Below are 54,888 nucleotides of genomic sequence, written 5' to 3'. Positions count from 1 at the left end.
ACCCCCGCTCCCACAGGGTTAGCGTACAACCCGGGTTAATTCATCTCCCCTTCTACCCGATCCCTTCCCGCCTGCTTCGCCGCGTAAACTCCCGAATCCGCGCGCAACAGCAAGGCATCGGCACCCTCCCCGACCCGCCAACTGGCAATCCCGAAACTGGCGGTGACCGTACCGACACCTTCAATGGGTGAGCTGCGCAAGCCTTGCCACAATTGATGGGCCAATATATAGGCATTTTCGCCGCTGATATCCGGGCACAGCACCATGAACTCCTCACCGCCCAGGCGGCAGAACACATCGGTGCGACGCAGCCGGCGGCCGATCCGCTGGCACACGGCCTGCAACACCCGATCACCGATGGCATGGCCATGCAGGTCATTGATGCGTTTGAAATGGTCGATATCGAGCATGATCACCGACAGATCCCCACCACCGCGCTCCACCCGGGCCATTTCGGTGGTCAGGCGTTCCTGGAAATAGCGCCGGTTGTGGATACCGGTCAGCGAATCGGTGACCGACAACGCGCGCAGCTTTTCTTCCACCCGCTTCATATCGGAAATGTCCGAGATGTAGCCGTGCCACAGCACGCCGCCACCGGGCAGCGCCTCCGGCGTGGCCTCGCCACGCACCCAACGCAGACCGCGTTGCGGCAATTGCACACGGTATTCTTCGCGCCAGGGGCTGAGGGTGTCGGCCGAGGCGCGGATCGAGGCGCGGACACGGGTGGTGTCCTGGGGGTGAATCCGGGTGAAAATCGCTTCGGCATTGAGCAGCAGCACGTCGGGTTCCAGCTCGTAGATCTCGCGAATACCGTCGCTGGCGTAGATCACGCTAAAACGCCCGTCGAACTCCATCTTGAACTGGTAGATGCCACCGGGCACGTGGGCGCTGAGTTTCTTCAACAGCAGGTCCCGCGCCGCAAGCGCTTCGTGGACCCGTTTGCGTTCGGTGATGTCGATGCACACCGCCAGGTGCCCGACCCACAGGCCTTGCTCGTCGAGCACTGGCGTGGCGAGCATGTTGACCATCAAATGGCTGCCATCGCCGCGCACCAGCGTCCACTCCCGCGCCTCGTGGCCGCCCTCCACGTCGCCTTCGACCAGCATCGCCTGGCAGGTCGGCACCGGTTTGCCATAGCGTGCGCCCAACTCTGCCGAGCGAGCGAGCAGTTCCCGGGGCAGGTGCAGGTTCTCCAGGGTCATATGGCCGACCACTTCGGCACTGGTATAGCCAAGCATCTGCTCGGCACCGGCGTTGAAGGTGCTGATGACGCCACGCAGATCGGTGGCGATGATCGCGACCTGGGTGGCGGCATTCAGCACGCCACGCAACTGGCCATGGGTGCCGTGCAGCTCCTGTTCTCGATCGCGCAGCTCCCGGGTGCGTTGCTCGACCAGTTTCAACGCCCGCTGCCGCTGACTGACCAACACATACAACAAGGCACTGAGCATCACGCTGAGCAATCCACCCAACACCACCAGACTGGTGACGGAGGAATGGTTGGCCTGCACGAACGCGTCGCTGGGCTGGATATCGACTTGATAGTCATGGTCGGCCATGCGCAACAGGCGCGTGGCGGACAGTTCGCTGATGGCCGGCGGGTTGGGCGACTCGAACAGCACTTCGTGCTGGTCGTCGATCGACAAATCGAGGATGCGCACCGAGAGATAGTCACGGCTCGCTTCCGGCAGGCCGTCCGCCAGCAATTGGCGCATGCTGATCACGGCCATGACATAACCGTAGGGCTTCGTGGTTTTGTGGTCCTGACTGTTGCGTTGCATGATCGGCGCGACCAGCAGCACGCCGCGCGCATAAGCCGGCTCGATACTCACCAGATGCATCGGTTGCGACACCGCCATGCCGCCATGTTGATCGGCCCGGTCGAGCGTGGCACGCCGCAGCGGCTGGGCCAGCAAGTCGTAACCGAGGGGAGCGCCGAGTTTGCTTTGCGTCTGGCTATACAGCACCGCCACGTACTCATCTCGCTCGCCCGCCAGTTGCAATTGGCCGTCGGCGTTGAGCTCTCTCAGGGTGAAGCTGCTCAAGCCTTCGTCATGCACCCGACGCTCGAACGCCGCCCGCTCGTCACGGGTGACCCGCTGGGCGTAGGAATAAGCCTGGGTTCGCAGCAGCAAAGGTTGGGTGTAGCCGTCGAATTCCGCTCGGGAAACCGAATCGGAATTGGCGAAAAACCGGCGCAGGCCATCGAGGCGCTGCTCCTGATCTTCGAAACGCTCTTCGATACGGCTGTAACGTTCACTGGCCAGCAGTTGGAAACGTTGCCGCAATTGATGGTGAAACAGATTAAGTGTCGACCACGCCAGCAACCCGGTGAGCACCCCGCCAACCAGCAATACCAGCAGTGCGACCAGCCAGGCCGAGACATCTTCGCTGATAAAACCCAGGATCTTGGGGCGCACGGCGTGCAACGACATAGAACGCAACTCAAAACGCCAGGTGCGGGGAAGCCCTTTGGCCGTGAGTTGAGTTATAGCTATTAGCCACTAATTTGACCAGCATTGATCGGGTCCTGCAGGAGCGAGCTTGCTCGCTCCTGCAGGGAATCAGCACAGCTATTTAGCGAGCCGTGATTTTCCAGGCGCGATGGATCTTGGCGTTGCGGGAAAAATCCGGATCGATGGTCTGGGCGCTGATCTCCTCGACCGCATAACGCTCGCCAAGATTGGCTTCCAGTTCGAACTTGCGGAAGTTGTTGGAGAAGTACAACACGCCGCCTGGCGCCAGTCGCGCCATGGCCAGGTCGATCAGTTGCACCTGGTCGCGCTGCACGTCGAAGACACCTTCCATGCGCTTGGAGTTGGAGAACGTCGGCGGATCGATGAAGATCAGGTCGTACTCGTCACGACTGGCTTCGAGCCACGCCATCACATCGCCCTGCTCCAGGCGGTTCTTGTCGGAAAAACCGTTCAGCGACAGGTTGCGACGCGCCCAGTCCAGATAGGTTTTCGACAGGTCGACACTGGTGGTGCTGCGCGCGCCGCCCTTGGCCGCATGCACACTGGCCGTCGCGGTGTAGCAGAACAGATTGAGGAAGCGTTTACCCGCCGCCTCTTTCTGGATACGCATGCGCATCGGCCGATGGTCGAGGAACAGACCGGTGTCGAGGTAGTCGGTGAGGTTCACCAGCAGCTTCACGCCGCCTTCATTGACCTCAACGAACTTGCCCTGCGCCGCCTGGCGCTCGTACTGCTTGGTGCCGCTCTGACGCTCGCGGCGTTTTACCACCACGCGGCTCTTGTCGATGTTCAACGCCTGCGGGATGGCTGCCAGGGCATCGAACATGCGCCCCGAGGCCTTTTCCGGATCGATGGATTTCGGTGCGGCGTACTCCTGGACGTGGACCCAATCCTGATACAGGTCGATGGCCATGGAGTATTCCGGCATGTCGGCATCGTACACGCGGTAGCAGTCGATGCCTTCACGCTTGACCCACTTGCCCAGGGTCTTGAGGTTCTTTTGCAGGCGGTTGGCGAACATCTGCCCGCCTTCGCTCAGGCGCGGCTGCTCGACCACCGGTGCCGGCGTCGGTTTGATCGGGTTGCCGTTTTTGTTGAACTTGCGTTCTTGCGGTTCGTTCGGCGCCTGATCGTAAGCGGCTTGCTCACGCTCGACCTGGCGCTGTTCCGGAGTACGGCGCTCGCCAGTGACGAACTGATCCGGCAGCACCTTGATCAGCAGCAGCTTGCACGGCAAGGCGCCGTTCCAGAACGAATACTGCTTGTGGCTGCGGATGCCCATGCGCTTGCCCAGGTCCGGCGCGCCGGTGAACACCGCCGCTTCCCAATTCAGGCAGGCCTGACGCAGGCGCTCGCCGAGGTTCTGGTAGAGGTAGAGCAGGCTCGCCTCATCGCCCAGACGCTCGCCGTACGGAGGGTTGCAGATGACCAGGCCTTTCTGGTTCTGGTCCGGGCGCGGCTCGAAAGTCGCGACTTCGCCCTGGTAGATCTTGATCCACTCGCTCAGGCCGGCTCGCTCGACGTTGTTACGGCCCGGTTGAATCAGCCGTGGATCGGCTTCGTAGCCGCGGATCCACAATGGTGTTTTGGCCAGGCCGGCAGCGGCGCGCTCGGAAGCTTCTTCATGCAGTTTTTTCCACAACGCCGGCACGTGACCGAGCCAGGCGGTGAAGCCCCACTGCTCGCGACGCAGGTTCGGCGCGATGTCGGCGGCGATCATCGCCGCTTCGACCAGGAAGGTGCCGACACCGCACATCGGGTCGGCCAGCGCGCCGCCTTCGGCCGCGATACGTGGCCAGCCGGAACGGATCAGGATGGCGGCCGCGAGGTTTTCCTTGAGCGGCGCCGCACCTTGCTGCAGGCGATAGCCGCGCTGGTGCAGGCTGTGGCCCGACAGGTCCAGGGAAAGAATGGCTTCGCCACGGTCCAGGCGCAGGTGAATGCGCAGGTCCGGGTTGAGCTTGTCGATGGACGGACGGTCGCCTTGCGGGGTGCGCAGTTTGTCGACGATGGCGTCCTTGACCTTCAGCGCGCCGAAGTGGGTGTTGTCGATACCCGAGCCATGGCCGCTGAATTCGACGGCCAGGGTGCCGTCATTGAGCATGTGGTCTTGCCACTCGATGTCCAGCACGCCGTGGTACAGGTCTTCGGCGTCCTTCATCGGGAAACGCTTGAGCACCAGCAGCACGCGGTTGGCCAGGCGCGACCACAGGCACAGGCGATAAGCGGTTTCCATGGTGGCCATGCCGCGTACGGCAGAGGTGTGCTCGCGCGCTTCCTCAAGGCCAAGCCCGACGGCTTCCTCGATGAGCAGGCCTTCAAGGCCTTTTGGGCAAGTGAGGAAGAGTTCGAAATGATCGGACATGGGAATTCCAGAACCTTTAGCTGAGTGACCGGGCAACGCATTGCCGGTCCGGTTTTCAATCAGGCGCTTTTCTCGAAGAGCGCCCGCGTGGCACGAAGGTGTGCCGTTCCACCCCTGCTGCCCGGGTTAAATGAGCTTAGATGCAAGGACAGATAAAAAAGTTGATGCAACAAAATGTCATAAATCGACCCTTCGTCGAATAGTGCATCCCGGCAACGGGAGCCATTCTCACTAAAGGATTAAGCCCATCATCCAGCGCAGAGCCGATCATACCGGGGTTTGGCCAATAAATACGCTAAAAACACGCTGTTACTTATGGCCTTAGCACATCAATAGTTACGTCCTTATGACAAAACGATCATTCCCTCGATGTGACGCATTGGTTAGAACTCAATACAGGTTGGCGCCGCAATGACGCCAACACCTTGGCTCGTGACGCCGGCAACGAGCCGCCAACGGCAGAGTTTTTCTGCCAGACCTCAATAGAGGTCGACGCGATAAATACAGTCAACAAGTGAGGGCAACACCCTATGAGAAGACTTAAGCGTGATCCGTTGGAAAGAGCTTTTTTGCGCGGATATCAATATGGCGTTGGTGGCAAATCCCGTGAGCTTTGCCCATTTACTCTACCGTCGGTACGTCAAGCCTGGATCAACGGCTGGCGAGAAGGACGCGGCGACAACTGGGACGGTATGACCGGCACTGCGGGAATCCACAGACTCAACGAACTTCACGCCGTCGGCTAATTACAGGGCATAACACTCCGACACGACAATCTGATTTTGTACTGAATTAACCACGCACGTCCCATCCGGACGGCGGGCTCCGGCCCAGGGGCTCCTTTATGGAGCCCTTTTTTATGCCTGCAACAAATTTAACGAGGAACCCTGTGTTGCGATCCGACAAGCCCCCTCGCCACAAAAGCCCCCAAGCAACCTTCAGCGTAGCGCTGCGATTGCGTCTACCGACTCACGAATCAGCGCCGGGCCTTTGTAGATGAAACCCGAGTAGATCTGCACCAGGCTCGCGCCTGCAGCGATTTTCTCGGCCGCGTGCTTGCCTTCGGTAATGCCGCCCGCCGCAATGATCGGCAAACGCCCGCCCAGCTCCGACGCCAGCACTTGCACGGTGTGAGTGCTCTTGTCACGAACCGGTGCGCCGGACAGACCACCGGCTTCTTCGCCATGTTCCATGCCTTCGACGCCTACGCGGCTCAGGGTGGTGTTAGTCGCAATGACCGCATCCATTCCGGTTTCGATCAGCGCTTGCGCAACTTGTGCGGTTTCTTCGTCGCTCATGTCCGGCGCGATCTTGATCGCCAGCGGTACATGTTTGCCATGACGCAATGCCAGTTCCGCGCGGCGCTCGGCCAGATCGGCCAGCAACTGCTTGAGCGAGTCGCCAAATTGCAGGCTGCGCAGGCCCGGCGTGTTCGGCGAACTGACGTTGACCGTCACATAGCTGGCGTGGGCGTAGACCTTGTCCAGGCAGATCAGGTAGTCGTCCACGGCACGCTCGACCGGCGTATCGAAGTTCTTGCCGATGTTGATGCCCAATACGCCCTTGTACTTGGCCGCCGCCACGCGGGCCAGCAGGTGATCGACGCCGAGGTTGTTGAAGCCCATGCGGTTGATGATCGCCTCGGCTTCCGGCAAACGGAACAGGCGCGGCTTCGGGTTGCCCGGCTGCGGACGCGGGGTGATGGTGCCGATTTCGACAAAACCGAAACCCAGCTGGGCGAAACCATCGATGGCCGCGCCGTTCTTGTCCAGGCCGGCGGCCAGCCCCACCGGATTCGGGAAGTCCAGGCCCATGACATTCACCGGCAGCTTCGCCGGGGCCTTACACAGCAAGCCGTTGAGCCCAAGACGCCCGCCCGCTCCGATCAGGTCCAGGGACAGATCGTGGGAGGTTTCCGGGGAGAGTTTGAACAACAGCTGACGGGCCAGGGTGTACATGGGCGGGTTTGACTCAAGGCTACGAAAAGTGGGGCGATTATAGCCGTGTGGAGGGTAGCGGGCGAGAAACTCTGCGATTCAACATCGCAAACCTCATCCACCACCCGGATCGCCGCTGCGAGCCGGGTGGTGGCGCATCAGGTTACTCCTGCAACTGCGCTGCAGGTTTGGCCCCAGGCGTGCTCTGGGAGCAACTCCAGATGAATGGGAAGTAAATGAGCATCATCATTACCCCCAGGCCGATATTCAGGATTTGAGCTTGAGCGTTTTCTCCAAGTTCAGTCAAAGACAGTTCAACGGATATGGCCCCCAAGGCAAGAACAAGGCCCATAAACGCAGAAGTTCGCGATGCCCCATTATTGAACAGCGCATTCCCCAACTGTTGTGCCGTGGGCACGCGTGCTTCGGTGCGCACTTCAAGGACACGTTGGTGGAGTGATTCGGGGTCAACCGATACCGAACCCAGCCCCACTGATGACGATAACCACGAGCAGTTACAGCACAGGATAAAGATGGCATCGTCCATCACTGCGCCAACAGCATTAAGTGCTCCGGCAATGACATCGGCCCCCAGGCTCCAACCTACACCCGCCGCTGCGCGCGCCGGGCCACTGAGAGGCATCAGTGCGCCCAATTGCTCCAACAGATACTGCACCGTACCGAAGGCTGCCATGGAGACTGCCGTCGCTTGGGCAGTCACCGGTCCGCCGTTGTCATTCAAAGGGAAGAAGGCATTGCACAGGTCCCGGGCATATGTATAAACAGTCGTATTGATCACCGTCGATAGCATTGAGCCGGATTTATCGGTCAGATGCGCCGCGATCAGCGACCCCATCGTGATGCTTGCCATAAACATTCGACCCAGTCGAGTCTGAAGATTGGCGGTGCCTGCGCACTCATCGCGGATGGCGCCCATCAGGCTCATCGCGGGTCCAATCATCGTTATGGCGGCCACCTCCCATGCGCGAGAGGCCTCGGGTGAATCGCCCTCCCGAATAGCTTTCTCCACGTAAAAACCGACGATCTGGCGTAATACCGTGGTCAGCGTGACGACCAGGCCTGTGCGTGCCGCAACATTCAGCAGGTTTAGCCCGGGCCCTCGGGCGCTCTCAAGAAACTCCATGCCCGCAGCAACAACGGACTGCATTCGACTTTCACGGGTTTGCTGGGTATCAGTTGCATTGAACCCGTCGATTACAACGGCTAGCGCCCCATGTTGCGCCCCTTTCAGAGGGGTCCCATCGCCAATGAAGCTCCACACCGCTGCCGCCAAATCGCGCCCCGTCTCGCCCTGCGCCTCAAGGAGCAACTCCAACTCGCTATCAATCTTGTTACGCAGGAGCGTCATCCCCGCAGCAATTTGCCTGGGTGACCCCAGCTTTCCCGCATGAAAATTCGGGCTCACGAGATCAAGAGCTTCCATCAAACCGCTGGCAGCTGAACTGACGCGTGAGGTGTCATTGCCTGAAATGGCATAGATGTTTCCTGGTGAACCAACATTCGAGATATTCATCCTCGACTCCCTGATCAGCTAATTGAATTCCTACTGCTCTGTCTCACCACTCACTCTTCTCCCAAGCCTCATCCCCCATCGGTTGAAACACATCACGCAGCACGCCCTTGACGAAGACGTCCATGCTGAACGCGAGGCCATTGGCACCTTTGATTTCCTTATAAAGCTGCGACTTTTCCAGCCCGTCGTCCTTCAATCGGAACAGCACCTGCAGCGTGATCGCCATCAACGCCTTCGCAGAGGGGTACGCGGGGGATTCGCCATCTGCACTTCGAAGCGAACGGAGAAACGCATGGATGGCCTTTTCTCCCTGCCCCTCCATGGCTGACAGCAACTCATACAAGCGCTCGAATTCGGGGTCCGGGCGCTTGTTGTCAGGCACCTGCTGGCTGGCCGCAAGCACACGTGACTCAAGCGACTCGACCGTTGCGCGTGCCCCGCTCTCAGTCGTGCTCAGTGTCGAACCGCTTTCAATCTTCAAGGCGAACCTCGGTCGGGGCAGTTTCAGTGCAACCGGCCGAGCGTTCGGCAAAGGTCGAATACAGATCCGTGAGCGCCTGCATGGCAGCCCGGTCCAGAGCGCGAACCGACTCCGGCAGATTCGCGACACACGCCAGCAAGCGCGGCTCCAGTCGTTGCCTCGTCGTTTCCAGATCGAATTCCAGCAGTTGATCCGCAAGCCGCGCCACATAGCGCTCTTGCGGGTGATAGTCGAGGACCAGTTCGCCGGACCAGAGCCTGCTCAAGCGCTCGCGCAGTTCATTGCCCTGCGCCCGGCAATGCATCGGCACCAGCACTTGCAACACCGCGCCCGAGCCGGTCGATTGTGCTGTCAGCCAACGTTCGAACATTTCGTCCAGCCACTCGGGACGCTGCAACGCGTCCGCGAGCAAATCGCGTGCGGCCTGAGCAAGGTCGCTGCGCAATTGCTGCCCCAACGCCTGGGATTCAAGCAAGCCCTTGGCCAGATGCTCGGTCGCAAGCAAGATGCCCGCGGCATAGCCTTCCTGAAAGGCATGGGCATGCACCGCTTCGGCGTCACGCCGAGCCTGCTCTACACAATCACGGGCCCAGCGCTGAGCCTGTTGCTGCAACGCTCGACGCCGACGCGCGGCGGCGATGTCTTCGCGGGACACGAGTGCATCGCTCGCCTCGGGAAGGTCAGTCAGGGTTCGGATAGAGTCGAGCATGTTGCACCGCCAAAAAGAAAAGAGCTGTATCGGGTTGCGTGACCGGCCATTGCCTGTGCAGGCGAACAACCGGTTCGGAAAATTGCAGGGTCAGGCGTTCGAGCAAGACTGGCGGTACCTGCTCGTACCAACTCCATAACGCATTGAGGCCTGCGGCTTCGACCTGTTCTATCGAAACAGGCGAGCGCCCGACCGGCAGCGCGCATCGAACACCCAGGCTGCAACCGGCGAACCGACGCAGAGGCAATGGCAGGCGAAGCAACGTCGCGCCTCGCGCCAGATCGGGCATCAAGCGATAAGCGCCCATCAGCCTGGCGATATAAGGTAACTGTCGCCAATGGCGAACCCATTGCTGCGCCACGGCCGTCAGCGGCGTCGCAGGCGATGCCCCCCGTTTTTCAAGACCCTCGAGCAGTATTCGGTTGAGCAGACCTCGTGCCTCAGGCCCGGCAAATTCCTCCGGCAAAGGCAGACGCTGCGGATGCAGATAGCTCAGGGGCTCGGCGAGAATCTCCGATAAACACTCAGCGTGCGACATTACGCTGCCCTGCGCTTGATTGGCGGTAAGCCCAGGCTGCGCCACTGGCCAACAGCAATGCGGTCACCGCGGTCAACCACCAGACCCAGTGCGATTGCCCTTGCGTGGCGGCCACGGACGGCGAGATATGCTGGGTCGGCGAGCGCCTGGACAGTACCACCGAGATGTTCTCGTACTCGACCGCCGCAAAACTGTTCTTGAGAAAACGCTTGATGTCGGTGATCAGCAATTGCGGGTCGACGTCGAGCTCATGGATCGCCACTGCCGAGAGGTGGACAGGCGGCGTCTTGCGCCCGCCTTCGCCGGCCTCCAGGTCGTAACTGACATGCACTCGCGCCGACACCACGCCTTCGAGCACACCCAGCGACTGTTCGATTCGCTGCTCCAGCGCCGAATAAAGCCGGGCTTTTTCAGCGCGGGGCGAGGCTACCAGCGAGTCGGCAGGAAACATCTCTGCCACTTGCAGGCGCGGCCGCGAAGGCAAGGAATAGAGGTTGAGCAAATCGACCGCCGCGGAAAAATCGACCTGATTGATTTTCACCGCATAGCCGGTTTTGCCGGCATCGACTTTCACCGCAGCAATGTTGTTGCGCTGCAGCACCGAAAGCACTTCATTGGCCTGCTGCTGATCCAGCCCTTCGAGCAGATTGGGTTGGCGACACCCCGACAGCGCCAGGCACAACAGCATCAGCAAAACGCCTGGCTTCATGAGGCACGCAGCAGGGTTTCGGCAGTGCCTACCGCTTTGCGGACCAGTACGTTAAGCAAGTTGATATCCACGTTGTATTGCCCGGTCAGCTCCTGCAAATGGGTCAGTACTTCGGGATGGGTGATATCCGGGCGCTGCAGCATCTGATTGATTGCTGAAACATCCTGCTCGCTATTGACCGCGGAGCCGGCAAACGCTTCGATCAATCGGGACTCAAGGGATACGATCGGTCCTTCGTGGGGGCCGCGCAATTCCGTAAAGACTGCCCGGCCGATGCCAGACAGAGAAATGTTTTGAATAGCCATGCAATGCACTCGTGAAAATGGCCATTGGCACGTACCAATGGCCGGTCAAAAAGGAAGAGTCAGCGAGCTGCCTGGATGATCGCCATGTCGATATCCTTGAAGCCCTTGATCGTGTTGGTCTGAGCGTTTCGAAACACCGTGTAGGACGAAAACGCGGCCTGATAAGCCGCCAGCAGACCAGGGTCCGATGCATCCAGCTTCAAGTCATCCAGCGCTTTGTCGAGCGCGGTCTTGAGGGAGGCGGCACCGTTTTCGAACGCCTCGGCCTGACGCCCGAGAAAGTCATCGGCAAAGTCGATGGGGATAGCAATGTCGGCCATGAGTCACCTTTTAGTGTTGTGTAGGAAAATGCCAGGATGACGTGGTCATCTTGATGTAGCCCTGCGGGCCGGTCTGGAACGACTTGTCCTTGAGCGAGTCGTCCTTGAGCTCGACGGTGAAGTGCACGTAGCGATCACCCCACTGCCGGTAAAAGCTGTCGATGTACCGGCGGGCGTTCGCCAGTTCGGAATCCTGCAAATTGCCTGCAACGGCAAACGTGACACTGTCCTCGTGCTCAATGCGGCTGAAGGCCAGTGACAGGCGCTGCAAACCCTCTTGCGCCAGATCGACGAGCAGGCTGTCATCCTGCATTTGCACCGTTATGTCCTGGGCATAAGGCGCGGCCGAGAGCAGTGCATCGAGCAGTTTTGCCTGTTGTTGAGGTGTGAGCAGATTGCGTTGTGCACTCAGCAACAGTCGCGGTACCGATGGATCCTTCAGATCAATGGAGTGCCAGGCCAGTTGTGGATCATGGTCAACCAGCAAATGCTCCAGCCGACGACGCTCCTGGTCCATCACCAGCACTTTGCCGCTCAGCGTGTTGTGGCGCACCAGCACTTGCCGACTCCAACCCGCATCGCGTTCGGAAGCCACGAACACATAGATCGCATTGTCACGACCGCTCAACACCTTGGCTTCGTCACTGGCTCCGGTGATCAACGCGCGAACATCGGTTTCAGGTGTGGGTCCAGGCACCGACCAGATGCCGACCGCGGTGACCAGGGCAGCCAGCGCCAGACCGCTGGCGACCCATCCAGACCAAGGGGCACGCCACCACACGACAACGGCGGCATCAGAGGTAGCGTCAGGTTGCAGCCCGAGAAGTTCAGGTGCCCAGGATTGGTCTTCAGGCCGCAAGGCGATTTGCAGGCCGCCGATCTGCACCCTGGTGTGGAAAGCACAGTGGCGTATTTCCGTTGACTCATCGAGCACCCGCAGCGGCAGGCCATCCGGCGTGACTTGATCGGCCAACACCTCAAAATTGCATCCCCCCGACTCCAGCGGAACGAAGATGGCATCCGCCGGGACGCTGGCAGTCAGTACCCCCTCTCCCAGCAGATCCACAGTCCCTACCACGAACAGGGTTGTGCTTTCGCCGAGGGGGAATTCGCAACCTTGCAGCGCGCCATTGAGTATCCGTAGAACGCAAGGTTGGGGGTCGGGGGCCGGCAGAACTGTCACCGTTCAAGCTCCAGGGCTATGAAATGAACGGGCATGGTAGAAAGGCTGGCTGCAGGCTTCATGATCGAATTCTGCCGATCGCGCCCTGCAGAGGATCAGAATCTTGCGCCAGCCCTCATGGCACCCTCATTGTCGAGCCAGGGAAAACACCTGATAACGCTGCCAGACCTTGCGCGCATAGCGCAGACGCGCGGCTTGCCGTTGCGGAGAATTGCCGGTGTTATAGGCACCCACTGCGGTCCAGTTGTAGCCGTAACGCGCGATAAATTCGGCAAGCACCGACGCACCGACTTCAACTGACAGGCAAGGATCACCCAGCAGGCGCTGCTCAGTGATGCCCTGAGCGATCAAACGGGGTAGATGATGGCTGTTGATCTGCATTAACCCGATGTCTCGCGAACCGTCCTTGTTGTAGTTCATTGCGTTCGGATTCTGTCCCGATTCGACATCGGCAATCGCTCGAAGCAGTTCGGGCTCGATCGCATGTCGCGCCCCCGCCTGACTCCAGCACCAGGCTTGCGCCTGGCCCGCGCCAAGGCACACCAGCACCGTTAGCCACTTGATTCTGCGCGGTATCATGCCAGACGCCGCTCGCTGACCAGCGTCGGTCGCTCGCGGGCAGGATGATCCTGCGTCGATGCCTGATAGCCCACATCAGGTTCTCGTTGCAAAGAACTCCAGAGCGGCGCAACCACTGGACCACTTGTCAAACCGGACCAACGGGTTGACGACATGCCATCCACGGATCGCAGCCTGGCCAGAGCCAACCAGTTCGCATACAGGTCGCGGGCATTGAATGGATTGACGCCGAACAGCACATTCCAGGCAGCCAGTCCCTGTTCACCGATTGCGCTTTCGCAGAGCCCGGCCTGTTCGAGTTCGTCCCAGGCTGCCGCGTGCTGGTCAAAATAAGCCAACACCACGGCATACAGAATCACCAGCAACGAATTGCCCGAGGCGCCTTGTTGCAGGGCTCGACGAGCCATCAGTAAGGCCGACTCGGGACTTGCGGCAAGCGCAATGCGCATACGCAAGACCTGCGCCCTTACGCAATCAGGATCATGCTGCAGAGCATTGTCGATGCTTTGCGCAGCCTGCTCGTTGCGCCGCCAGAACCAGTGATGCCAGGCATGAAAGTAATGAACGTCAGCCTGATCGGCATTCAGCAGACAGCGTCGGAAAAGCACTTGGGCCGCCTGTTCGCTGCCGCGCAGACTGGTGAGCAAAGCCAGGCGAGCCAAGGCAGGGATGTTGCCAGGGTCCAATGCCAGGGCATTGGAAATCGCCGATTGTGCCTCATCGATTGCCCGGCCCTGATAACACGATCCGATCATTGCCTGACCCAGCCACGCATCCGCCAAACCATACCAGGACAATGTGTGCCCGGCATCGAGCTTCAGACACTGGCGAAACTGTACCAGCGCATCGCGCAGACTCTGCGGAGTGTGCTGCTGCACGCTGCACAAACCACGCAGGTACGCCACCGCGGCCGGGTATGACGCGCAGGCATCACCGACAAGGCTCAAACCGGGAATGCGCTGCGCAACCAGGCACGTCAATGCCCCAAGCGACGCCCCGAGATCACGGACATCCAGTGTCTGCCCATGCAGCAGAGCGTGATCGCGGCCACGGATCAACTCGACCGACCATTGCTGCTGATCGCTCGGGCCGCTACACCGCCCGCTCAAGCAGTAGTCCGCAGACAACTGCCCGACCAGCGACCGCACATCGACCGGTTGTGCATATGCCGCCATCAATCCCGAGGGGATGACGTGCAACACCTCGCCGAACGCCAACGTCAACTGACGGATCATCACATCCTGCAGATCCAGCGCTGCCGTCTCCCCCAGATTGCGAAACGGCAGAACAGCCAGCGAAGGCGCCACAGCCCTCGCCTGACCAGATGTGTCGAGTTCGACAACCGCACAGGTAAATCGATAACCCTGGCCGTACACCGTCGCAATAAAGTCCTTGTTTTCCCTGAGCAGCTTGCGCAATGCATAAATGCAGCGGGTCAACGATTCTTCGGCGGCATCCATCTCGGGCCATACATGGTCCAGCAAATAATCCTTGCTGACGACCGACCCCGCCGACTTCAGCAACATGCGCAGTACGTTCAACTCTTTGGGTGGGACGTGAACTCCCTCTCCATCTCGCATCAGCGTTCCATCGCTTTGCAATAGCCAGTGGTCAAACACGAATGACTTGACCGGCGATTGATCAGTTGCACTGTCCATACTTTGAAATTTCTCTATAGAAAGTTACTGAAGCGCAATCAAGCCTGAGGGTGATCAGGCTCGAGATGACAAGCCGCGTGACTATAGGAAGTTGAGTGGGAGGATTCCGTAGGACTAGTAACCCTATGGCGTAGGAAAGTGCGACACAAGCAGTAAGTTCACTTTAAAAATTAAGCATCGACCCGCGACCCATAGCAAAAAACAGAATCTTACAAAATTAAAAAGTACTCCTTACAATCGAAATGACAGACTGTTTTTTTAAATGCTCAATCCTATTTGCACTCTCTCACCAAACAACAAATATCACCGACCGTTCGCCACTCCGTCACATCTGCATCCGGTAGATCGATACCAAACGCCTCATTGATGGACATAACAATCTCTACAACACCCACGGAATCAACGCACAAGTCTTCCACCAGCCGTGAATCCGACTCGATCGTCCGTCGATCAACCTGTAAATAACCTGACAGCACCTGTATAACCTGACGTTCAAGATCATCACTCATGAAACCCGACATTACTCCCTCCAACAAAAAATTCGGGCACAACCCTAGCCCGAAAAAGCCAGTACCACGCCCGTTTCAAGAACATTCTTTTACTTTTACTGACATGCGTCAGCTTCACTTCAAAAATTCAACATGGCCTTCAACATATCTGCGAACTGATTCAGATGTGAAGACAAGGTCTTATTGAAGTTATCGTGATAAGAGTTGGCATTCGAGTACTTCTGCGTAAATGACTGCAATGTGTTCTTCATGCGTTCTTCCTGGGCATTGAAGCCGGTTTGCCAGGCCTGGAATTTGGCGGTGTCCCAAGTCACTGTACCGCCGGACGGCAGGCTACTTTTCATGGTCCATAGCGGCCCGGTGTCTATGACTACGCAGTAACTGCCGTCGGAATTTTGCTTGAGGCAACTTGCAGGCAGCCCCAGCGCTTCTCGCCACTTTTCCGCTTCCGCCCTGCTCGCGCCTCCTTTTCCGGGTTCGGGAAACAGCACGGATGCAGGATTTGGATGACTGTATTTAGCGATCAGGTCATCAAGTGCGGCTCTCAGCGCACCGGCATTCAATTTGACTTCTTTGCCCTCATTGGCGCCTTGAATCCAGTCTTTCAACTTCGCGGTAATTTCCGCATTGAAGTCGGAGAAGAAGTTCGAATAGGCCGAAATGATGTGTTCATAACCGGCCAAGTAACCGTTCTTGATCAGGTCAATGAGTTCGAGCAGCTTGTCAAAAAACTCGTTTGAAGAATTAATTCTTAGGTCGCACTCGTCAGCGATCTCTTCCGGCACCGGCATTCGCTTCAGGTCATCGAGAATACGGTCTTGCTGATCGTAGAGTTGCTGGCGTTGCTCCATTGGCAGCGTATCGAGGCAATGGGTGAACACCGTTCCACTCTGGCGCATCTGGTGTGTCCACATCAGCGATCGAATACGTTTAGCGTGAATCTGCTCGACAAACTCGGCAGACGCAAAATACTGCGCCAGAATCTCTGCAGGTGAGCTTTGAAGTTCTCTGGGAACTCCAGCCGGGCACTTGAGCATATTTTCCAGATTACGACTCAGCGCTTTTACCGAACGTTCGAGTAACTGCGTCAGGGAAAACGCAGCGAAGATCCCGGAGGGCATTTCAGGGGGCGGCGGCGGTTCAGCAACGGCGTTGAAATCTGCCGACGGCATGCGTCCAGGAGGTGTGGAATCCGGAATTCTCATTTTGACCTCCTATTCAAGCTGATATTGCACGAATGATTTCAGCGCGCGATTGAAAAAGCTGCATCACCATTTCCATCAATTTTTGCAGTAACGCCGCCTCCGCCGAGTCTTTCTGGCCGACTTCATCGCTCAAACTCTTCTGGGTGTTTTGCGCACTTTGTTGCAGTACTTCCTTCTCCCGTGCTGCGTGCTCGGATATGCGCACCATGTTCGACACGACCTGACTGATGCTCATCGACATGGCGTTGAGCGCGCGACCGATTTCGAGCTTCTTTTCTATCCCCTTGCTGCCCATTTGACTGAGCCAGTCGGAGGTCTGCCCGACCTTCTGCGCCTTGAGGATTTCACCGTCGAACCAGGCTTGTTCCCGGGCGGTCAGCGTGGCGCCCTGGGGTTTGAAATCCACTGACGTCGAGCGGCCGAAATCATCGAAGGTCTTGATCTTGTAGGTGGTTTGCGGGTTCCAGTCATCGCGGGCGCGATCGCGCTTCAGATCACTTGCGATGTTGTTGGCTTCCAGCGAGTTACGTTTGTGCAAATTGATGTCCGCATGCTTCAGACCTTGACCCTGAAAGGTCTTGGCCATGGCGAAACCGGCGATAGCACCGGACACCACTGCCGCGGTGATGGCGCTGTTGAGCGCAGCCTTGCCAGACTCGACAATGGCGGCGCCCTGGGACTTGGCGGCGTCAGACGCCATGACGCTGAAATGGCCACGCAGTTGTGCGTTGGCGACTCGTGCGATGTTCAACGCAATGATCGCGGCCACCAATACATTGGCATGTTTTTCCCAGGCACCGGGGTCGAACATCAGCTCGTTGAGGACTTCATCCCTGAGCGTTGTCGAAGCAGCCACGAAGTCTTGCCAATCGGACTCACTCGGCTGGTAATCGTTGATCGCACTGTCGAATTGCGCTGCCGACGGGGTTCGAATATCAGGGTTCTTGAGGAGTTGTTTGTCGACGATCGCCGTACTCAGAACGAGGTTCTCGGGCGCATCTTGTTTCATTTTGGCGGGAACTGCCGCCTCTTGCGAATTGATCAGTGCGCGCGAGATCACGCTTGCGCCGCTAATAGTGGTCATATCGAATTCCTTCCATCCATGATTTCAAACCTGCCGAACCATATGCAGGCTGACAGAATGACTGCGTTGCATATCGGCAAAGACCTGCTCGATCTGTCGGGTGCGGTCCTGCATTGCCTGGCCGTAGTCATCGACCAGCCGGGTGAGGTAGGAGGTGATTTCCTCGCTAATCGCCATGCGTACTCGTACATCGGCCAGGTGTTCGGCAGCCTGGGCCTGGTGCACGCCGCTCCTGATCTGCAATCCGCCCTGCACGGCCACATTGCCGAACTCGGTGACGGCCTGGGCGATCTCCAGGTTGGCGGCGTAGCGGGCCAGGGTTACGGGATCAGCGCCATTGGTGATGAAGCCGCGCAACTGGGTCAGCATCTGGGTCAGTGAGTTACCGACCGATGAAGCCGCCTGTTTGAACGCCTGCATGGCGGCGGGCACGGCATTGGCAATCATCGAAGACAGTTTTGAGGCGATGGCGCCGACCATCGGCCCGATCACCTGTGCCCCGACCACGGCGACCAATGCAACGGCAGCCAGCGTTGCCGCGATCCCCTGGATCATGCCGGCGATTTGTGCGATGTCTTTGGCGGTCTCAGGGTCGACACCCAGCCCGATCAACAGTTGGGTGTAGAGTTCGGTAAATAACTTGATGGCTTCCTGCATTACAGTGGTCAGCGGCTTCATGGCTTCGGCCATGAACGACACACCGGTTGCTGACTGAACCGCGGCATCGGAAATCATGATCGCCGCACCAATCACACCCACCGCGATCAACACCGGGTTGGCGGTCAACACGCCGGCGGCGATGGTCGCGACGGTCAAAATCGCACCGACGATTTTGCCAATGCAACCCATGGTTTTCTGCAACGCCTCGGCCTTGCGGACTTCTTCCAGATACTTTTCCGACTCGAGCTTCATGTGCTCCTGAAGCTTGGCTTGCAGCTCCAGGAACAGCTCTTGATTGATCTCTTCCTTGTTCTGCGCGGCATCACCCAGCAATTCAATGATCTTCAAGCGGTTCAGCAATGCCAGTGCGCTGCTGCTCAGCGCCTTTTCGTTGGACTCCTTCACCGAGGGTCCGCCGAGCCCGGCTTCCTGCACTTTCACGGCCACCGCGGCCAGCGTTTTGGCGCAGGCGTTGGCGAGCTCGATCAGTTTCAGGTGGGCGTCGGTCGCCTTTTGCAGTGTCTGGGTATGGCCCGCCAGCTCACCTTTGAGTTTGTCACGTAGCACCAGCTCACTCGCATACTCTGGTGACTCCGGATCCAGCCCCGCCAGCCGTGCTTCACTCTCATCCAGCAATCCCTGGACATGCCGAACCCGTTCCTGCAACTGATCGAGGTGCTCCTGGCTGCTCCCGATCTCGCCCTCGGCAACCTCCAGCGCCTCGACGGCTGCAGCGTAATCAGCCGCCAGTTTTTCATGCCCCTGCTGCCTGGCACCGGCCATGCTTTGCAGCATCGCCAGGCGATTTTTCAGTTTGTTGACGTCGACCTCGCCGAGCATCTCGCTGATCATCGCCATCAACAGGGTGAACAGGTCACCATTGGTTTCCTGTTTGTTGCCGTCCGCGCGTGGTGGTGGCGTATGTAGCACGGGCCTGCCAGCATTGGCGACGGATGGGCCGGATTGGCTTTCGTAGCTCACCGACGTCAGGCGCGCCAATGCCTCTTGGCCGGCCTTCTGAAAGTCAGCCGTCCTGGCGACCTGGCTGGCCGCCTTGCCATATTTCTCAAAGGCCTCGTCTCGACCTGTCGAGCCTGAAAATATCGGGTTGAAGGTGCTTCTGATCTCACTCATGTTCTGTCTCCGAACAATCCTTTTCAATGTGACTCAAGGTGTCGAGATACACCTGAGCCTGCTTGTGCAGATCGTCTTCCGTGGCTTGTTCAAGCACATATTCGAAACACAACCTGGCCTTGCCGATCTTGCCCAGCGCCAGGTGGCACTGGCCGGTGTACAACATGGGCCGGTAGTCGTTCTTGCCTTGGGCGAAGGCGATCGCATACAGATCGATCGCTTTCTGGTGGTTGTGCTTGAGTTGGTGTACGGCGGCCAACCCCATCCAGTAATGGCTGTTGTTGAAGTCGTAGATGCACAGGAAGTGAAAGAACTTCTCGGCATCATCCAGCCGTCCCTGTTCATAGAACTGAAAAGCGAAGGCGTAGAGGCTGTTCATGTGCTCGTCACTGATGCCTTGTACGTCTTTCAACGCCGCGCCACCGAGCACTGCATCCACGACTTCGAGGGCCACTTGTTCATCTTGTTGTTTGTCGCGACTCATCAGCCACACTCCTGAAAAACGTCAGCGCTGCTGACGACTGCATTGAGCCAAAGCGCTGGTGAGCACGCTGCCAAATTGCGCTCATGCCAACGTTCGGGGGAAAACGGAAAAGGGAGAAATCAGGCTTGCTCGACCTGTTCGAGCCAGATCAACAGACGCAATACTTCTTCGATTTCCTGCACCTGAAGGAAGCTGTAGCGCTGGTGGATTTTGAATATCCGCCGGGCCAATGCGATGTCATTGATCACCGGTACCCCGACTTCCCTGGCATAGGCTCGTACCGCCAGGGCGCGTTGGTTGGTTTCCATCAGTGAGATGAACGGCAGCACAGTGATTTCCGGGCGGAAGTACACACCGATGGCAATGTGGGTCGGGTTGGCGATGATCATCCGCGAGCTGCGCACATCGGATTTGACCTGCTCGGACAGCAGCTCCATATGCAGGTCACGCCGACGGCCCTTGATTTGTGGATTGCCATCCTGCTCCTTGTGTTCGCGCTTGACTGCGTCCTTGTCCATCATCTGATCTTTCATGAACAACCAGTATTCACTCAACGCATCCAGCACGACGATCAGCAGCACGCATCCCAGGAACGCCAACACCAGCACCAGCAATAAGTGCCCCCAGATCGCGAACAGCTCCGGTGCCTGGGTGAACAGTTGGGCAAACAGCAGTTGCCGCTGCGTGATCCAGACGATCCACAGCGCCATGGCAAAGCTGCCCAGGTACAACAACGCTTTGACCGTGTCCTTGACGGTGCGCAGGCTGAACAGTTTTTTGAATCCATTGATCGGATTCAGCGCACCGAGATTGAGCTTCAACGCCTCGCTGGCCAGTGCAAAGCCGCTTTGCAACAACGCAGGTAGTGCACTGGCCAAGACGCACACCAGCAGCAACGGCAGCAATGCCTTGAGCCCGACCAGCACCAGCATCGCCGAGTACACTTGCATCTCCACGTCAAAGTCACTGGCGATGATGCGCCGATAGACTTCCATGACCTCGAACAATGAGCTGTTGAACACCATGTAAGTGATGCCGCAGAGGGTCAGGCAGGTGACCACCAGATCCTTGGCCTTGAACGTCTGCCCTTTGCGTGACGCATCGCGCAGTCGCTTGGCGGTGGGTTTCTCAGTCTTCGAGGCGCTGGACGACATCGGCGGCCTCCCCGTCGACACCCAGATAGCGCTCCAGCCCATGGGATTTCATGCCCATGCGCATGACTTCATCCGGCAGGTGCACGCCGAAATACAGCATCAACACCACCAGCGCCACCAGGCTCTTGACCGTCAGCGACACCGAGAATGCGTTCATTTGTGGCGCGTACCGCGAGAGCAAGCCAAGCAGCGCTTCGCTGACCAGCAGTGTGGCCACCACCGGCGCGCTGATCACCAGCGTCTTGCTCACCAGAGCATCGAGCAGGCTCAGGACTGATGGCAGGTGCATCTCGCAACCATTGGCCGGCGTGCAAATACGGTAGCTGTGGCCAACGGTTTCGAGCATCAGCAACATGCCGCCGCCTTCGAGATAAACCACCGCGGCGAACAACTGGAGAAAATTCGCCAGCTCCGAGGTATCGACGCCGTTGGCCGGGTCCACTGTGCTGCTGAGCATTGCGCCGCGCTGGTTGTCGATCAGGTTGCCCATGGCGTGCAGCACCCAGAACGGCCAGCACAGCAGGCATCCAAGCAGCACGCCAATGCCGGCCTCACGCAACACCAGACCGAAGAATGCCAACCCGTCGAGAGCAGGCAGCGGCACGCCCACATAGACCCAGAATCCCGTCGCCACCAACACAATGACGGCCTGGCGTGGCGCCCCCGTGAGCACGCCGCTGTTGAGAAACGGCAACATGAAAAAAATCGGCGCCAGGCGTGCAACCCCAAGAATGGCAGCGGCGAACCAGGCGTACAGATCGAAAAACAACGTCACCGACATTGCGCTAACCCAACGCCAGACGTATGACTTCACGGCTGAAATCGAGCAGGGTTTCACCGTACCAGCCCGAGAGCAGGAACAGGCACGCGGCGACGGCCAACAACTTGAAACCGAACGGCAGTGTCTGCTCCTGTAATTGGGTCACGGTCTGAATCAACCCGACCACCAGGCCGACCACCGTGGCGACAATGATCGGCCAGGCCACCATCAACAGGATCAGGTACAGGGTTTTATTACCGGCATAGACCAGGTCGTTCATGAGCCGCCCCTACGCCAGCAAGGTCAGGTATTGCTTGACCAGCCCGGTGGACAGCAACGCCCAGCCGTCCAGTGCAACAAACAACACCAGTTTGATCGGTACCGAAATGATCACCGGGCTCATCATCATCATGCCCAGCGCCAGCAGGATGCTTGAGATCACCAGATCGACGATGACGAACGGCAAATACAAGTAGAAGCCGATCTTGAAGGCGCTTTTGATTTCACTCAATGCGTAGGCCGGCAGCAGGGAAAACAGCGACGGCGTGAGTTCTTCATCGGCGGGCAGACCGATGTCGGACTCACTCTGCACCGCTTGCGCCCGCTCGAAGAACAGTGCCAGTTCCGGGTCGGTGTATTTACGCAGGTATTCCTTGTATCCCCCCAACCCGTTCTCGGCAAAATTCACCACCGACTCGATGTCGGTAAAAGCCACCTGTTCTTCCTTGTAATAGTCATAGCCTTGCTTGAGCACCGGCGTCATCACGAAAATCGCCAGCATCAAGGCAATCGCATTGAGGGCCATGTTCGAGGGCACCTGCTGCAAGCCCAAGGCGTTACGCACTATGACAAAGACAATGGAAAATTTTATGTAGCAGGTGCCTGCCGCCACCAGAAACGGCAGCAGTGAAGCGAACGCCAGCAGCGCGATAAGCGAGACGTCATTCATCGCGGCATTCCGTCCGGTGAGCCGTTGCGATAGACCTCGAGCAACTCCACACCCAACTGCTCTTCCAGTTGCACCAGTTCGCCACGGGCCACCGGCTTGCCATTGGCGCGCACTTCGATGTGCCGCGCCGCATCGTCCGTCAGCGGGATCAGTTGTCCCTCGATGATCCGCGACAGCGTGGCCAGATTGATTTCCTGGGTCGCGAGCACGAATTGCAGACGCACCGGCAAAGCGCCGAGGTCAAAATCGGGATCGGAATCTGCCGAGCCTTGGACGTCGGTCGCGGTCGATTGCATGTGTATCCCCTGTTCAGTAAAGGTGAAAACGCCGAGGCATTGATGCCCCAGGCAGCATCGTTGCGAACGCTGGATGATTCGCAGGACATCGCCCGCCTTCAGCCGTATCCGATGTCTGAGATGACTCGACCCCAGCATCAGCTCCAGGCGCAGCGGCAAATCGCTCAGCCATGAGTCGGCGTCCAGGGGCAGGCTGGCGGCCCGTGCCGGTGGCAATCGGGTCAACCACAGGCGCCCACGAGGCGTGTCGAGCCATGGCAGTTCTTGCGGCGGCAATTGCCCGGGAAGGACCCCATCGACGTCGGATACTTGCTGGTAGTGCAAGTCGTCTACCTCCAGCAGCAAGGGTTGCGGCACCGCGCGGAACAGTTCGGCGATGTTCATCAGCGAGCACTCGACCGTCAGTAACGACCGCAAACCCGGGAGTGATTGATACAACCAGTCGCGGGCGTCGATCAAACCCCGCCATTCCCCGCCCTCGCCTGATGCGCGAAAACACAGGTAGCCCGATTGCCCTGGCGGATGGCCTGAACCGGCGTCGACATCCGCGCTCCGCCAGCGTCGTATCGCTTGCGCGGCGGTATGCGCCTGGGCGTTGATCCGGCGCAACTTCAGTGCGCTCATGCGCCCTGCCCGGCGTCTTCGGTCTGCTCGTCGTCCGGCGGCTGCCGCGAGCCCTGGCGCTGCTGTTCGCCGTCGCTATCGGTCAGGTGCCAGGCGGGTTCGCGGACGTGCTCCAGCGACACTTTGAGTTGTTCGAAAACCTGGGCATTGCTCGGGCTGAGTTGCAGGTTGCGGGTGGGCTCATCGGCCACGCGGCTGATCGTCACCTGCCCGCTGACGGTTCCTTTGTTGAACGGAACCTGCAGCAAGCTCCGGTCGGCAACCGACAAGGTTTCGATGATCGGGTCGAGGGCATGCGGTGCTGGCGGCATCACGGGCGCCGAGGCCGCAGGTGATGCAACTGTCGGCACATGGCGTGCGGTCGGGAGGCTCGATAAGGCTTCGGGCCTTTGCCCTTCGAACTCAGGTATCGGGGGTGCACCTGGAATGGCGGCACGTTCGACCGGGAGCGGTTCGACGATGTTTGATGGGGGCTGGATCGGCCCTGACTCAACAATGATCGGAGTCGCCAGGTTTATCGGTGCCGACGCGACAACTCTGTCGACAACAGGCGCAACGTCAGCCACAGGTGACAACAACCGAGGCTGCACAGGTTTACTCAACAGCGGCTGCGCTTGTGGATGAGACTGCGGTGTGAGCGGCCGTACTTCGTCGAGTTCAGCAACCAGCTTTTCCGGGAGCGTGACCATCGTCTGCAAAGTGATTGCGCGACCAGTGTCCATCAGGGGTCGATGACACAGGATCAACGGCGCCATCAGCTCCAGAACACCTTGTGGCAGCTCATCCTCCTGCACCGGCACCAGCCTGTCGTGCAACTCATCCATCGGCTGTTCGGTGACGGGGTCCAAGGGTTGAACCGGCAAGGGTGAAATTACAGATACATTGCTCATCGCGGAACTCCGTTCATCTCTTCCACTTCTCTTTCATCCCGGCGCATCTGCTCCAGCCGTTGCCTGCGTAACAGCTGCTGAACAGCCCCTTCGTACTTGTCGTGCTTGCGCTGCGCGAACCGCAGTTGCTCGCTCTGCTCCTGCAACGCTTGCTCAATCTCCCGGCACTGCTGATCGACCCGGTCACGCTCCAGGCGCAACAGATCTATCTGCCGCCGAATGACCGCCTGCCTTCGCAACAGTGCCAACAGTTGCCCGTGATCGAGCACACAGTCATTGGCGCGATGGCTGGCCAACAAACTGTGTAGCGCCGCTTCTTGTCCGTCGAAAGCGGCCCGCTCCTGCACCAGCGGCTGCAGTTGCTGCCGGGTACGCGCTATCAGCAGTTCAGCGCGTTGCCGACGGAACTGGCTGAGCGCCAACAGGCGAAGGCGATCGGCTAATGGATTCATGCCATGAGCCCCTGTAATTGGCCCAGGGCCTCGTCCGGTTCACAGCATTCGCCCGTGGGCTGGCGCAACCACTGGTGGAGGGCTGCGCGGCGTTGCAGCGCCTGGTCATTGGCGGCGTCCGCGCCTGGGCTGTACTCCCCCATGTCGAGAAAAACCTGCAACTGCTCAAGCCGCGTCAGCGTATCCCGGGTCGCCGCCGCCAGTTGCTGCACCTGCGGCGGGGTGACTTGCGTCGCCACGCGACTGACGCTGCGCAATACATCGATTGCCGGGTAGTGACCCTTGGCCGCCAAGGCTCGACTGAGGTAGATGTGTCCGTCGAGAATCGAACGAATCTCCTCGGCGATCGGGTCCGGCTCGTCGTCACTTTCCAGCAGCACCGTGTACCAGGCGGTAATGCTGCCGGAAGCGGTCACACCCGGTCGTTCCAGCAGGCGCGGCAAGGCATCGAACACCGAGGCCGGATAGCCCCGTCGCGCCGGTGCTTCACCCGCAGCCAGGGCCAGGTCGCGACGGGCCCTGGCATAGCGCGTCAACGAGTCCAGCAACAACACCACACGCTGGCCCTGGTCACGGAAATACTCGGCGATGGCGGTGGCCTGGAGCGCCGAGTTGCAGCGGTCCACCGAGGAAAAATCCGACGTGGCGTACACCACCACGCAGCGGGCGCGTTTTTCCGACTGGCGCAGGTGCGCGATGAATTCGGTCACTTCGCGGCCTCGCTCGCCGATCAGGCCGATGACAAACACATCGGCGTCGGTGTGGTTGATCAGCATATTGATCAGGGTGGTTTTGCCGGAGCCGGCGGCGGCGAAAATGCCGATGCGTTGACCGATACCGCAGGTCAACAATCCATCGATCACCCGAACGCCCGTGCACAACGGCTCCACCACCGGGCGCCGCTGCTGGTACGACGGCGGGTCGGCATCCACCGGATAGTCCTGTTGCGCCAGCGCCGTAGACGGTGCCAGACGCTCGACGATAGTGCCCTGAGGGTCGACTACGCTGCCGAGCAAGGCGTCACTGCACGTCAGTTGCAGGGTCGAACCCGTGGGCACAATCATCGATTCCCTGGACAAGCCTTTCGCATCACCGAGCAGGCTGAGCAGAACAGCGTCGGGTTTGAAGCCGATGACCTGCGCCCGGGCCACGACCTGAGGCAGGCGCCAATGCCGCCGTACTTCGCAGACCTCGCCCACTACCACATCGCCCAAAACGGCTTCGATCAGGGGACCGCTCAAACGCAAGGGATGGGCCGCATGCCTTTCCAGCCGGGTGTTCATCGACGTAAAAGTTCGCACAGCGTTTCGGTTGCCTGCACGAAAGCATCCAGGGCTTGCGCGAAGTGTTCAGCGTCGCCGAGGGCATGGGAATTGGCCATCAAACGCAGTTCGAGCCGTTCCTGAACGACGCAAAGGTGCAATTGCCCGGTGCGGGAAAAAGCATTGCCCTCAAACAAAAACCGCATCAAATCGAAGGCACAATGGTTCATTGCACCCGGGCTCGCTTCTGCGACCGTCGTCCAGACCCAGACATCGCCATCGACCATCGCCACGTTGATATCGGGCAGATTCTTCATCTGCATTTCAATGGTGCTGTGACTATCGAAATGCCCTATCTGGCTGTCCTTGCAGCCACTATGACGTAGCGCTTCGCGCAACAGATCGGCAATATCCATTGACATCATTTACGGGGTTTCCTTACAGGGTTTTGATCACATTGACGGAGACGGTCTCGCAGACTTCGCCGAACGACATCACGTCCAGCTCGCGACAACGCCCCTCGATAAGCTTCTTGACGTAGCGCCGTACATCGACCGAACACAGCAGCACCATGTCCTTTTGAGCAATGTGCACACTGTCCAGGGCGACGCTCAGGCGATCCATCAGCTCTTCGGATTCGGCCGGCTCGAGGTTGATGAAACTGCCGGCCGAGGTTTGCCGAATCCCGCGCCGCACCACCTCTTCGAACTCAGCCGACAACAGCAACACCCGCAAGTCATTACCCTGGGCAAACTTGTTGCTGATGTAGCGGGCCAGCGAGCCACGAACGTGCTCGACCAGCGCCAGCGCGTCTTTTTCCCGGGACGCCCAATGGGCCAGGGACTCAAGAATGAGCTTCATGTTGCGCACGGAAATACGCTCGCCGATCAGGCGCTGCAGCACTTCGGTGACCTTCTGCACGGTGACGTGGCGATAGACTTCCTTGAGCAGATCGGGGCAGCGGGTTTCCATTTCGTCGAGCAGTTGCTTGGTTTCCTGCACGCCGAAAAACTCCTGGATGTTGCGCGCCAGCAAGGTGACCAGGCAGCGGTAGCATTCCTCGTCCGCCGGGCGCAGGTGATAGCCCAATTGCTGCACCCGTTCCTGGTCGGTGGCGTTGACCCACACCCCGCCCAGGCGATTGCTGTCACTGCCGTGCACCAGGGCAAAGCCCATGGATTCCAGCTCCGGCGAGTAGTCGAGCAACCGCCAGTGATCGAAATGGATATCGAACTGCTCGGCGCGCACTTCGTTGATCAGCACCGCCACTTGATGCGCCGGCAATGCTTCGCTGGCGCGCAATTGCGGCTCGGGTATGCGTAGACCGTAATCGACGAAAAACTGGCTGCGAAAACGCGCCGCCCAACGGGCCCTGGTCAACTCATCGAGGCGCGCGGTGGGCACCAACAACATCAGCGGGATGGTTTCGGTGGCGACATTATCGATGTCCTCGAGCAGGCCCGAGCCGGTCTGCAAGGCTTCACCCTGCGTCGACGATGGCCGGCTGTCACCCTGGCCCTCGACCCTGGAGGCCTTGCGCCGGCGAACGAACACCAGCACTGCCAGGGCCGCGGCGATGGGCAGGAAGGTCAGCAGCGGAAAACCGGGCAACAGGCCGACACCCACCGCCAGCAGCGCCGTCACCCCCAGCACGAACGGATGACCCAGCATCTGGGCGAGCATGTTGCGCCCCAGGTTGGCATCATCGCCGTTGACGCGGGTAACGATGAAGCCGGCGCCGATGGCGATCAGCAACGCCGGAATCTGAGCCACCAGACCATCGCCTATGGTCAGCAGGGTGTAGGTCGACAAAGCTGTGGACAGGTCCATGCCCATCTGCCCGACGCCAATGGCCATGCCGCCGATGAAGTTGACGAAGATAATGATGATGCCGGCGATGGCGTCGCCCTTGATGAACTTCATCGCGCCGTCGAACGAGCCGTACAACTGGCTTTCGCGCTCCAGCACGCTGCGCTTTTCCTTGGCTTCCTCGGCTGTCATGGCGCCAGCCTTGAGGTCGCCGTCGATGCTCATCTGCTTGCCGGGCATGCCGTCCAGCGAGAAGCGCGCCGCGACTTCGGCCACCCGCTCCGAGCCCTTGGTGATCACGATGAACTGGACAATAGTGACAATGGAAAAGATCACGAAGCCCACCACCAGGCTTTCACCGATCACGAACTCACCGAAAGAGGCGATGATCTCCCCCGCATCAGCCTGGCTGAGGATCAGCCGGCTGGTGCTGATCGACAGCGCCAGGCGAAACAGGGTGGTCAACAGCAGCAACGCCGGAAAGGTCGAGAAACTGAGGATGCGTTCGATATAGAACGACCCCAGGAACACCAGCAGCGAAATCACGATGTTCAGGCCGATGAGAAAATCCACCAGCACCGTCGGCAGCGGAATGATCAGCATGGCGATGATCATCACCATCAGCGACAGGATCAGCAGCTCCGGGCGAGCGCTGACGTTGCGCAAAAACACATTGAGCATGGCGGGTCAGTTCCGGGAAAAAGTCATGAGCTGCCGCCGGGACGACGCCGCTCAATACATTCGAGGGCATAGGCAATGTCCGCCAGGCGCGTGAACTGCTCTGCCAGACGCAGCGGCGCCTGTTCATCGGCAAACAGCGGCGCCGGTAATTGCAGGCTGAGCCGGCGCACCTTCTGCAGCACCGTCGAACGCTCATGGTGCGCACTCAACAGCACTCGCTCACCCAGGACGCCGAGCAACAGCTGGTCGAGTTCATCGGGGTAGGTCAGCACACCGAACAGGAACACCAGCCAGTCGGGCTCATCGGGGTTGTGCCGGCAGATGAGTGCATCACCGAGCAGGCCGCGGATAAACAGGTCATCGGCTGAACGCAGGCGTTTGAGGTCGTTCACCCGGGCCAGCAGTTGACCGAACTCCACTTGCGAACAACTGGGATCCTGGGCGCTGATGTCGGTAAGCAATGCCGCTTCAATGAAGGCCAGCACAGCGCTGCGTTGCGACGGACCGTACAGGGCGATCCAGTCCTGATAACAACTGACCGGCCCGCAATCGGACTCGATAAAATCCCGGTAGGTCTCGCGCAACAGGCCTGCACGCACCGTCATGCTCGCACCGAACATTCTGGCTTTGAGGGCGGTATTGATCCCGGCACTCATGCGCTTGGGGGAGCCTTGGGCAACCACCGTCTGCAATAGCATTTCAAGCCGCTGACGAGTCCGTGTCTCGAGTTTTTTCCGGCGCAGCAGTTCGCGCAGCACCAATGCCAGGTCGCTATCGTCGGGAAACAGGTTGCGTACCATCTGCAGCAACCAGCTGTCGGACTTGTCCGCCAGCCGCGCCAGGCTCAGCACCTGCCGCGCCTTGGGCACGGTATCGTCCTCCAGGACTTTTTCGAAGGAGTCGGTCAACGCATCGGACTTGAGCTCGAACTGCCGCCGGCCACGGAACTGGGTCAAGGCTGCAGACATTTCATCGCTGATCTGCACAAAGCGCCGGGCCACGTCGGCCGTTGTGCCATCGTCAAGATCAAGCTCTGCATCGACCTGCGGTTGCGGATGCTGGGCGGCCTTCTCGGCATTCAAGCGTGCCTGGGCCGCTCGCCCACCGGTGGAAATCGGTGGCAGGATCATTTTTCTGCCGCCCGGAAAAAGGATCGACGCACCCGCTCATGCTGCTGTGGGCTCAGCAATCGCGCATCCGGCTCAACCGTGGCGGGCTCAAGGGCGTCGAGAATTTCCTTGGGCTGAATCAGGAACACCCGCACCGTATTGGCCGAGCGGTTCTGCCGATAGCTGAACAATCGGCCGACCCACGGAATCGAACCCAGCACCGGTATCCGTCCGATTTGCTCGCTGTTGTCATCGCGGGTGAAACCGCCGACCAACAGGCTCTTGCCCTGGGGCACCCGCGCCACCGTGCTGATCCGTGTACGCCCGACCGTCGGCAAACTGCCGGGTTGCTTGTCCCGGTCAGGTTTTTCTACTTCGTTGCCGTCTTCAATACTGAGTGACATTTCAATTTCGTCCGCCTTGGCGAAACGGGGCAGAACGCTGACGAGCGTGCCATAGGTCACGTGCTGCAAATCGACACTGCGCTCCCCCACCAGCGGCGCATAAAACGTGCGGTTGTTGTCAAAGATCGCCGGCACGTTCTCTTGTGTCAGGATCACCGGACGCGAGACCACATTCGCCCGGTTGGTGCGCTCCAGGGCCATGACCTGGGCGACGAACGAAGCGCCATCAAGGGTGGTCGCCGAGCCGGCGTTGAGCGATACGGTGAATGTCCCACTGGACTTCAATGCGCCCTGCCAGTTGATGCCCAACTGATTGAGTTCGTCCTTGTGCAAATCGATGATCCATAACGACAACTCCACATGTCGTTTCGGCGTATCCAGTGCACTCACGAGATTCTCGATAAAGCGCACCTGCTCCGGCAAACCCTTGACCAGCAGGCTGTTGGTGTCCGGATAGGCCACCACGCGAATGTTTCCGGCGGCCATCTCCCGGGCAATGATCCGCGGCGCGGCCGGGTCCTGATCGGGGGATGTGGTCGCCAGGCCTTCCAGGGGAAACGCCGGCATCGCTCGCTGCGCCGGGGCTTGCGCAACGGCCGGCTCGACCTCGCGCTTCTCGCCGCGCAACAGATCCTCGATCACGGTTGCCAACCCGGGGATGGTCACCTTGTCATCGCGCAGCTCGTATTTACGGTCGCTGACAAAGGTGTTGTGCACCTGGATAACGCCGATCTGCTGCCTGCCCAGCAACAGTTCCGAGCGCTGGTTTTCCATCAGACCGGCCGCTTGCACCACTAGATCTACATACATCGGCGGCCCCGACACATGGAACGTATGCAGGCCGTCATGGCGCAACGGATAACGGCCATCGAGCAGCCCGGACCGCTCGAGAAACGCCTGAAGCCTGGCCACGGTCAGGGTCTGCAGCGACATCATCGAGTTTTTCACTTCCGCGGCGTCGTACAGATAGATCGCCTGGCCATCGCTGTACCAGATCAACCCCATCTGTGCGCTGACCCGCTCGAAGGTCCGTTGCGGCGAGCGCAGATCAAAGCTGCCGGAGATCCGCTTGGCCGAGGCGGCCTTGCTGATGATCACCGGTTTGCCCAACGGCCCGGACAACTCCGAAAAAAACGTGCGCACACTCTGTTCGCGAGCCACGTATTCGTCGGCATTCGCCCGCACCGTACACGGCACCAGCATCAATATGGCAGCCAGCCAGAAGGGCAAAACATACAAGGATTGAACGCCGCGGTTCATCGGTTCACTTGCCTGGAAGGTAGGTAATGTCGGCCAGGCTGCTGGGTGTGAAGCCCACCAGTTCGCGAACTTCCTTGGAGAAATGCGAAGAAGAGGCAAAACCGAACTCCAGCGCCAGATCCGTCAGGGAACGGTCCTGCAGACTCATGTTCAACAGCGCCTGGGCCGTCCGCCAACCGCGCAATGCAGGCTTGGGCGCCGTACCGAGCGCCTGCCGGCACAATCGACGAAAATGCGACACCGACACCCCATAGCGTTGCGCCAGAGTGGTCAGTTTTTCGCTGTGGGTGCCCTGTTCCAGCAGAAAGCGCACAAGCCCGTAACTCTCAGTCTGCCGCAACACACCGGCAAAGGCCTGATAGGCCGCACCGCCAGCCATCGCCTGATCGAGGTACCAGCGCTCTAGCGCCTGTTCCGACTGAACCTGTGTATAAGGCACTGGCAATGCCGCCCAAGGTGCCTGACGGTCTCGCTGAGTGATAGGCGCATGGCCCATATCGATGAACACCTGCAGTTTCACCAGCGGTGCCTGGGCAATTGGCAGGGTCGGCATACTGCCGTTGACCTCAAATCCGCTGGTCACTGCAATCAGCCCTTCCCAGCCCATCGGTAGGCAGCAGGCCGAGACGCACTGCGCCGGGGCCAGACAAACGGCGGATTGGTCTACACGCAGATGCAGCAGCCGCTCGCAGGAGCGGGTATTAGTGGCACGTGTGGCGTGTAGTGATTCGATGGGCACACCAACCTCCTTTGCGGCCTGACGATGTAGGTCGGCAGGATGCAGGACGGGGCGTGTCGAATCCTGATGCAAATATGATGAAATCCGGGCTGGCATATGCCTTGCACCCGTTCACGCATCAGCACGCAAACCAACGGCGGAATGCGTGCCAGGACAATGGCGTCGTCACCCGGCCTTGCTCGTGCAGGATCTGGAACGACGTTTTTTTGCAAGGTGTGAAATCGATGAACGAACCGTCAATCGGCCCTCTGGCCTGGGTCAATGGCAGCGATGCCCCGGAAAAAACCGAAATCAATCTCGGCTTCATGGCCCTGAGCGACTGCGCCTCGGTGGTTGTCGCCGCCACCCAGGGCTTCGCCCAACCTCACGGCTTGACCCTGAACCTCAAGCGTCAATCGTCCTGGGCCAACCTGCGGGACAAACTGGTCAGCGGCGAACTCGATGCCGCCCACAGTCTCTACGGTCTGATTTATGCCGTTCACCTAGGCATCGGTGGCGTGGCCGCGACCGACATGGCTGTGTTGATGGGCCTGAATCAGAACGGCCAGAGCATCAACCTGTCCCGCGGCTTGCAGGCGCTTGGAGTGACCAGTCCTGAAGCACTGGATCGGCACGTGCACCAAACTCGCCCAAAACTCACCTTCGCCCAGACTTTTCCCACCGGCACCCACGCCATGTGGTTGTATTACTGGCTCGCCAGCCAGGGCATTCACCCGCTGCTGGATGTCGACAGCGTGGTGGTGCCGCCACCGCAAATGGTCGCGCACCTGCGGGCCGGGCGTATCGACGGCTTCTGCGTCGGCGAACCCTGGTCCGCCAGCGCCGTGCAACAGGACCTCGGCTTCACGCTGGCCACGACCCAGACCATCTGGCCCGATCATCCGGAAAAGGTCCTCGGCTGCACCCGTGCGTTCGTCGAGCAATACCCCAATACCGCCCGGGTGTTGGTGATGGCGGTTCTGGAAGCCAGTCGCTTCATCGAAGAAAGTACCGAGAATCGCCGCAGTACCGCACAATTGCTCAGTGCCGCGCAGTACCTTGACGCACCACTGGACTGCATCGAACCGCGCCTGCTGGGCGAATACGCCGATGGCCTTGGCCATCACTGGCAAGACCCGCACGCGCTGCGCCTGCACGGGGATGGCGAGGTCAACCTGCCGTACCTGTCCGACGGCATGTGGTTCATGACCCAGTTTCGTCGCTGGGGCTTGTTGCGCGATGATCCGGACTATCTCGCGGTAGCCCGGCAGGTCCAGCAACTGGACCTCTACCGTGAAGCCGCCCGTGCCGTCGGCGTCGCTTCATCAGCCGAGCAAATGCGCAGCAGTCAATTGATCGACGGCAAGATCTGGGACGGCTCGGACCCGGCCGGTTATGCCCGCAGTTTCAAACTGCACGCCATGAGCGATAGCTCGCACCGATCCGCCAGCCGCTGACAGGAGACCACGAACATGCTGCGTATCCTGCTGATCAACGACACCGCCAAGAAAGTCGGACGCCTGAAGGCCGCCCTGACCGAGGCCGGATTCGAAGTGATCGATGAATCCGGCCTGATCATCGACCTGCCCGAACGCGTCGAAACGGTGCGTCCGGATGTGATTCTGATCGATACCGAGTCACCGGGTCGCGATGTCATGGAACAAGTGGTGTTGGTGACGCGTGACCAGCCACGACCGATTGTGATGTTCACGGACGAACACGACCCCGATGTGATGCGACAGGCGATCAAGTCCGGGGTCAGTGCCTACATCGTCGAAGGCATTCACGCACAACGCCTGCAGCCGATTCTCGACGTGGCCATGGCACGCTTTGAGAGCGACCAGGCCTTGCGTGCCCAGCTGCATGCCCGCGACCAGCAATTGGCCGAGCGCAAGCGCATCGAACTGGCCAAGGGACTGCTGATGAAGATGAAGGACTGCAACGAGGAAGAGGCCTACACGCTGATGCGCCGCCAGGCGATGAGCCGCCAGCAGAAGCTGATTCAAGTGGCGGAGCAGATTATTGCCATGAGTGAACTGTTGGGCTGACCCCGCCCCTGTGGCGAGGGAGCTTGCTCCCTCGCCACAAAAGCAGTGTTGGCACAGATCTCGCTAAGTAATCACCACAGGTAACCAACGGCGGTTGCCCCACCTACGACAAAGACGTCGCTCACCTCATTTGCCCTTGGCGGATCGGGTGGCGGCGTTTTTTCGTTTTGGCCCCATAGCACGGGGCCGGTGGTGCGGCCGTATCGGCGCCCCACCTGCAAGCTCATGACTCCTTTCGAGACTCTTCACAGCTGAGGTGCGCAATGAATTCAAGCTTCTGGAAATCCGGCCATACACCCACATTGTTCGCAGCGTTCCTCTATTTCGACCTGAGTTTCATGGTCTGGTACCTGCTCGGTCCACTGGCGGTGCAGATCGCCGCCGACCTGCACCTGACGACGCAGCAACGGGGGCTGGTGGTCGCCACGCCGATTCTGGCCGGGGCGGTGTTGCGCTTCGTGATGGGGATGCTGGCTGATCGCCTGTCGCCAAAAACCGCCGGCCTGATCGGTCAGGTCATCGTCATCTGCGCCCTGTTCGGCGCCTGGAAACTCGGTATCCACAGCTACGAGCAAGCCTTGCTGCTGGGCCTGTTTCTCGGCATGGCCGGCGCTTCCTTCGCCGTCGCCCTGCCCCTGGCCTCGCAGTGGTATCCACCGCAGCATCAAGGCAAGGCCATGGGCATTGCTGGCGCGGGCAACTCAGGCACAGTACTCGCGGCATTGATCGCTCCGGTGCTGGCGGCGGCGTTTGGCTGGAGCAACGTGTTCGGCTTTGCCCTGATTCCGTTGATCCTGACCCTGGTCGTCTTCGCCTGGCTGGCCCGCAATGCCCCCGAGCGGCCAAAAGCCAAATCCATGGCCGACTACTTCAAGGCCCTGGGTGATCGTGACAGCTGGTGGTTCATGTTTTTCTACAGCGTGACATTCGGCGGCTTCATCGGCCTGGCCAGCGCCCTGCCCGGTTATTTCAACGACCAGTACGGCCTGAGCCCGGTCACTGCCGGCTACTACACCGCTGCCTGCGTGTTCGGCGGCAGCCTGATGCGCCCCTTGGGTGGCGCGCTGGCTGACCGGTTCGGCGGCATTCGGACCCTGCTGGCGATGTACACCGTCGCGGCGACCTGCATTGCCGTGGTCGGCTTCAACCTGCCGAATTCCTACGCCGCACTGGCGCTTTTCGTCTGCACCATGCTCGGTCTGGGTGCAGGCAATGGCGCGGTATTCCAGTTGGTGCCCCAGCGTTTTCGCCGGGAAATCGGCGTGATGACCGGCCTGATCGGTATGGCCGGCGGCATCGGTGGGTTTGCTCTCGCGGCCGGCATGGGCGCGATCAAGCAAAGCACCGGCAGCTATCAACTGGCGCTGTGGTTGTTCGCCAGCCTCGGCGTTCTGGCCTGGTTCGGTCTGCACGGCGTGAAACGTCGCTGGAGAACCACCTGGGGTTCGGCCGCCGTGACGGCTGCGCGAGTCTGACGCCTCGATGAGCCTGCAACTGAGTTTCGCCGAAGCCAGCGCCATCGGTCCTCGCGAGGAAAACCAGGATGCCCTGCGCCTGGTCACGCCGGCTCCGGCGCTGGCCGCAAGCAAGGGTTACCTGTTCGCGATTGCCGACGGTGTCAGCCAGTGCGTCGATGGCGGTCTGGCTGCCCGTTCGACGCTGCAGGCCCTGGCGCTGGATTACTACGCCACGCCGGAAACCTGGAGCGTCGCACAGGCACTCGATCGTCTGCTGCTGGCGCAGAACCGCTGGTTGCAGGCCAATGGCGGCGGGCAACCGCTGCTGACCACCCTCAGTGCGCTGGTCCTGCGTGGCCGGCGTTTTACCCTGGCCCATGTCGGCGATTGCCGGGTGTATCGCTGGCACGCCGACCAATTGCAGCGAATCAGCGAGGATCACGTCTGGGATCAGCCGGGTATGCAGCATGTGCTGAAACGGGCGCTGGGGCTCGATCAACACCTGGTGCTGGACTTTCTCGACGGTGAGTTGCGCCCCGATGAAAGCTTCGTCCTGCTCAGCGACGGCGTCTGGGCTGTCCTGGGCGATACCTTGATTGCCGCGATCCTGCGCGATCAGCCGGACTTGCACAGCGCTGCGCAAACCCTGGTCAATGCCGCACACCTGGCGGGCAGCCAGGACAACGCCAGCGCCTTGCTGGTGCGGGTCGATGCCCTCGGCGAAGCGAGCATTGGCGATGCGTTGATGCACTTGCAGCAATGGCCACTGCCGCCAGCCCTGAAACCGAGCCAGGCGTTCGAGGGCTGGCAGGTCGAGGGGATCGTCTCACAGAGCCAGCAATCGCTGCTTTATCGCGTTCGCGACAGCCAGCAACAACCCTGGCTGCTGAAAACCCTGCCGGGGCGCCTGCATGACGATCACCAGGCCGGGCAAGCGTTACTGTCGGAAGAATGGTTTCTCAAACGCGTGGCCGGGCGACACTTTCCTGAAGTCCATGCCGCCAGTCAGCGTCAGCATTTGTACTACGTGATGCGTGAATATTCGGGCGCTACCCTGGCCCAACGGCATGAACAAAGCGGACCCTTGCCACTGCCCCAGTGGCAAGACATCGCCGAACGCCTGCTGCGAGCGGTCGGTCTGTTGCATCGACGGCAGATCCTGCATCGCGATATCAAACCGGAAAACCTGCTGTTGGGGGACGATGGTGAGTTGCGCCTGCTGGATTTCGGCCTGGCCTACTGCCCGGGCCTCTCGCAAGATCTGCCCTGGGCGCTGCCGGGTACACCCAGTTACATCGCGCCCGAAGCCTTTCGCGGCGAAGTACCGACGCCACAGCAGGACTTGTATGCCGTCGGTGTGACCCTGTATTTCCTGCTTACCGGGCACTATCCCTATGGCGAAATCGAAGCGTTCCAGCGCCCGAGGTTTGGCCTCCCGGTCAACGCCAGCCGCTACCGGCCCGACCTGCCGGACTGGATCGCCCATAGCCTGGAGCGCGCCGTGGCGGCGGCCCCCGACCAGCGTTTCGAAACGGCGGAAGAATGGCTGCTGCTGATCGAACAGGGCGAGCGCCGCAGCTTGAGCGTGCGTCCCAAGCCGTTGCTGGAGCGCGAGCCGCTGAAGGTCTGGCGGACATTGGCCCTGGTGTCGTTGCTGCTCAATCTGGTGCTGCTGGTGGTTGCGCTCCATTAGCGGGCAATGCGCCTTGAATCGGTGCACTCCTCCATGGTTCTGCCCTTGTGAACGAAAAAAAAGCCAACAAACACGGGATTTGAGCGACTTGGCATAACCGCTGCATTACCTCTTGCAACAGACATACAGCGCAGGCTTCAACGACGAAGGTTGCACTTCCCGAGAGAACGGGACCAGGACAAAGGCGTCCTCGCTAGGCAACTAGCGGGACGCCTTTTTTTGTTTGCGCAAAATTTGTCGAGCATGGCCTGAACCCAGATGAGGCAGGCCTGAGCTCCCCGGAGAACCTGATGAAAAAACTAAAACTGGTGATGATCGGCAACGGCATGGCCGGGGTCCGGACCCTGGAAGAGCTGCTCAAACTGAGCACGGAGCTGTACGACATCACGGTCTTCGGTGCTGAACCTCACACCAACTACAACCGCATCCTGTTGTCGCCGGTGCTGGCAGGCGAACAGACCTTCGAAGAGATCGTGCTCAACGACCTGGACTGGTACCTGGAAAACAACATCAAGCTGCTGCTCAACCGCAAGGTGGTGGAGATCGACCGAGTCAAGCGCCGGGTCATTGCCGAAGACGGCAGCGAAGCCGAATACGATCGCCTGCTGATCGCCACCGGTTCGACGCCTTTCATCCTGCCCATTCCCGGCAACACCCTTGAAGGCGTGATCGGCTACCGCGACATCGCCGACACCCAGGCCATGATCGACACCGCGAAAACCCATCGGCACGCCGTGGTGATCGGTGGCGGCTTGCTCGGTCTGGAAGCCGCCAACGGCCTGATGCTGCGGGGCATGCACGTGACCGTGGTGCATATCGGCGAGTGGTTGCTGGAGCGGCAGCTGGACAAGACCAGCGGCCAGCTGCTGCAAAGCGCGCTGGAATCTCGCGGCCTGCACTTTCGCCTGTGCGAGCAGACCCAGGCCTTGCACGACGCGGGCAACGGCCGGGTCGGTTCGGTGCAATTCAAGAACGGCGACATTATCCCCGCCGACCTGGTGGTGATGGCCGCCGGCATTCGCCCCAATACCGAACTGGCGGAGAAATCCGGCATTCCGTGCAGCCGCGGGATTCTGGTCAACGACACACTGCAAACCTACGACCCACGGATCTATGCCATCGGCGAGTGCGCCAGCCACCGCGGCATCGCCTATGGCTTGGTGGCGCCGCTGTTCGAACAGGCCAAAGTCTGCGCCAACCACCTCGCCCAACTGGGTTTTGCCACCTACAAGGGGTCGGTGACCTCGACCAAATTGAAAGTTACCGGCATCGACCTGTTCTCCGCCGGCGACTTCATGGGCGGCGAAGGCACCGAGACCATCACCCTCTCCGACCCGATTGGCGGGGTCTACAAGAAACTGGTGATCAAGGATGACGTGCTGGTCGGCGCCTGCCTGTACGGAGATACGGCAGATGGCGGCTGGTATTTCCGGCAGATCCGTGAGAATCACGACATTCGGCAGATCCGCGATCACCTGATGTTCGGCGGCTCTTCATCTATGGAGCAGGCACTGGGCGACGTAGGACATCAGGGCCAGGACAAAGCCATGAGCATGGCTGATACGGCCGAAGTCTGCGGCTGCAACGGTGTGTGCAAGGGCACCATCGTCAAGGCCATTCAGGAACACGGGCTGTTCAGTGTCGACGACGTCAAGAAACACACCAAGGCTGCCAGCTCCTGCGGTTCCTGCGCCGGCCTCGTCGAACAGATCCTGATCAACACCGTGGGCGGTGCGGCGGACGTCAAACCGAAAAGCGAAAAGGCCATCTGCGGCTGCAGCGACCTCAATCACGGGCAAATCCGCCAGGCCATACGCGACCAGCACTTGCTGACCATCGCCGGCACCATGAGCTACCTGAACTGGCGCACACCCAACGGCTGCGCCACCTGCCGCCCGGCGCTCAACTACTACCTGATTTCCACCTGGCCAGGGGAAGCCAAGGACGACCCGCAATCGCGCCTGATCAACGAAAGGGCTCACGCCAACATTCAGAAAGACGGCACCTACTCTGTAGTCCCGCGGATGTGGGGCGGTGTGACCAATCCTTCAGAGCTGCGGCGCATTGCCGACGTCGCCGACAAGTACAACGTACCGATGGTCAAGGTCACCGGTGGCCAGCGCATCGACTTGCTGGGCATTCGCAAGCAAGACCTGCCGGGGGTGTGGAAAGACCTGGACATGCCGTCCGGCCACGCCTACGGCAAATCCATCCGCACGGTGAAAACCTGCGTCGGCAGCGAGTTCTGCCGCTTTGGCACGCAGAACTCCACACAGTTGGGCATTGAACTGGAACATGACCTGTTCAACATGTGGTCGCCGCACAAGGTGAAGCTGGCTGTCTCCGGTTGCCCGCGTAACTGCTCGGAAGCCGGTATCAAGGATGTGGGAATTATCGGTGTGGACTCCGGCTGGGAGATGTACATCGGTGGCAACGGCGGGATCAAGACCGAAGTCGCGGAATTCTTCGTCAAACTGAAAACCGCCGAAGAAGTGCGCGAATACAACGGTGCATTCCTGCAGCTCTATCGCGAAGAAGCCTTCTACCTCGAACGCACCGTGCACTACCTGCAACGGGTCGGCATGGAACACATCAAGAAAGCCGTGCTGGAAGATCCGGAGCGGCGCAAGGCGCTCAACGATCGCCTGCAATTCTCCCTGTCGTTCGAACAGGACCCTTGGAAGGAGCGCCTGGAACAGCCACAGCTGAAAAAAGAATTCGACGTCATCCCCGTGAAAAACCTGGAGGTGCTGGCATGAACTGGCTGGATATCTGCGCACTGGAAGAGATCAATGCCCTGGGCTCACGGATCATCGCCGGGCCAAAGGGAGACATCGCGATTTTTCGTACCAGCGACGACGAAGTGTTCGCCCTTGACGACCGCTGCCCGCACAAGGGCGGCCCGTTGTCCCAAGGCCTGGTCTACGGCAAGCGGGTGGCCTGCCCGTTGCACAACTGGCAAATCGACCTGGAAAGCGGCGAAGCCCTGGCCCCGGACATCGGCTGTGCCCATCACCATCTCGCCAGGGTGGAAAATGGCCGGGTGATGCTGGCCCTGCGGGATGCAGGCTGATGGACCGCCAGATCACTGCGTCCACCTGCTGTTACTGCGGGGTCGGCTGCGGGGTGCTGATCGAGCACGACGGCGAGCGCATCCTCGGCGTCAGCGGCGACCCGGCGCACCCGGCCAATTTCGGCAAACTGTGCAGCAAGGGCTCGACCCTGCACCTGACCGGCGACTTGACGGCGCGGGCGCTGTACCCCGAATTGCGCCTCGGTAAAGGCCTGGCCCGTCACCGCACCGATTGGGATACCGCCCTCGATCACGCCACCAGCGTGTTTGCCGCGACCATTGCCGAACATGGCCCGGACAGCGTCGCGTTCTACATTTCCGGGCAACTGTTGACCGAGGACTACTACGCCTTCAACAAGCTGGCACGCGCCCTGGTAGGTACCAATAACATCGACAGCAATTCGCGACTGTGCATGTCCTCGGCGGTGGTCGGCTACAAGCGCAGCCTGGGTGCCGACGCCCCGCCCTGCAGCTACGAAGACCTGGAGTTGAGCGATTGCGTGATGATCGTCGGCAGCAACATGGCCTACGCCCACCCGGTGTTGTTTCGCCGGCTGGAAGCCGCCAAATCCCGCCGACCGCAGATGAAGGTCATCGTCATTGACCCGCGTCGTACAGATACCTGCGATCTGGCTGACCTGCACCTGGCGATCTTGCCTGGCACCGATGTCGCCCTGTTCCATGGGATTTTGCATCTGCTGCTGTGGGAAGACTGGATCGATCGTGACTTCATCCGGGACCACACCGAAGGCCTGGCCGAGCTGAAAAACCTGGTGCGCGACTACACGCCGCAAATGGTTTCGCAGCTCTGCGGAATCAGCCTCGGGCAATTGCAGCAATGTGCCGAGTGGATCGGCACATCGCCAAGCTTTCTGTCGCTGTGGTGCATGGGGCTTAACCAGTCCACCGCCGGCAGCGCGAAAAACAGTGCATTGATCAATCTGCACCTGGCCACCGGGCAGATCGGTCGTCCCGGCGCCGGACCTTTCTCCCTCACCGGTCAGCCAAATGCCATGGGCGGGCGGGAAACCGGCAGTTTGTCGAATCTGCTGCCCGGCCACCGCGATGCCGCCAATGCGCAACACCGTGCGCAAGTGGCGTCCTACTGGGGCGTCGAGCAACTACCGGAAAATCCCGGGCTCAGCGCGATCGAGCTGTTCGAGCAAGTACGCAACGGCAAGATCAAGGCACTGTGGATCGCCTGTACCAACCCCGCGCAATCCATGCCGGACCAGACGGCCGTGCGCGCAGCCTTGCAAGCCTGCCCGTTCGTGGTGTTGCAGGAAGCCTTCAGCACCACTGAAACCGCGAAGTTCGCCGACCTTCTGCTGCCCGCCGCCAGTTGGGGGGAAAAGGAAGGTTGCGTGACCAACTCCGAGCGACGCATTTCCCACGTACGCCAGGCAATCGTCGCACCGGGTGAGGCGCGGCCGGACTGGGCAATCACCGTAGATTTCGCACAACGCCTGGAAAAACACCTGCGTCCCGGCCAAACCAGCCTGTTTGAATTTGATAATCCCGCTCAGGTCTTTGATGAATACAAACACCTGACTCACGGTCGCGATCTGGATCTGTCCGGTATCAGCCATGCGCTGATCGATCGTCTCGGCCCGCAGCAGTGGCCCTTCCCTGCGGGTGCCGTTGAAGGCACGGCCCGGCTGTACGTCGACGGGATATTTGCCACTGCCAATGGGCGCGCACAGTTCGTGGCCGATCCGTACCGCGCCGCCAAAGAGCAACGCGATGCACGCTTCCCGCTGACCCTGATCACCGGCCGCCTGCGCGATCAATGGCACGGCATGAGCCGCACCGGCACCGCCGCGCAGCTGTTTGGCCATGTCAGCGAAGCGGAGTTGAGCCTGCACCCGGACGAACTGCGTCGCCATCGCCTGCAGCCGGGGGATTTGGTCAGCCTGAAAAGCCGGCGCGGTGCAGTCATCGTCGCGGTCGCCAGCGATGACTGCGTGCGTCCTGGCCAGGCCTTTTTGCCGATGCATTGGGGCGACCGTTTTCTCAAGGGCGGGGTGAACAGCCTCACCCTGCCCGCATTCGATCCTTTGTCGAAACAGCCCGAACTTAAACACAGCGGCGTTCGCCTGGATCCGGTGGATTTGCCCTGGAAACTGTTCGCACTGATCGAGGGTGATGTTCAACGGCATTTTGAGACGCTACGACCGCTCTGTGAGGCGTTTTCCTACGTCAGCCTCAGCCTGGTTGGTCGTGAGCGCCCTGCCCTGCTTGTACGGGCGGCCAATACTTCAGCGCCTGCGGCAGAGCTGCTAAGCGAAATCGATAAAAGCCTGGCGCTCGATGACGGCCCGGTGCTGGCTTACGACGACCCTCGACGGGCCATTGGCAAGCGCGTGCGAATCGAAAATGGCCGGATCACTGCCATACGACTGGCCGGTGAAACCCTTGCCCAACACTGGTTGCAGGGGCTGTGGCTCGAAGGTCGCGCTGACCAGCAACTGCGGCGCTGGCTGCTTGCGCCGCTGAGCGCACCACCGGGCAACCTCGACGCGCCTGTCAACGCGAACAAGATCCTGTGCAATTGCAAGAACGTCGGCCAGAACGCGATCTGCGCCGGCATCAGCCGTGGCCTGGACTTGCAGGGACTCAAGCAAGAACTGGGTTGCGGCACGCAATGCGGGTCCTGCGTTCCGGAAATCAAACGCCTGCTGGCTGCCACGGCGCAGCCAATCACCGTCTTCTCGTGAGGAAAACACTATGAGTGCAAAAGTCTGGCTGGTAGGTGCGGGCCCGGGTGATCCTGAGTTGCTCACGTTGAAAGCGGTACGCGCCTTGCGCGAGGCTGAGGTGGTGCTGATCGATGATCTGGTCAATGTCGCGGTACTCGAGCATTGCCCTGGGGCGCGGATAATCCCGGTGGGCAAGCGCGGCGGCTGCCGCTCCACCCCGCAAGCGTTCATCCATCGACTGATGCTTCGTTATGCCCGGCAGGGCAAATGCGTGGCGCGGCTCAAGGGCGGCGATCCGTGCATTTTCGGTCGCGGTGGTGAAGAGGCGCAGTGGCTACGTGAGCGAGGGGTCGAAGCCGAGTTGGTCAACGGCATCACTGCCGGGCTGGCGGGGGCAACGCAATGCGATATTCCGCTGACTTTGCGCGGTGTAGCCCGTGGTGTCACGCTCGTCACCGCACACACCCAGGACGACAGCCAATTGAACTGGCAGGCACTGGCCCAAGGCGGAACGACGCTGGTGATTTACATGGGAGTGGCCAAGCTCGGTGAAATCCGTGAGCAGCTATTGGCCGGCGGCATGGCGGTGGATACGCCCGTGGCCATGATTGAAAACGCTTCCTTGCCCCATCAGCGGGAATGTCGGAGCACTCTCACAGACATGGATGAAGCTGCCTGCAGATTCCAGCTGAAAAGCCCTGCCATACTGGTGATCGGTACAGTGGCGGCTTGCGCAACTCAATCCCTGTGGGAGCGTGAGTTGCCTGTGATGGCGGTGGATCAGTCAGCCTAGTTTCACCTGTTTCACCAAATCGCAGACAAAGAAAAGCCCGGCCTGAGCCGGGCTTTTCTCAGAGCTGCGAGCTAATTACTTAGCGTGAGCTTCAACCTGCGCTTCTACGCGACGGTTAACAGCGCGACCAGCTTCAGTTTTGTTGTCAGCAACTGGGCGGGATTCGCCGTAGCCAACGGACTGAACGCGGGACGACTCAACACCGTACTGGTTGGTCAGAACTTGTTTAACGGCGCTTGCACGACGCTCGGACAGTTTCTGGTTGTAAGCGTCAGGACCGACGGAGTCAGTGTGACCTTCAACAGTAGTGGTGGTGGATGGGTACTGCTTCATGAAGTCAGCCAGGTTCTTGATGTCGCCGTAGCTGTTTGGCTTGACTACCGACTTGTCGAAGTCGAACTTCACGTCCAGCTCTACACGAACGACTTCAGCAACAGCTGGGCAGCCATCAGCGTCAACAGTTACGTTGGCTGGGGTGTCTGGGCACTTGTCAACGTTGTCGCAAACGCCATCGTTGTCGCTGTCGGAGCAAACTTCTGGAGCTGGAGCTGCAGCGACAGGCTTGTTGCCGCCACCGAAGTTCACACCCAGACCTACGGACGGGATGTAGTCCCAACGGCCGTTGTCCAGCTTGTAGTCAGCTTCTACGCCAGCGCGAGCGTAGACGTTTTCCAGGAAGTAGTACTTCAGGCCAGCGCCAGCAGTCAGGAAAGTCGACTGGTCACGACCGGTGTGGCCGTCAGCGGCTACGTTGGTCAAGCTGCCGTGCTTAACACCACCTTGAACGTAAGGACGCAGAGCGTCGCCAGCGTTGTTGAAGTGGTACTGAGCGTTCAGACCAAACTGGTCGCCTTCGATTTTCTGATTACCAGTACCGTTGTTCGAACGGGTGTGGTCGTCATTGTTGTAGGTCAAGTTCAACGATACGTCGTCGGTCAAGAAGTAACCGATGGAGGCGCCAGGAGTGTAGCCGTCTTCAACGTTGTTAACGCTGTCGTTGTACTTCTTCCCGTAGTTGAGCTCGCCTTCAACTGCGCCTTGGCCTTGTGCCAGTGCGCCGAACGAAGTAGCGGCAATAAGAGTACCAATGGCCAAGCCCAAGGTGTTTTTCAGTTTCATCCGTTAAATCCCCATCTGGTGATTGTGAAGCAGTCCCGCAAACCGGGGGACAACTCGGCGGCAAGTCTAACAGAACTTGCCTACACGTAAGAGATATTTGCGCTGAACTAAGTTTCAGCAATGCCTGCAAATTTCTCACGCAATTTATCTAGAGCGCGTTTGTACCGCATTTTTGTTGCACTCAAACCCATATGCATGATGTCTGCGATCTCCTGAAACTCCAGCTCTGCGACAAATCGTAGCACCAGAATTTCACGGTCAATCGGGTTCACATACACCAGCCAGCGATCAAGTCCACCTTTTTCCTCAGGTTTCGGCGTCTTTTCTTCGGACGCTTCCTCGAGGGGGTCAAGACTCAATGCGTCCATCAAGCGACGCTTTCGCCGTTCCTTTCGATACTGTGTGATGCACTCGTTGTACGTGATGCTATATAGCCACGTCTTGAACTTCGATTTACCTTCGAAGTTCTTCAGGCCATACAGCACCTTCAACATGACCTCCTGACAGACATCGTCTGCGTCGCGATCGTTCCCGAGATATCGTGCGCACACATTAAATAATGTCCGCTGGTAACGCCGCATCAGTTCTTCATAGGCGCGTGTTACGTGAAACAGCTCGGAATGCGCGCGCGCGACCAACTCCTCATCAGAGAGCTCGCGGGGGTCGTAGCGCATGGATAGCGATTGGGCTTTATTCAAAACAAGTCGGGCCGACAGTCAGGTCAATGTCCGCCGCAGCCAGCTTCAGCAGGCATTTTGCGGCGGCATACATTAGCAGGGTTTGCCGGGTTAGCGGCTACTCACATGCTGCTCAAGGAGAATCCGATTGGAAAGAGAGACTAGCTCACCCTCATCGGTCAGCAACGTGGTTTTAACCGTGCCGATCTCTTCGATCTGGCCTTCGACCTCGCCAACACGCACTTGTTGCCCAACCTGGTACAGCTCACGCACGTAGATTCCCGCAAGAATCTGACCGGCAATTTCCCGGCTTCCCAACCCCATGGCCAGCGCTACCGCCAGACCAACGGTTATCAACACGATCACGATCACATGGTTGAGCAGGTCAGTCTTGACCTCCAACTGGCTGATCGCAACCGAAATACTGATGATGATCACCAAGCCCTGGGCAATTCGACCAAGCCCTGAAGCATAGTCCAGACCCACGCCTTCTGCCGCTCCACGCACCAGCCCATTGGCCAGTTGCGCCAGCAAAACACCTACCAGCAACACCAGCGCCGCGCCGAAAACCTTCGGCAAATACAACGCAAGCATATCCAGCGTAGCTGAAACTCGCTCAAGCCCAAGGGATTCTGCGGCAGAAACCAGAAAAATTAGCAGAACGAACCAATAGACGATCTTGCCGATCAGGGTCGAAATAGGGACTTGCAATCCAGCGCGCGACAGCAACTTGGTCAGGCCTGTGCCACCCATCAAGCGGTCAAGGCCCAGTTTGGCGAGCAACTTGGAGAGCAAGGTGTCCAGCAGTTTGGCCACGACAAAACCCAACAGCAGCACAACCAGTGCGCCGAACAGGTTCGGAATGAAGTTCGCAACCTTGGTCCACAACGCAGTCATTGCAGTGACGAGGCTCTGAGTCCAGAGATCAAGTTCCATATTCAATCAGCCTTATCAGCAGTGCGGGCAGCAGGTTTACGAAGACGGGATACCGGCGCGACATGGGCCGATCCGTTATTCAGGGCGATCATCATCGCGGGCAGCCAGCGGCCCAGGAGGCTGAACAAATCGCCAGCGCCAACCTGGCGGTTGGCGGTTTTCAGCACACGCCCCAGGCACGCATCGTCGTCCCGGGTGGACGGTGAGGCCTTGAGCATGTCGCGTAAAGACTGTTCAAACGGATCGTGCATACGCACCTCTCGTGATGTCTGTGGAAGACGCGGTCAGTTTTGGTCGGGTCACATGGTTTCCCTCAGACCCAGCGCAAACGTCGGAATAACCACCACTGCCCCAGCGCCACCGAGACCATCATCAGGCAGGCGATCAGAAAGCCATAAGGGCTGGCAGAGAATGGAATTCCACCGACGTTGATCCCCAAAAGCCCGGTCAGAAAACTCATCGGCAAAAAGATCCCGGTGATGATCCCGAAGCGATACATCGTGCGATTCATGCGCACGCTCAACCGACGGTCTTCAGCTTCCAGGACCAGCCCTACGCGCTCCCGGGTCAATTCCAGCTCTTCGAGGTAGCGGGTCAGGCTGTTGTTCAATTCGTTCCAGTAATCGCCATCGTCCTCGACGAACCAGGGCAATTTGATCCGCGTCAGTTGACCAAAAATGTCCCGCTGCGGAGCAAGAAAGCGCTTCAACGCAGCCGCCCGGCGACGAATCTGCAAAACCGATCCGTGCTCAGGAGTATACCGTTCGTCGGAATCCAGCTTTTCTTCTTCCTCATCGACCACTTCCGAGAGACAGCTGACCAGATCCTGCACCTTGTTGGTGAGGTACTGCGCCATGCAAAGGATGAGTTCGGAGGCAGTTTTCGGCCCCTTGCCCTCGGACAGTTGCACCAGCAACTCGTCAGTGGCACGCAACGGACGCAAACGCAGAGAAATGACACGCTGGGCAGAGCCGAAGATCCGCACCGACACCATGTCTTCCGGCTCGGCACCGGGGTTCAGATTGACCCCGCGCAAAAATAGCAGCAGTTCGCTGTCCGAAAGCTGTAAAAGGCGCGGACGGGTGTTTTCTTCGAGTAACAGGTCACAGCTGAATTCGCTCAGACCGCTGGATTTGCGTAACCAGGTCCGGGTTTGCGGATGACTGCGATCCCAGTGCAGCCACAGGCTTTCGTGGGCCTGCAGCTGCAAGTCATCAAGTTCAGTCCGGGCAATCGAACGCGCGCCGCCTCTACCGTCCAGCACCAGGGCATGCACCAGCCCCCATTGCGCGTTTTCTTCCTCGAACATCCGCATTCCATTCTTCAAAAAAGTCGTCTAAAGCTTACTCAGGCATTGCAAGCGGGCTTGGCGAGATGATCACGCCGTTGTTGTCCGCATAGATGTAATGGCCCGGATGGAAGGTCACGCCGGCGAAGGTCACGGCAACGTTGAGGTCACCGACACCGCGCCTGTCGGTTTTCATCGGGTGGCTGGCCAAGGCCTGAACCCCCAGGTCGGTTTGCGCGATGATGTCGACGTCACGGATGCAACCGTAGATCACCAGGCCTTCCCAGCCATTTTTAGCGGCTTTCTCGGCGAGCATGTCACCCATTAGCGCACGACGCAGGGACCCCCCGCCATCGACCACCAGGACCTTGCCATTCCCCTTGAGCTCGACTTGCTCCTTGACCAGCGAGTTGTCTTCGAAGCACTTGATGGTCACGATTTCGCCGCCGAACGAATCACGGCCGCCGAAATTGCTGAACATCGGTTCCAGCACCTGCACCAGTTCCGGATAGGCGTCGCACAGGTCAGGCGTGAGGTAATGGATCATCGAGAAACTCCTGTAAAGAGGAAGACAGCACGAACATCAGTGATGACTCAGTCACGGAAAGTGACCGGAACAGCTCAATGCGTCATATCTTAGCCGCAAGCCGATCAGAGCGAAATGCCCTTGTTAGAGCGTCAGGCTCGGATTGCCGCGGCCAAATCCTGTTGTGCTCCCGGCAAAGGTGTCTGCTGATCGGCCAACCAGCGAGTCACCAACGGCCAGACTTCAGCCTGGGCTGCCTTGCTGACGAGCATTTCCACGTGACCGAAATTGTCGCCGAAGCCCTGCTCGCGCCCCAGATTGATGAATTGCTTGTGCTGCGAACCGACCTGATCGAACAGCTTGCGACACGCCCAGGCCGGGTCCTGATGATCACCCGCGGCACTGACCGCCAGTACGGGCAACTTGACCTCGGCCAGGCCTGCCCACCAGTCCTTGTCGGCATCGCCGAAGCGCCCGAACAAGCCAAACCAGCGCATGCTTTCCAGGGCCAGGCCAATCGGCTCGTCCTCCGGGCCGCGCTTGAGGCGTGAACCGGACAATTGAGCAAAACGCTTGAGAATAAAGCGCCCACTCCACTCCACCGGAGGGATTTTCAGCGGCCAGTAAGTACGACTGACTTGCGTCCCAAAAAACGCCGCAGAGGCCACGACCGGCTCGCCGATGTACTCGCCACCCAATGCAGCTGCCAGCGTAATACCGCCCAGTGAATGGCCGATCCAGTGAGGAATCTGTCCGCTCTGTTCACGCACGAACGCGCCAATGGCCGGGAGATCGTAGCGGGCATAGTCGGCGACGCCGTTCTTGCGGTAGTTCTGGTTGCGCTGGGACAAGCCGTGACCGCGCATTTCCGGAATCCAGACGTCGAACCCCAAGCGAGCCAGGTAAGCGCCAAGCCCGATGCCTTTGGGGGAAAACCAGAACCGGCGATTGGAAAAGCTGCCGTGCAGCAGGATCACCGGCACGCCACGGGAGGACGACTCATCGGCCATGCCAAGGCGTGTCACAGCCAGTTCGACGGTGAAGTCGGGGCTGTTACCGGGTTTCAAACGATAGACATCTTCGCTCAGATCGCCGCGCCGTTCGGCGCTGATCAGAGCGACAGGAAATAGGTTGCTGCTGCTTTGCATAATCTCTTGCACAAAAAAGGGCGGCATCCAGATGGAGCCCGCCCTACATGAATCCAAAGAGGCCGGTCAATGACCGGCCTCTTCACTCACCGATCAAGCCTGCGCCTGACCCTCAGCCAGGAAGAACCAGGTTTCCAGCACGGAGTCCGGGTTCAACGAAACGCTTTCAATGCCCTGCTCCATCAGCCACTTGGCCAGGTCCGGGTGATCCGAAGGGCCCTGACCGCAAATGCCGATGTATTTGCCGGCCTTGTTGCACGCGGCAATGGCATTGGCCAGCAGCTTCTTCACCGCCGGGTTACGCTCGTCGAACAGGTGCGCAATGATCCCGGAGTCACGGTCCAGGCCCAGGGTCAGCTGGGTCAGGTCGTTGGAACCGATGGAGAAACCGTCGAAGAACTCGAGGAACTCTTCCGCCAGGATGGCGTTGGACGGCAGTTCGCACATCATGATCACGCGCAGGCCGTTCTGGCCACGGGCCAGGCCGTTTTCCGCCAGCAGATCCACCACCTGGCTCGCTTCGCCCAGGGTTCGGACGAACGGCACCATGATTTCGACGTTGGTCAGGCCCATCTCGTTGCGCACGCGCTTGAGGGCGCGGCATTCGAGTTCGAAGCAGTCGCGGAACGATTCGCTGATGTAACGCGAGGCACCGCGGAAGCCCAGCATCGGGTTCTCTTCTTCCGGCTCGTACAGCTTGCCGCCGATCAGGTTGGCGTATTCGTTGGACTTGAAGTCCGACAGACGCACGATGACCTTTTTCGGCCAGAACGCAGCCGCCAGGGTGCTGATGCCTTCGACCAGTTTCTCGACATAGAAGCCGACCGGATCGTCGTAACCGGCGATACGCTTGTCGACGCTTTCCTTGATGTCCAGCGGCAGACCGTCGTAGTTCAGCAGTGCTTTAGGGTGCACGCCGATCATGCGGTTGATGATGAACTCCAGACGGGCCAGGCCCACACCGGCGTTCGGCAGCTGCGCGAAGTCGAAGGCGCGATCCGGGTTGCCGACGTTCATCATGATCTTGAACGGCAGCTCCGGCATGGCGTCCACGGAGTTTTTCTTGATGTCGAAGCCCAGTTCGCCTTCGAAGATGAAACCGGTGTCGCCTTCAGCGCAGGAAACGGTCACGCCCTGGCCATCTTTCAACAGATGGGTGGCGTTGCCGCAACCTACTACCGCTGGAATACCCAGCTCACGGGCGATGATCGCCGCGTGGCAAGTACGGCCGCCACGGTTGGTGACGATCGCGCTGGCGCGCTTCATGACCGGTTCCCAATCCGGGTCGGTCATGTCGGAAACCAGTACGTCGCCTGGCTGGACCTTGTCCATCTCGGACACGTCCTTGATGATGCGGACCTTGCCGGCGCCGATGCGCTGGCCGATGGCACGGCCTTCTACCAGCACGGTGCCGGTTTCCTTCAGCAGGTAACGTTCCATGACGTTGGCCTGGGTGCGGCTCTTCACGGTTTCCGGACGGGCCTGCACGATGTACAGCTTGCCGTCGTCACCGTCCTTGGCCCATTCGATGTCCATCGGGCACTTGTAGTGCTTCTCGATGATCATCGCCTGCTTGGCCAGCTCGCTGACTTCGGCGTCGGTCAGGCAGAAACGCGCGCGTTCAGCCTTGTCCACGTCGACGGTCTTGACCGAACGACCGGCCTTGGCTTCGTCGCCGTAAATCATCTTGATGGCCTTGCTGCCCAGGTTGCGACGCAGGATGGCCGGACGACCAGCAGCCAGCGTGCCCTTGTGGACGTAGAACTCATCCGGGTTCACCGCGCCTTGTACGACGGTTTCACCCAGGCCGTAGGCGCCGGTGATGAACACCACGTCTCGGAAGCCCGATTCGGTATCGAGGGTGAACATCACGCCGGCGGTGCCGGTTTCGGAACGGACCATGCGCTGCACGCCAGCAGACAGGGCAACCAGCTTGTGGTCGAAGCCCTGGTGCACGCGATAGGAAATGGCGCGGTCGTTGAACAGCGAGGCGAACACCTCTTTGGCGGCGCGAATGACGTTTTCGACACCACGGATGTTCAGGAAGGTTTCCTGCTGGCCGGCAAAGGAAGCGTCCGGCAAGTCTTCGGCGGTGGCCGAAGAACGCACGGCCACGGCCATGTCAGGGTTGCCGGCGGACAGCGTGGCGAACGCGGTACGAATTTCGGCATTCAGTTTTTCAGGGAACTCGGCTTCCATGATCCATTGGCGGATCTGGGCACCGGTCTTGGCCAGGGCATTCACGTCATCGACGTCCAGGGCATCGAGTGCGTCATGAATCTGCTGGTTCAGGCCGCTCAACTCCAGGAAATCACGATAAGCCTGAGCGGTCGTGGCGAAGCCACCGGGCACCGATACACCGGCGCCTGCCAGATTGCTGATCATCTCGCCGAGGGATGCGTTCTTGCCCCCCACATGCTCTACATCATGGACGCCGAGCTTATCGAGGGAAACTACGTACTCTACCAAGGTGATCTCTCCACTAACTGTGTTGGAAAAGCTCAAAACCGGCTGCTCGGGGGAGCGTTTACCGGCTATATGGCCTGGACCTGGAAAATAAGTGAGAATGCGGGCCAATGGCGGCCGGCAAACCGCGCCTATCATATCCAAGATTCGTCACTAGCTTAAGGCCCAAGGTGCAAATGAAACGATCTGCTTTCTTTATCTCCGATGGTACAGGCATTACCGCCGAAACCCTCGGCCAAAGCCTTCTGGCGCAGTTCGAAAACATTACCTTCAGCAAAGTCACGCGGCCGTATATCGACAACGTGGACAAAGCGCGGGCCATGGTACAACAAATCAACAAAGCCGCCGAAACCGACGGCTTCCGTCCGATTATCTTCGACACCATCGTCAATCAGGACATTCGTGAGATTCTCGCAACCTCGAATGGTTTCATGATCGACATTTTCTCGACGTTCCTGGCACCGCTTGAACAGGAACTGACCGAGCATTCTTCCTACACCGTGGGCAAATCCCACTCCATCGGCTCCAACACCAACTACATGGAGCGTATCGAAGCGGTGAACTTCGCCCTCGACAACGACGATGGCGCCCGCACGCACTATTACGACAAGGCCGACCTGATACTAGTGGGCGTGTCGCGATGTGGTAAGACGCCGACGTGCCTGTACATGGCGATGCAATTCGGCATCCGCGCGGCCAACTACCCGCTGACCGAAGACGACATGGAACGCCTGCAACTGCCGTCCGCCCTGCGCGCCCACCAGCACAAGCTGTTCGGCCTGACCATCGACCCGGACCGCCTCACCGCGATCCGCAACGAGCGCAAACCCAACAGCCGCTATTCGAGCTACGCCCAGTGCGAGTTCGAAGTGCGCGAGGTCGAGAACCTGTTCCGCCGTGCAAACATCCCGCACATCAACTCCACGCATTTTTCCGTGGAAGAAATCTCCGCGAAAATTCTTGTGGAGAAAGGTGTGGAGCGGCGGTTCAAGTAAGAGAGACAGCTACAAGCCACAAGCTTCAAGCGACAAGCAATAAGGCGCTACTGCCCTGACTTGCAGCTTTAAGCTTGCAGCTTGTAGCTGCTTCTAGATAACAAACAAATCCACAAACCGGTTCACCGGTGTCGCCTCAAGTTTCTGCTGATCCTTGCACAGCGCAAAAATCTCCTCGCTACGCTGCCCCGCGAATCGTGTCAGCAAGTTCGCCCTGAATTTCTCCTCCAGCAACGGAATACCTTCAGCCCGACGCCGACGATGCCCAATCGGGTATTCCACGACGACGTTTTCCGTGCTCGAACCGTCCTTGAAAAACACCTGCACCGCGTTGGCAATCGAGCGCTTGTCGGCCTCCAGATATTCACGGGTGTAGCGCGGTTCTTCGACGATGACCATTTTCTCGCGCAGCACATCGATGATCGGATGCGCCTGGTGGAAATCGTCTTCGTAGTACTCCGCAACCAGGTTGCCGAAGGCCAGCGGCACGGCGGTCATGTACTGGATGCAGTGATCGCGGTCGGCGGCATTGGCCAGCGGGCCGACCTTGGAAATGATGCGAATCGCTGACTCATGCGTGGTGATGACGATCCGGTCGATTTCGTGCAGACGATTGCGCACTTGCGGATGCAGAGTCACCGCCGCTTCACACGCGGTTTGCGCGTGAAACTCGGCCGGAAAACTGATCTTGAACAGCACATTTTCCATCACATAACTGCCGTACGGCCGCGAGAAACTGAACCCGCGCTTGTCTTCAGGCTTGAGTGCCAGATCGCTATTGGTGTGGCTGAACAGTACGTCGTAAAAACCCCACTGTTTGGTACTCAATACGCCGGGGATGCCCATCTCGCCGCGCATCGCGATGTCCGCCAGGCGCACGCCACGGCTGGATGCATCACCTGCCGCCCAGGACTTCCGCGATCCGGCATTCGGCGCATGCCGATACGTGCGCAACGCCTGACCGTCAGCAAAAGCGTGGGACAACGCCGACAACAACTGCTCGCGATTGGCGCCCATCAGTTTGGCGGTGACCGCAGTCGAGGCGACCTTCACCAGGATGACGTGATCGAGGCCGACACGATTGAACGAGTTTTCCAGCGCGATCACGCCCTGAATCTCGTGGGCCATGATCATCGCCTCAAGCACCGTGCGCACGGTCAACGGCGCCTCGCCATTGGCCAGCCTTTTTTGCGACAGATGGTCAGCCACCGCAAGGATGCCACCGAGGTTATCCGACGGATGCCCCCACTCGGCCGCGAGCCAGGTGTCGTTGTAATCGAGCCAACGTACGATACAGCCGATGTCCCACGCAGCCTTGACCGGATCAAGCCGATAAGACGTGCCCGGAACCCGGGCGCCGAACGGTACGACGGTGCCTTCGACCACAGGCCCGAGATGCTTGGTGCACTCGGGAAAACGCAGGGCCAGCAGGCCGCAACCCAAGGTATCGATCAGGCAGTTGCGCGCGGTATCCAGCGCCTCTTCTGACTCGATCTTGTAGTTGAGGACGTAATCGGCAATGTCCTGCAGGACCTTGTCGTAGTCGGGGCGGTTGTTCAGGTCGACGTTGGCACTCATGTTCGATTCACTCTATGAAGTGGGTCGTTGATGGGACCTCGGTTCAGAGCATTCTCAGCGGGTTACTGCTTTCTTGTTTTGGTAATGCATTCAAAATGTGGGAGCGGGCTTGCTCGCGAAGACGGTGTGTCAGTCGACATCAATATTGCCGCC

General features: G+C 59.5%; 50 protein-coding genes. 10 read left to right on the top strand and 40 right to left on the bottom strand.

Annotated elements, in window-relative coordinates; all coding sequences use genetic code 11:
• Positions 1-35 precede the first annotated feature (35 nt).
• Together AC1DVE_RS02540 and rlmKL are read right to left on the bottom strand one after the other, a co-directional pair.
• Positions 36-2,435 carry a sensor domain-containing diguanylate cyclase gene (locus AC1DVE_RS02540; protein ID WP_223454922.1) on the bottom strand — a complete coding sequence of 800 codons (2,400 nt, stop codon included), beginning with the start codon at positions 2,433-2,435 and terminating at the stop codon, positions 36-38.
• Positions 2,436-2,577: 142 nt separating this feature from the next.
• Complete coding sequence (gene rlmKL, locus AC1DVE_RS02535) at positions 2,578-4,842, bottom strand: bifunctional 23S rRNA (guanine(2069)-N(7))-methyltransferase RlmK/23S rRNA (guanine(2445)-N(2))-methyltransferase RlmL (RefSeq protein ID WP_223454924.1); 2,265 nt, start codon at positions 4,840-4,842, stop codon at positions 2,578-2,580.
• 530 nt (positions 4,843-5,372) lie between these two features.
• Here rlmKL and rmf point away from each other — a divergent pair.
• Positions 5,373-5,588 carry a ribosome modulation factor gene (gene rmf / locus AC1DVE_RS02530; protein WP_003223300.1) on the top strand — a complete coding sequence of 72 codons (216 nt, stop codon included), beginning with the start codon at positions 5,373-5,375 and terminating at the stop codon, positions 5,586-5,588.
• 192 nt (positions 5,589-5,780) lie between these two features.
• Here rmf and AC1DVE_RS02525 read toward each other — a convergent pair whose 3' ends face one another.
• The 29 genes from AC1DVE_RS02525 to AC1DVE_RS02385 all read right to left on the bottom strand — a co-directional run bounded on the left by AC1DVE_RS02525 (position 5,781) and on the right by AC1DVE_RS02385 (position 32,260).
• The gene (locus AC1DVE_RS02525) at positions 5,781-6,800 is read right to left on the bottom strand and encodes a quinone-dependent dihydroorotate dehydrogenase (RefSeq protein WP_008048626.1); all 1,020 of its coding nucleotides are present in this window, start codon (positions 6,798-6,800) and stop codon (positions 5,781-5,783) included.
• 142 nt (positions 6,801-6,942) lie between these two features.
• Complete coding sequence (locus tag AC1DVE_RS02520; protein ID WP_477783700.1) at positions 6,943-8,313, bottom strand: hypothetical protein; 1,371 nt, start codon at positions 8,311-8,313, stop codon at positions 6,943-6,945.
• A 43-nt stretch (positions 8,314-8,356) separates the two neighbouring features.
• Positions 8,357-8,794, bottom strand: a complete 438-nt coding sequence (locus AC1DVE_RS02515; RefSeq protein WP_477783699.1) for a hypothetical protein — start codon at positions 8,792-8,794, stop codon at positions 8,357-8,359.
• Positions 8,784-9,503, bottom strand: coding sequence for an oxygen-regulated invasion protein OrgB (locus AC1DVE_RS02510; protein WP_477783698.1), 720 nt, complete (start codon positions 9,501-9,503; stop codon positions 8,784-8,786). The genes AC1DVE_RS02515 and AC1DVE_RS02510 overlap by 11 nt, the downstream gene beginning before the upstream one ends.
• Positions 9,475-10,041 carry a secretion system protein gene (locus AC1DVE_RS02505; RefSeq protein WP_477783697.1) on the bottom strand — a complete coding sequence of 189 codons (567 nt, stop codon included), beginning with the start codon at positions 10,039-10,041 and terminating at the stop codon, positions 9,475-9,477. The genes AC1DVE_RS02510 and AC1DVE_RS02505 overlap by 29 nt, the downstream gene beginning before the upstream one ends.
• Positions 10,028-10,750, bottom strand: a complete 723-nt coding sequence (locus tag AC1DVE_RS02500; protein ID WP_477783696.1) for an EscJ/YscJ/HrcJ family type III secretion inner membrane ring protein — start codon at positions 10,748-10,750, stop codon at positions 10,028-10,030. The genes AC1DVE_RS02505 and AC1DVE_RS02500 overlap by 14 nt, the downstream gene beginning before the upstream one ends.
• A complete protein-coding gene (sctI, locus tag AC1DVE_RS02495; RefSeq protein WP_477783695.1) occupies positions 10,747-11,055 on the bottom strand; it encodes a type III secretion system inner rod subunit SctI in 309 nt (102 codons plus the stop codon). Before sctI ends, AC1DVE_RS02500 begins: the two co-directional genes overlap by 4 nt.
• Positions 11,056-11,114: 59 nt before the next feature.
• Positions 11,115-11,375 (bottom strand): type III secretion system needle filament subunit SctF, encoded by a 261-nt coding sequence (sctF, locus tag AC1DVE_RS02490; RefSeq protein ID WP_110659779.1) that lies wholly within the window; start codon positions 11,373-11,375, stop codon positions 11,115-11,117.
• Positions 11,376-11,385: 10 nt separating this feature from the next.
• Positions 11,386-12,558, bottom strand: a complete 1,173-nt coding sequence (locus AC1DVE_RS02485; RefSeq protein ID WP_477783694.1) for a PrgH/EprH family type III secretion apparatus protein — start codon at positions 12,556-12,558, stop codon at positions 11,386-11,388.
• A 126-nt stretch (positions 12,559-12,684) separates the two neighbouring features.
• On the bottom strand, positions 12,685-13,137 hold the full coding sequence (locus AC1DVE_RS02480) for a transglycosylase SLT domain-containing protein (protein ID WP_477783693.1): 453 nt from the start codon (positions 13,135-13,137) through the stop codon (positions 12,685-12,687).
• Entirely contained in the window at positions 13,134-14,795 is a 1,662-nt protein-coding gene (locus tag AC1DVE_RS02475; RefSeq protein ID WP_477783692.1) for a winged helix-turn-helix domain-containing protein, read from the bottom strand. The genes AC1DVE_RS02480 and AC1DVE_RS02475 overlap by 4 nt, the downstream gene beginning before the upstream one ends.
• A gap of 272 nt (positions 14,796-15,067) precedes the next feature.
• The gene (locus AC1DVE_RS02470) at positions 15,068-15,304 is read right to left on the bottom strand and encodes an acyl carrier protein (RefSeq protein ID WP_223532544.1); all 237 of its coding nucleotides are present in this window, start codon (positions 15,302-15,304) and stop codon (positions 15,068-15,070) included.
• A gap of 119 nt (positions 15,305-15,423) precedes the next feature.
• Positions 15,424-16,509 carry an IpaD/SipD/SspD family type III secretion system needle tip protein gene (locus AC1DVE_RS02465; RefSeq protein ID WP_223532542.1) on the bottom strand — a complete coding sequence of 362 codons (1,086 nt, stop codon included), beginning with the start codon at positions 16,507-16,509 and terminating at the stop codon, positions 15,424-15,426.
• A gap of 13 nt (positions 16,510-16,522) precedes the next feature.
• Positions 16,523-17,518 (bottom strand): cell invasion protein, encoded by a 996-nt coding sequence (locus tag AC1DVE_RS02460; RefSeq protein WP_411741617.1) that lies wholly within the window; start codon positions 17,516-17,518, stop codon positions 16,523-16,525.
• 99 nt (positions 17,519-17,617) lie between these two features.
• Positions 17,618-19,387, bottom strand: a complete 1,770-nt coding sequence (gene sctE, locus AC1DVE_RS02455; protein ID WP_477783691.1) for a type III secretion system translocon subunit SseC family protein — start codon at positions 19,385-19,387, stop codon at positions 17,618-17,620.
• Positions 19,380-19,871, bottom strand: coding sequence for a type III secretion system translocator chaperone SicA (sicA, locus tag AC1DVE_RS02450; protein ID WP_223454953.1), 492 nt, complete (start codon positions 19,869-19,871; stop codon positions 19,380-19,382). The genes sctE and sicA overlap by 8 nt, the downstream gene beginning before the upstream one ends.
• Before the next feature lie 119 nt (positions 19,872-19,990).
• A complete protein-coding gene (locus AC1DVE_RS02445) occupies positions 19,991-21,025 on the bottom strand; it encodes an EscU/YscU/HrcU family type III secretion system export apparatus switch protein (protein WP_223535050.1) in 1,035 nt (344 codons plus the stop codon).
• On the bottom strand, positions 21,000-21,806 hold the full coding sequence (gene sctT / locus AC1DVE_RS02440; protein ID WP_223454956.1) for a type III secretion system export apparatus subunit SctT: 807 nt from the start codon (positions 21,804-21,806) through the stop codon (positions 21,000-21,002). The genes AC1DVE_RS02445 and sctT overlap by 26 nt, the downstream gene beginning before the upstream one ends.
• A gap of 4 nt (positions 21,807-21,810) precedes the next feature.
• Positions 21,811-22,065, bottom strand: coding sequence for an EscS/YscS/HrcS family type III secretion system export apparatus protein (locus AC1DVE_RS02435; protein ID WP_020795892.1), 255 nt, complete (start codon positions 22,063-22,065; stop codon positions 21,811-21,813).
• 9 nt (positions 22,066-22,074) lie between these two features.
• Positions 22,075-22,734 (bottom strand): EscR/YscR/HrcR family type III secretion system export apparatus protein, encoded by a 660-nt coding sequence (locus AC1DVE_RS02430; RefSeq protein ID WP_223454958.1) that lies wholly within the window; start codon positions 22,732-22,734, stop codon positions 22,075-22,077.
• Entirely contained in the window at positions 22,731-23,654 is a 924-nt protein-coding gene (locus AC1DVE_RS02425; RefSeq protein WP_477783690.1) for a FliM/FliN family flagellar motor switch protein, read from the bottom strand. Before AC1DVE_RS02425 ends, AC1DVE_RS02430 begins: the two co-directional genes overlap by 4 nt.
• On the bottom strand, positions 23,651-24,544 hold the full coding sequence (locus AC1DVE_RS02420) for a SpaN/EivJ family type III secretion system needle length determinant (protein WP_223454962.1): 894 nt from the start codon (positions 24,542-24,544) through the stop codon (positions 23,651-23,653). The genes AC1DVE_RS02425 and AC1DVE_RS02420 overlap by 4 nt, the downstream gene beginning before the upstream one ends.
• Entirely contained in the window at positions 24,541-24,996 is a 456-nt protein-coding gene (locus tag AC1DVE_RS02415) for a type III secretion protein (RefSeq protein WP_223454964.1), read from the bottom strand. Before AC1DVE_RS02415 ends, AC1DVE_RS02420 begins: the two co-directional genes overlap by 4 nt.
• Positions 24,993-26,279 carry a type III secretion system ATPase SctN gene (gene sctN / locus AC1DVE_RS02410; protein ID WP_223454966.1) on the bottom strand — a complete coding sequence of 429 codons (1,287 nt, stop codon included), beginning with the start codon at positions 26,277-26,279 and terminating at the stop codon, positions 24,993-24,995. Before sctN ends, AC1DVE_RS02415 begins: the two co-directional genes overlap by 4 nt.
• Positions 26,276-26,683, bottom strand: a complete 408-nt coding sequence (locus tag AC1DVE_RS02405; protein ID WP_223532536.1) for an InvB/SpaK family type III secretion system chaperone — start codon at positions 26,681-26,683, stop codon at positions 26,276-26,278. Before AC1DVE_RS02405 ends, sctN begins: the two co-directional genes overlap by 4 nt.
• A 13-nt stretch (positions 26,684-26,696) precedes the next feature.
• Positions 26,697-28,748, bottom strand: a complete 2,052-nt coding sequence (locus tag AC1DVE_RS02400) for an EscV/YscV/HrcV family type III secretion system export apparatus protein (RefSeq protein WP_223454970.1) — start codon at positions 28,746-28,748, stop codon at positions 26,697-26,699.
• Positions 28,749-28,771: 23 nt separating this feature from the next.
• Positions 28,772-29,878, bottom strand: coding sequence for a type III secretion system gatekeeper subunit SctW (gene sctW, locus AC1DVE_RS02395; protein WP_223532534.1), 1,107 nt, complete (start codon positions 29,876-29,878; stop codon positions 28,772-28,774).
• Positions 29,875-31,521 carry a type III secretion system outer membrane ring subunit SctC gene (gene sctC, locus AC1DVE_RS02390; protein WP_223542847.1) on the bottom strand — a complete coding sequence of 549 codons (1,647 nt, stop codon included), beginning with the start codon at positions 31,519-31,521 and terminating at the stop codon, positions 29,875-29,877. The genes sctW and sctC overlap by 4 nt, the downstream gene beginning before the upstream one ends.
• Before the next feature lie 4 nt (positions 31,522-31,525).
• The gene (locus AC1DVE_RS02385; RefSeq protein ID WP_223454976.1) at positions 31,526-32,260 is read right to left on the bottom strand and encodes a helix-turn-helix domain-containing protein; all 735 of its coding nucleotides are present in this window, start codon (positions 32,258-32,260) and stop codon (positions 31,526-31,528) included.
• A 224-nt stretch (positions 32,261-32,484) separates the two neighbouring features.
• Here AC1DVE_RS02385 and AC1DVE_RS02380 point away from each other — a divergent pair, with 224 nt between their 5' ends.
• The 8 genes from AC1DVE_RS02380 (at position 32,485) to cobA (ending at position 44,002) form a co-directional block, all read left to right on the top strand.
• Positions 32,485-33,696, top strand: a complete 1,212-nt coding sequence (locus AC1DVE_RS02380; RefSeq protein ID WP_223454978.1) for a CmpA/NrtA family ABC transporter substrate-binding protein — start codon at positions 32,485-32,487, stop codon at positions 33,694-33,696.
• Between the two features lie 15 nt (positions 33,697-33,711).
• The gene (locus AC1DVE_RS02375; RefSeq protein ID WP_223532528.1) at positions 33,712-34,287 is read left to right on the top strand and encodes an ANTAR domain-containing response regulator; all 576 of its coding nucleotides are present in this window, start codon (positions 33,712-33,714) and stop codon (positions 34,285-34,287) included.
• Positions 34,288-34,550: 263 nt separating this feature from the next.
• Complete coding sequence (locus AC1DVE_RS02370; RefSeq protein ID WP_223454980.1) at positions 34,551-35,762, top strand: nitrate/nitrite transporter; 1,212 nt, start codon at positions 34,551-34,553, stop codon at positions 35,760-35,762.
• Between the two features lie 7 nt (positions 35,763-35,769).
• Positions 35,770-37,437, top strand: a complete 1,668-nt coding sequence (locus tag AC1DVE_RS02365; protein WP_477783689.1) for a bifunctional protein-serine/threonine kinase/phosphatase — start codon at positions 35,770-35,772, stop codon at positions 37,435-37,437.
• 290 nt (positions 37,438-37,727) lie between these two features.
• Positions 37,728-40,196, top strand: a complete 2,469-nt coding sequence (nirB, locus tag AC1DVE_RS02360; protein WP_477783688.1) for a nitrite reductase large subunit NirB — start codon at positions 37,728-37,730, stop codon at positions 40,194-40,196.
• Complete coding sequence (nirD, locus tag AC1DVE_RS02355; RefSeq protein WP_046042889.1) at positions 40,193-40,510, top strand: nitrite reductase small subunit NirD; 318 nt, start codon at positions 40,193-40,195, stop codon at positions 40,508-40,510. The genes nirB and nirD overlap by 4 nt, the downstream gene beginning before the upstream one ends.
• A complete protein-coding gene (locus AC1DVE_RS02350) occupies positions 40,510-43,227 on the top strand; it encodes a nitrate reductase (protein WP_223454985.1) in 2,718 nt (905 codons plus the stop codon). Before nirD ends, AC1DVE_RS02350 begins: the two co-directional genes overlap by 1 nt.
• 10 nt (positions 43,228-43,237) lie before the next feature.
• The gene (gene cobA / locus AC1DVE_RS02345) at positions 43,238-44,002 is read left to right on the top strand and encodes a uroporphyrinogen-III C-methyltransferase (RefSeq protein ID WP_223454987.1); all 765 of its coding nucleotides are present in this window, start codon (positions 43,238-43,240) and stop codon (positions 44,000-44,002) included.
• A gap of 75 nt (positions 44,003-44,077) precedes the next feature.
• On the opposite strand, the gene AC1DVE_RS02340 is transcribed toward cobA, so the two are convergent.
• The 8 genes from AC1DVE_RS02340 to ppsA all read right to left on the bottom strand — a co-directional run bounded on the left by AC1DVE_RS02340 (position 44,078) and on the right by ppsA (position 52,165).
• Complete coding sequence (locus AC1DVE_RS02340) at positions 44,078-45,121, bottom strand: OmpA family protein (RefSeq protein ID WP_223454989.1); 1,044 nt, start codon at positions 45,119-45,121, stop codon at positions 44,078-44,080.
• A 107-nt stretch (positions 45,122-45,228) separates the two neighbouring features.
• Complete coding sequence (sigX, locus tag AC1DVE_RS02335; RefSeq protein ID WP_150753300.1) at positions 45,229-45,819, bottom strand: RNA polymerase sigma factor SigX; 591 nt, start codon at positions 45,817-45,819, stop codon at positions 45,229-45,231.
• 90 nt (positions 45,820-45,909) lie between these two features.
• Positions 45,910-46,734, bottom strand: coding sequence for a mechanosensitive ion channel family protein (locus AC1DVE_RS02330; RefSeq protein ID WP_008048604.1), 825 nt, complete (start codon positions 46,732-46,734; stop codon positions 45,910-45,912).
• Positions 46,735-46,736: 2 nt separating this feature from the next.
• On the bottom strand, positions 46,737-46,985 hold the full coding sequence (locus tag AC1DVE_RS02325; RefSeq protein ID WP_223454991.1) for a CrfX protein: 249 nt from the start codon (positions 46,983-46,985) through the stop codon (positions 46,737-46,739).
• Positions 46,986-47,047: 62 nt separating this feature from the next.
• Positions 47,048-48,043 carry a zinc transporter ZntB gene (locus AC1DVE_RS02320; RefSeq protein ID WP_223454993.1) on the bottom strand — a complete coding sequence of 332 codons (996 nt, stop codon included), beginning with the start codon at positions 48,041-48,043 and terminating at the stop codon, positions 47,048-47,050.
• A gap of 34 nt (positions 48,044-48,077) precedes the next feature.
• A complete protein-coding gene (gene rraA, locus AC1DVE_RS02315) occupies positions 48,078-48,566 on the bottom strand; it encodes a ribonuclease E activity regulator RraA (protein WP_223455002.1) in 489 nt (162 codons plus the stop codon).
• A 134-nt stretch (positions 48,567-48,700) separates the two neighbouring features.
• On the bottom strand, positions 48,701-49,696 hold the full coding sequence (locus AC1DVE_RS02310; RefSeq protein ID WP_223454995.1) for an alpha/beta fold hydrolase: 996 nt from the start codon (positions 49,694-49,696) through the stop codon (positions 48,701-48,703).
• A gap of 93 nt (positions 49,697-49,789) precedes the next feature.
• The gene (gene ppsA / locus AC1DVE_RS02305) at positions 49,790-52,165 is read right to left on the bottom strand and encodes a phosphoenolpyruvate synthase (RefSeq protein ID WP_223454997.1); all 2,376 of its coding nucleotides are present in this window, start codon (positions 52,163-52,165) and stop codon (positions 49,790-49,792) included.
• Between the two features lie 173 nt (positions 52,166-52,338).
• On the opposite strand from ppsA, the gene ppsR reads away from it, so the two are divergent.
• Positions 52,339-53,157 carry a posphoenolpyruvate synthetase regulatory kinase/phosphorylase PpsR gene (gene ppsR, locus AC1DVE_RS02300; protein WP_150724649.1) on the top strand — a complete coding sequence of 273 codons (819 nt, stop codon included), beginning with the start codon at positions 52,339-52,341 and terminating at the stop codon, positions 53,155-53,157.
• A gap of 93 nt (positions 53,158-53,250) precedes the next feature.
• On the opposite strand, the gene prpD is transcribed toward ppsR, so the two are convergent.
• Positions 53,251-54,735 (bottom strand): 2-methylcitrate dehydratase, encoded by a 1,485-nt coding sequence (prpD, locus tag AC1DVE_RS02295; protein WP_223532524.1) that lies wholly within the window; start codon positions 54,733-54,735, stop codon positions 53,251-53,253.
• Positions 54,736-54,888 lie beyond the last annotated feature (153 nt).

It is taken from the genome of Pseudomonas sp. P4_B4, assembly GCF_056402255.1.
Note: the sequence above shows the minus strand (reverse complement) of the source record. Positions and strands in the feature narration are given on the sequence as shown.

Excerpts from the sequence above, each read along its gene's own strand:
- AC1DVE_RS02380 (WP_223454978.1), top strand. The coding sequence starts at position 32,485 with ATGAACGAACCGTCAATCGGCCCTCTGGCCTGGGTCAATGGCAGCGAT.
- AC1DVE_RS02420 (WP_223454962.1), bottom strand. The coding sequence starts at position 24,544 with ATGAGCAATGTATCTGTAATTTCACCCTTGCCGGTTCAACCCTTGGAC.
- sctT (WP_223454956.1), bottom strand. The coding sequence starts at position 21,806 with ATGTCGGTGACGTTGTTTTTCGATCTGTACGCCTGGTTCGCCGCTGCC.
- AC1DVE_RS02540 (WP_223454922.1), bottom strand. The coding sequence starts at position 2,435 with ATGTCGTTGCACGCCGTGCGCCCCAAGATCCTGGGTTTTATCAGCGAA.
- AC1DVE_RS02460 (WP_411741617.1), bottom strand. The coding sequence starts at position 17,518 with ATGAAACAAGATGCGCCCGAGAACCTCGTTCTGAGTACGGCGATCGTC.
- nirB (WP_477783688.1), top strand. The coding sequence starts at position 37,728 with ATGAAAAAACTAAAACTGGTGATGATCGGCAACGGCATGGCCGGGGTC.
- AC1DVE_RS02350 (WP_223454985.1), top strand. The coding sequence starts at position 40,510 with ATGGACCGCCAGATCACTGCGTCCACCTGCTGTTACTGCGGGGTCGGC.
- AC1DVE_RS02465 (WP_223532542.1), bottom strand. The coding sequence starts at position 16,509 with ATGAGAATTCCGGATTCCACACCTCCTGGACGCATGCCGTCGGCAGAT.
- AC1DVE_RS02370 (WP_223454980.1), top strand. The coding sequence starts at position 34,551 with ATGAATTCAAGCTTCTGGAAATCCGGCCATACACCCACATTGTTCGCA.
- AC1DVE_RS02365 (WP_477783689.1), top strand. The coding sequence starts at position 35,770 with ATGAGCCTGCAACTGAGTTTCGCCGAAGCCAGCGCCATCGGTCCTCGC.
- rmf (WP_003223300.1), top strand. The coding sequence starts at position 5,373 with ATGAGAAGACTTAAGCGTGATCCGTTGGAAAGAGCTTTTTTGCGCGGA.
- AC1DVE_RS02505 (WP_477783697.1), bottom strand. The coding sequence starts at position 10,041 with ATGTCGCACGCTGAGTGTTTATCGGAGATTCTCGCCGAGCCCCTGAGC.
- AC1DVE_RS02470 (WP_223532544.1), bottom strand. The coding sequence starts at position 15,304 with ATGAGTGATGATCTTGAACGTCAGGTTATACAGGTGCTGTCAGGTTAT.
- AC1DVE_RS02525 (WP_008048626.1), bottom strand. The coding sequence starts at position 6,800 with ATGTACACCCTGGCCCGTCAGCTGTTGTTCAAACTCTCCCCGGAAACC.
- AC1DVE_RS02405 (WP_223532536.1), bottom strand. The coding sequence starts at position 26,683 with ATGATGTCAATGGATATTGCCGATCTGTTGCGCGAAGCGCTACGTCAT.
- AC1DVE_RS02325 (WP_223454991.1), bottom strand. The coding sequence starts at position 46,985 with ATGCACGATCCGTTTGAACAGTCTTTACGCGACATGCTCAAGGCCTCA.
- AC1DVE_RS02480 (WP_477783693.1), bottom strand. The coding sequence starts at position 13,137 with ATGATACCGCGCAGAATCAAGTGGCTAACGGTGCTGGTGTGCCTTGGC.
- AC1DVE_RS02310 (WP_223454995.1), bottom strand. The coding sequence starts at position 49,696 with ATGCAAAGCAGCAGCAACCTATTTCCTGTCGCTCTGATCAGCGCCGAA.
- rlmKL (WP_223454924.1), bottom strand. The coding sequence starts at position 4,842 with ATGTCCGATCATTTCGAACTCTTCCTCACTTGCCCAAAAGGCCTTGAA.
- AC1DVE_RS02435 (WP_020795892.1), bottom strand. The coding sequence starts at position 22,065 with ATGAACGACCTGGTCTATGCCGGTAATAAAACCCTGTACCTGATCCTG.
- AC1DVE_RS02520 (WP_477783700.1), bottom strand. The coding sequence starts at position 8,313 with ATGAATATCTCGAATGTTGGTTCACCAGGAAACATCTATGCCATTTCA.
- sctW (WP_223532534.1), bottom strand. The coding sequence starts at position 29,878 with ATGATCCTGCCACCGATTTCCACCGGTGGGCGAGCGGCCCAGGCACGC.
- AC1DVE_RS02340 (WP_223454989.1), bottom strand. The coding sequence starts at position 45,121 with ATGAAACTGAAAAACACCTTGGGCTTGGCCATTGGTACTCTTATTGCC.
- sctF (WP_110659779.1), bottom strand. The coding sequence starts at position 11,375 with ATGGCCGACATTGCTATCCCCATCGACTTTGCCGATGACTTTCTCGGG.
- AC1DVE_RS02445 (WP_223535050.1), bottom strand. The coding sequence starts at position 21,025 with ATGTCGTCCAGCGCCTCGAAGACTGAGAAACCCACCGCCAAGCGACTG.
- AC1DVE_RS02510 (WP_477783698.1), bottom strand. The coding sequence starts at position 9,503 with ATGCTCGACTCTATCCGAACCCTGACTGACCTTCCCGAGGCGAGCGAT.
- prpD (WP_223532524.1), bottom strand. The coding sequence starts at position 54,735 with ATGAGTGCCAACGTCGACCTGAACAACCGCCCCGACTACGACAAGGTC.
- sctI (WP_477783695.1), bottom strand. The coding sequence starts at position 11,055 with ATGGCTATTCAAAACATTTCTCTGTCTGGCATCGGCCGGGCAGTCTTT.
- ppsR (WP_150724649.1), top strand. The coding sequence starts at position 52,339 with ATGAAACGATCTGCTTTCTTTATCTCCGATGGTACAGGCATTACCGCC.
- AC1DVE_RS02400 (WP_223454970.1), bottom strand. The coding sequence starts at position 28,748 with ATGCTCAATGTGTTTTTGCGCAACGTCAGCGCTCGCCCGGAGCTGCTG.
- AC1DVE_RS02320 (WP_223454993.1), bottom strand. The coding sequence starts at position 48,043 with ATGTTCGAGGAAGAAAACGCGCAATGGGGGCTGGTGCATGCCCTGGTG.
- cobA (WP_223454987.1), top strand. The coding sequence starts at position 43,238 with ATGAGTGCAAAAGTCTGGCTGGTAGGTGCGGGCCCGGGTGATCCTGAG.
- sctE (WP_477783691.1), bottom strand. The coding sequence starts at position 19,387 with ATGAGTGAGATCAGAAGCACCTTCAACCCGATATTTTCAGGCTCGACA.
- sctN (WP_223454966.1), bottom strand. The coding sequence starts at position 26,279 with ATGAACACCCGGCTGGAAAGGCATGCGGCCCATCCCTTGCGTTTGAGC.
- AC1DVE_RS02375 (WP_223532528.1), top strand. The coding sequence starts at position 33,712 with ATGCTGCGTATCCTGCTGATCAACGACACCGCCAAGAAAGTCGGACGC.
- AC1DVE_RS02425 (WP_477783690.1), bottom strand. The coding sequence starts at position 23,654 with ATGAGCGCACTGAAGTTGCGCCGGATCAACGCCCAGGCGCATACCGCC.
- sctC (WP_223542847.1), bottom strand. The coding sequence starts at position 31,521 with ATGAACCGCGGCGTTCAATCCTTGTATGTTTTGCCCTTCTGGCTGGCT.
- nirD (WP_046042889.1), top strand. The coding sequence starts at position 40,193 with ATGAACTGGCTGGATATCTGCGCACTGGAAGAGATCAATGCCCTGGGC.
- sicA (WP_223454953.1), bottom strand. The coding sequence starts at position 19,871 with ATGAGTCGCGACAAACAACAAGATGAACAAGTGGCCCTCGAAGTCGTG.
- AC1DVE_RS02415 (WP_223454964.1), bottom strand. The coding sequence starts at position 24,996 with ATGAATCCATTAGCCGATCGCCTTCGCCTGTTGGCGCTCAGCCAGTTC.
- AC1DVE_RS02500 (WP_477783696.1), bottom strand. The coding sequence starts at position 10,750 with ATGAAGCCAGGCGTTTTGCTGATGCTGTTGTGCCTGGCGCTGTCGGGG.
- AC1DVE_RS02330 (WP_008048604.1), bottom strand. The coding sequence starts at position 46,734 with ATGGAACTTGATCTCTGGACTCAGAGCCTCGTCACTGCAATGACTGCG.
- AC1DVE_RS02475 (WP_477783692.1), bottom strand. The coding sequence starts at position 14,795 with ATGGACAGTGCAACTGATCAATCGCCGGTCAAGTCATTCGTGTTTGAC.
- AC1DVE_RS02430 (WP_223454958.1), bottom strand. The coding sequence starts at position 22,734 with ATGAATGACGTCTCGCTTATCGCGCTGCTGGCGTTCGCTTCACTGCTG.